This window comes from Candidatus Binataceae bacterium, assembly GCA_035508495.1.
Taxonomy (GTDB): Bacteria; Desulfobacterota; Binatia; order Binatales; family Binataceae; genus JASHPB01.
This window is the reverse complement of the sequence record DATJMX010000045.1, coordinates 1-56,520: the sequence shown is the minus strand read 5'-3', so window position 1 is coordinate 56,520 and position 56,520 is coordinate 1. Positions and strand designations below refer to the sequence as shown.

The window sequence follows — 56,520 nt, the reverse complement described above, 5'->3', positions numbered from 1 at the left end:
TCAGCGTGCAATACGCTCACGACCGCGCAAGTACTGGCACTGCTTGGGACTGGACCGGTGTTCGTCGCGCCCCATCCGTCGGGCAAGATCTTCTTCACCAGCTTCAACGGCAACCAGGTCGGCTTCTACGATCCCGGGACGATGGACTTCGTGACTTCGCCGAGCGACGCCACGGGATTGCCCGCCAACAGCGGGCCGGCCGGCATCGCGCTCGGTCCCGACGGGATGTTCTGGGTGGCAGAATTTGGCGCCAACGGCGCGACTGCCTACCGGATCGATGAGTTCAATTTCGACGCCACCGATACCTTCGAGTTGATTCAGCATCCGCTGCCAGTTGGCGATACGCTGACCGGCCCGTTCGACGCCGCGCTTGGTCCCGACGGTAACATGTGGATTACTTTGTCCACCGCCGCCGGAATCCAGTCCGTGACCGCCGAGGCCGTTTTCTCCGCCGCCGTGCCGGCGCTCGCCCAGCCCGCAGACGCTAATCCGATGCCGACCGGGATCGTGGAGGGGACCGACAACGCGCTCTGGTTCGCCGAAACCGGCGTCGACAAGATCGCCCGAATCGACCCCGTGACTGACGCGATCACCGAATATCCGGTCACGGCGTGCAGCGCTCCCAGCAGCCTCGCCCTGGGTAGCGACAGCAACCTGTGGTTTACGGAGCCGGGCACTCAGAAGATCGCCAAGATGGCGATGACGGGGGCGCAGGCCGGTGCTGTGCTGCAGGAGTACTCGCTGCAGTCTGGCGCGGTACCGATCGGAATCACCTCAGGCCCGGATTGTAATATTTGGTTCACCGAGGCCGTGACCGACGTCGTCGGCAGTATCGATGTCGGCACGGGCGCGGTTAGCGAGTCGACGGCGCTGACGGCTGGCGCCGATCCGGCCGGCCTCACGCTTGGCGCCGACGGCAATCTGTACGTCGCCGAGTCCGGCTTGGATGCTATCGCCCAGATCGTTGTCACGCCTGCGCAGGGCGGGAGCAATCAGTGCGCAGCGCCCTTGTTCCCCGCGATTGCGAGCTGTCAGGACGGACCGGTGACGATCGGGACCTCGCCAGGAAAGTGCACCGCAATCGTGAGTCCGTCAGCGATTGACAGCGGCTCGTCGGATCCAACCTTCAGCCCGGCTGCCGCGCCATCAGAAGCCGTCGCGCCCGCGGCTGCGATTCCAGCGGGAACTTCCACCGAAGTTGCGTTGCTGGTCGGTCCCGCGGCTCGTCCATCGGGTGCACCAGGAGTATCGCCCGCGGTGCCGCGTCCGGTCTCGGCATGTCACGTGGCAGTAACGGCCAAGGATGAGGAAAAGCCGAAAATCACCTGCCCACCTGCGCAGACCGTAGAATGCGGCTCTCCGAGTGGCACTGCCGTCATGCTTGGCGCGCCAACCGCCACTGACAATTGCGGACTGCAAGGAGCGCCGTCGTGCGCCCCGGCCGGCGCGAGTTTTGGGCTCGGCACTACCCAGGTCACCTGCACCGCTACCGATACCTCGAACAACGTGAATAGCTGCCAGACCAGCGTGACGGTGCAGGATACGAAGCCGCCGGTTATCTCGAGTGTGGCGGCGAATCCCTCGGCGTTGCCTCCGGATGGAAAGACCGATCCCGTCGCAGTTGTGCCGACCGTTGCCGATGCCTGCGATCCGATGCCACCGGCATGTACTATCACCGGCGTGACGGGTGGCACGGCCTCGATAGGCGGTCCGCTTACCGTGTCGCTCGTCGCGCAGCCGGTCGGTCTCTTCCCGCGGACGTTCACGATCGCCATCAAATGTGTGGACGAGGCCAACAACGGCTCGACATCGAGCGTGCAGGTCACGGTGCGCAGCCCGCTGGCCCAGGCCATTCTGGATCTGATCGCGAAGGTAGACAAAGCGTTCTGAACGGGAATCCGTGCCAGATAACACTTCGCCGCGCGTCCCACTCGGGGCGCACGGCGAAGCCGACTTCATCCCACTGGCTATTTGATACTGGCTATTGAGAGATGACCATCGCCGCGGTTCTCGTCATGGTAATGTTTGCCGACGATACGAAAGAGGCTACCGGCTGATAGACATAGCTTACTTGCACCGTGACCACGCTGCCGGGCTTGTTGTTCGGGTTCCAGGTGGTATTTACGCTCAACTGATTGGTATTCAGCACTCCAACCACGAGCCCGTCGACATAGGTTTCAATATTCGCCGCAGTTGCCGGACTGGGGCTGGTCGCCCCATTGACGATCGCGTAGCGGGCAGCCTCCTGCGCCGTGTAGCAGACGAAATCATAAGTATAAAGCGCGACGGCGAAATTGACTATGGCGAAAATCAACATGAGGCAAGGCGTCGCGAGCAATGCGAACTCCACAGCCGTCGCGCCGCATCCGCCTTTTGGCCCCGATCTGCGCTCTTGAGTTTTCATGGTGCCGCTCGACCTCACTGCGGGACTCGGATTACCGCCTTGCCCGTGAGCGTCATCGCGCCGGGCAGGCCCGGGTAGTTCATCATCGGAGTGTAGAGCGCGCTGGTGGTAACCTGGACGTAGAGCAGCCGATGGCTTCCTGCGCAATCCGTCGCGAGGCAGGTTGAACTGTTCCCGTTGGCGCATTGACAGTAGTGCGATGCGGTCGCTGTCAGTCCGGTTATATTCGGAGCATCGGCCAAGGCCGCGCTCTGCATCCCATTATTGTCATTGGCGGTCGTGATGCTTTGTCCGCCGTACTGAACCGCGGCCCGGGCGGCATTTGAGACTGAGATTTGGATGTAGAAGATACGCCCCAGCTCGACCCCGGCGAGCAGCAGCAGAACCAGCAGCGGGATGCTAAGCGAAAGCTCGACAGCGCTCTGACCGTGCGCGGCCATTCGCAACCGCCTGAATCGAACTCCCGATTCGCTATAGCGCCGCATCCTAACCCCCTATGCTCACTCAGCCAAGGTTGCAGCTTTGATTGGCGAACCATCGGCGAGCGACGAATAGTTGTTGCCCATGTGGGAGTTGCCGTTGATAAGCAATTTGTCGGCGACAATGATCGTGTAGCCACTCGAACTACTGTTGCCGTTGTAGGTTAGCTGCGTCGTGGGAAAATATAGCGCACCGTCAAAGGTCGAGCTGGAATTGCCGTTGATAATCGATCCTGGCGAGGAGCTGCTCACTGATCGGTCCTGAAAAAACAGGATTCCCGCCAGCGCGCCGGAGGTCGGCGCGCTGAAGTTCGCCTGCGTATTGCCGTTCAAGGTGATCGCCTGGTATCCCCCGGTACCGGTCGTGTTATAAAATGTGATACCGGCGCCGGTGAGCCAGGCATTGCCGTTGACCGTCATGCCGCCGCCGGCGAGTATGTATGTGCCAGCGTTGAAATTGGCGTAAGTATTTCCGTTTAGAAGAATGCCGCCGCAGTAAACTCCGGGATAAAGCTGGTAGTAAGAGGAGTGGCTGCCATTGTTGCCATTCAGCGTGAAATTAGTGTGAGTACAGGAGCCGACGGTCGGCGCCGAGACGTAAGCCAGGGGGTCGGCTGCGGCGATCATCCCGGTACGGGGGGTGGGCGTCAGGGAAACATTACCATTGGCAAGATAATTGCCGACAACGCCAATAGTCTGTGCGTCGATCGTGATATTGCCATTAGCCAGTAGGCCCGTCGAACTACTCGAGTCGACCAGGATTCCGCAGCTGCTCTGGATATTTATGTTCCCGTTGACGAGCATCGCGCTCGCCGCCGACGGGTCGGTAATGTACATGCAGTTGGGGCTGTTTCCGAACGCTGAAACGGCCCGGGCCGACACATTGATCGAGGTGAAACCGAGCGCGCGGAGGAAAAAAGTCGATACCGGCTGCGCGACGATCGCTTCGACATACTGGTCGTTGGCGGTATTGGGGCCGCTCTTGGGCGGATTGTTAATCGTAACGGTAACGCCCTTCTGTCCGTTGGTGAAGCCGTTGGTTGCGGCGTCGGCCTGACCTGCGGCAACTACGTCGCCATAGTTCAACTCCTGAGATGCGGCAATGGCGGCGCTGTCGGCCGCCGTTTGCATCTGGGCTCTTTCATATTGCAGGTAACCGATATCGCCGCTGATCGCGACGCATCCGATGATCGCGACCATGGCGACCAGGATGAGCATCAGAACTTGCCCGCGCTGGCCTCTGAGTTGTGGCTTCATCTTCATTGATTGCCGGCGGCGGCAATTCTCCAACGATCAAGAGAGCATCGGATGTGCCATAACCAATCTCGCGTCCCGCATATCAACGAAATGCGGTGATGATTGGGGATGTCGCGAATTGGGATTGCAGTGTCCGACAATCGGGCAATTAACCTCGACTCGAGTTCGCCGTTCGACTACCAACGCTCGACGGCGGCGCGAGCCGAAGACGAGAGGAATGCCAGGTGACGATCAATCCAGGGATTGCGATTGGAGTAATGGCCTCGACCGCCACGACCGACGCGGTGTACGTGTTGTTCAACGCGGCGGTCGCGGCGCGGCGGCGCGTCCTGGCGGCGACGTGGAGCAGCATGTGGTACCTGCTCGCGGCGTTCGCCGTTATCAGCTACACCGGTAATCCGGTTTACGTGATATTCGCGGCGGCGGGATCGTGGATTGGCGCATTCTGCGCGCTGACCTGGCTCGGCGGCCCGCATAAGATAGGCGAGCGTCAAAGCTCGGCGGGGTAACTGCTGACCCGAACGGTACCGTTCCATGAGGAAATCCTGAGCGGATGAATAGTCGCAAATCCGTGTCGGCAGCGCTGACGTGGCTTCCGGTTCTGCTCTGGATCGCGTGGGGCGCTTTCGCTGGTGGTGCGTCTGCCGATGAGCACTGCTTACGGTCTGATTCCGATCACCGCGCCTACTATGGCGATCCAGCGAAGATCGAATTGAGCCGGATCCTTGCGCCGCCTCCGCGGTCCGATTCAGCGGCCGGACGTGCCGACCTGGACGGCGTTCTTGACGTGCAGCGTAATCTGACGCCGACCGAGATCCAGGACGCCAGGACCGACACTTGTATTTCAGTGTTTCGCTTCGCCGATGTGATGGGCACCGGGTTCAACTACCAATCGCTGCCATTCGCGCGCGAGTTTTTCGCCCGGATCTTCCAGGACGAAGACCACGAACTGCAGATCGCGAAGGATTACTTCAAACGCCGCCGGCCTTTCGTCGCGGATCGGCGCGTGAAGTTGCTGGTGGATCAGAGGCCGAACTTCGCCTATCCGAGCGGCCATGCGACGTTCGCCTATGCCGTCTCGATCGTATTGGCCAACATGGTGCCCGAGAAGGCGCAGGCGATTTTCGAGCGTGCCGCGAGCTATTCGAGGAATCGCATCGTGGCCGGCGTACATTATCCGGCCGATATCGAGGCGGGCCGGATTTCGGCTTCCGTAATCGACAATCAGTTCTTCCAGGACAGAAAGTTCGAGAGTGACTACGCTCGCGCGCGAATCGAGGTCCGGCATGCGCTCGGCATGAACTGAGCTTGAATTGGGCCGCGCCATCTGCGATTAGCTGGCTTGGAGAAGTGCGCCGCGATGGTAGTTCAGATTTACAGCATGACCTCGATCGCTGACGCGATCGCGACGGCGGATGGCGGCGCGGATCTGATTGGCGTGGTCGTGAGCGAGCCTGGGGTGATTGAGGAAGCGATCGACGCGACGCTCGCCCGCGAGATTCACGCCGCCGTGCGTCCCCGTGCGCGCGGCGTCGCACTTTCGCTCTCCGACGATCGCGAGGAGATCTGTCGAATCGTCGATCAAGTACGCCCGGATTTCGTCCACATCGCGGCGCGCGAAATCGATCCCGAAGACTGCGCCTGGATTCGCCAGAGAATCGCTCCGGTGCGCGTGATGCGCGCGATCGCGGTGAGAACCGGCGAGACGCTGAGCGAAGCCCGCGCCCATCAGGAATGCGCTGACTACCTGATGCTGGACTCGGGCGCCAAGGGCGCGAGCGGTGAGACCCATGACTGGTCGATCTGCCGCACCGTAGTCGAACAGTCGCGAATCCCGGTGATCATCGCGGGCGGACTGACGGCGGGCAACGTCGCGCAGGCGATCGCCGTCGTGCGTCCATGGGGCGTCGATTCATTCACTCACACCGACATTCCCGGTCAGCGCGGCAGGAAGGATCCGGCGCGTGTGCGCGCATTCGTGGCCGCGGCGCTCAGAGGCTTTGCCGCGGCGCTGGAATCGTGACCCGGGCGCGCCGTCGATTCAGTACTGAGACTGTTGCGGTGTGGGGTTGGGAGAGGGCTCGCTGCCCATGTCCGGCGGCACGACCTTGACCGTTTTCACCAGATCCTGCGAATCGTAATGCACGCGGTAGAGCGTAATCTGATGCTCCTTGATCGTGATTTTCGCCTGGCGCACCGCGAGCGATATTCCGGCCGTGAAAACCGCCGCGGCGATCGTGCCGGCGCTGACTGAAGGATCGACGAACTTGGAGCCGTCGGGATAGAAGGCGTAGACGTCCTCGCGCGCGGTTCCCTGGCCCTGCGATGCGTTGGGCGGGCCGAAGGCCGCGATGACCTGCTGGCGCGGCGAGCCCGGCTGCAACACCGCCGGGTTATATTGAATCGAACTGTCCTTGTCCGACATCCGATCGCGCATCCCCTCAAGCCGCGATCCGATCCGCCCGCCCAGAAGCTGCGCCCGCGCGATTGCCGCGATCGCCAGCGGCGCGACGATTAGCAACCCGATAACGACATTCTTTCGCTGCACAGACATCATCTCTCCGTGCGATCAGATTCGACCGGATTTCAGTGACTATCAGGCGGACGCGCGTTTGTCAGGCGCATGAGGCGCGCCACGAATATCCGCTCGATTGGCTCCGTAGTCTGAATAGACTAGATCAAACCATGAGGTGACTGATGGAACGGATCGATGGAAAGACAGCCTTTATAACCGGTGGCTCACGGGGTATCGGCCTTGGCATCGCCCGCGCGTTCGCGGCCGAGGGTGCGAAGCTCGCGCTGGTGGACGTCGACGAACCGTCCCTGACTGCGGCCCGTGCCGAACTCGGCAAAGTTACGTCCGTCGAAACGTTCGTGCTCGATGTCCGCGACCGTGCCGCATACGCGCGTGTCGCCGACGAGGTCGAATCGCGGCTCGGGCCGGTTTCGATTCTTTGCAACAACGCAGGCGTCGCGGGAAGCGCGAACGTTGCGCATATGACCTACGAGCTCTGGGACTGGGTCATCGGCATCAATCTGCACGGCGTCATCAATGGTATCCAGACCTTTGTGCCGCGGATGATCGAGCGCAAGACCGCGGCGCATATCGTCAATACAGCTTCGGGAGCGGGGCTGGTGGCAGTGGGGAGCGGCTATCTCTATACCACCTCGAAATTTGCCGTGGTCGGACTCTCGGAATCGATGCGCAACGAGCTGGAACCTTTCGGCATCGGGATGAGCGTGCTGTGCCCGGGCCCGGTTGCGACGAACATCGTTCAGAACACCGTCGCGGCTCAGGCTGCTTTGCCGGGTGCGGGGCAGCGAGCAATGACGACCGAGCAAATCGAAACCCGCAATAGAGCATTGGCCGTCGCGACGAGCTTCCTCGCGGGCGGCGTGCCGCCCGACGAAGTGGGCAGGATGGTGCTGTCGGGAATAAAGGCCAATCGCCTCCATATAATCACCGACAACCTCGTGGAGAGCGCGATTACGGCGCGGACCAAGGCCTTGCTCGCGGCGATCCCGGGCAACTCCTGAAGTTACTGCCGGACCCACTCCTGTTGAATCGTCACCTGGTTGGTACCTCGCTGGGTTGTTCCGCTGATGACTTTCACGATGGCGCCGCCGCTGGCGACCGCGATCGATTGGGCAAAGCTAACCGGTGAAGTGCAAGGACCGCCGATTGGGGTCGCCGTCAACGCGTCCACGCCCGTGCCGTCCGAATTGATTTGGTAGGTGCCAGCAACGGTGTATTTGCAGATAGTGCCGTTGAGGTTCTCGGTCTCGATCCCGGTGATACCGCCGCGACAGTCCGAGGTGAACTGGCCGACGCCCGAAACATAGCCGACAGGACTCGGAAAGCTATCGCTCACAAACCCGGAAAAGCTGAAACTATAGCGCCCGCAAAGCCTGAATTGATTGAGTCCGCCGCTCACCGGCTGCGCAAAAGCTGTTCGGCCACACAAGAGCGTTGCCGCGAGAGCCAAAGTCGAAATACCTACTATCGCTCGCATGCGTATTTCCTCCGTCGATCGATAAACGCGTGGAATCGCGACCGCCGCAGTCTAGTTGCCTGGACAGCAGATTCATAGCTTCAGAGCGCGCCAGCCGACACTACGAGTCTCTTTTACGTTTTGCTCTAATCGAGTTTTTGGTGGGCAGGGACAGAATCGAACTGTCGACACAAGGATTTTCAGTCCTTTGCTCTACCGACTGAGCTACCTGCCCACCGTGCGAGGCGGTGAGAGCGCGGCTGGTGGGCGGCCGCGCGAATCTTCATTGGTACCGATCATTTGGGCGCCGCGCAACCGGGGCCTCGGAGGAAGAATCCGGAGGTGGACCTAACCCCTTCCCGCACGCGAAGGGGCAGCAGAACGTCGGCCGCGATCCTTCATTGAAACCGTTTGCATTGAAGCTGTCTGTCGATCGCGGCGGCATCGTGTGCAGCGATCGGAATTGCGCAACCGTGAGGTTGCGCTATATCGTGGCTGGTGTCATCATTTATGCAACTTGGAGGTTGCATATATGCACAGCACCGATCGGATCGAGAAAAGCTTGATTCTGCGCGCGCCGCGCGAGCGTGTGTGGCGCGCGATCAGCGATTCGGAGCAGTTCGGTACCTGGTTCGGCGTCAAGTTCAATGGCCCGTTCGTCGCGGGCGCGCGCATGCATGGGAAGCTCGTTGGAACCAAGGTCGATGAGGAAGTTGCGGCGATGCAGAGGTCGCATGCGGGCGTGGCCTTCGAGTTTTCAATCGATCGCATCGAGCCGATGCGGCTGTTTTCGTTCCGATGGCATCCGAACGCGCTCGATCCCGCGATCGACTACTCGAAAGAGCCGACCACGCTGGTCACCTTCGAACTCGAGGAGATGGCAGACGGCACCAGGCTCACCATCACCGAGTCTGGCTTCGATCAAATCCCGCTCGCGCGCCGCGCGACGGCGTTTGCGCGCAACGAAGCCGGATGGTCGCATCAGGCGAGGCTCGTCGAAAAATACCTCGCGCTCGCGGCTTGAGCGTCATGGCATCGACGCGCGCATCAGCAAGACTTGCCGAGGTGGCGCCAGTATTTGCCGCGCTGGGCGACCAGACGCGCTTGCGCCTCATCGCCCGGCTCTCAAGCGAAGGACCGCAATCGATTTCACGCCTGGCCGACGGCGCCAAAGTGACGCGGCAGGCGATCACGAAACATCTGCGAGCACTCGAAGGCGTCGGCCTCGCGCGCAGCTCACGCGCCGGCCGCGAACGAATCTGGGAGCTTCGCGCGAAACGCCTTAACACCGCGGAGCACTACCTCGAACAGATCTCTAATCAATGGGATGCGGTGATCAACCGCCTGCGAGCATTCGTCGAAAGCGAGGAGTGATCGATATCAACGATGAAAAGAACAGGCAGTTTCTCACCACAAAGGCACGAAGACACGAAGTAAACTGAAGGGCGCCGCCCGCATCCGCCCCTTGGTGACTTCGTGATCTTTGTGGTGAGTTCTGCCTCTGCTCCTTCGCGGTCGAACCTCACGGGGTGAAGGCCTGGTTCGCGGCGATGCTGCCGGTGCTGTTGTTACCGCCGATCAGGATGAAGGTGTCGCCCTGGCGGCGGTTCTCGACTACTACGGAACCTTCTCCCTGCGTTGCGATTGCGGCCGGAGTACCGACATTATCGCCGCGGACGACATAGATCACGCCATCCTCCACCGCCGCGGTGAGATCCGAAAGTGCGGTGGGCGTTTCTGTCCATCCCCGCGAGGACGCAATTGCACGCTCATGAGAATCCCCCCTTTTTGCGATGTGCCGCCGGCAAGCTACGAGGATGCGAAGCCCTGACAATCGGGAAAGCGATGAGTCGCCGCTAAGTAAAAGTACTCAGTTTCTCGAATACTGAGCGGCGGCCAAAATGGCGCAGACGCGAGTGCTGATCAGTGAATAGTCAGACTAATCGTGGGATCGAGTTCGTTCAGCGCGCCCGCGATGATTCGAGCGAATTCACGGTATGCGCACGGCTCCATCCGCAGCGTCAGGAATCCGATCGTGAGATGAATCGCGCCGCACTCGCAGCTCTCGACGGTGAAAGAGTTTTCCCCGGCGAGGCGCCGTCGTTCGCACTGCTTGCGATCTTCCATTGCAACCGACCTCACGCGTTTAGAAAAACCATCCTGAGTCCGACGACGGACCGAATAGTGCGCCAATATACTTCTCGAGTTCGACGTTGAATTTCACAACGATTTGATCGGAGCCACGGGTCAAGCCGAATCCGGGGCCGACGTTATATTCGATCCCGTGCGGCAACTCACCCCACACAACGGGGAATATGTAGTGATTCTGCTGCTGCATCGGATCAGTATTGTCGATTGAACCGACGCCGCCGTAGAATTCCACGCCCGGCGAAATATACCTCAGCCATCGATAATAAGCGCCCGTGGCGTAGCCGAATTCGAATCCTTTATTCTTGTCAGGTCCGATAAAAATCGGCTTCTCAAAGATCGGATTTGCCATAAACGAGAAGCTGCCGAGATCCTTCTCGATAATCGGGCGCAGCTCGAGCTCGAGCTCATCATCGTCGAACTGCGGTGTCTTGTGCCATTCCAGTTCGATATACCATCCGAGGTCAACAGGCAGCGTATCGGGATCGAAGAGCCTGCCACGCAGGCGATATTTCGATCCGGCGTACTGCATCCCCGCGCCCTGCGGCAGCGCCAGGTTCAGGTAGGCCGCCGCTTCGATTCTATCGGTGAGGCCGTAGGTGAGCTCATACTGGTTGTACCATTGGCTCTGGCTCGCGTAGTAAGGCTCGCCGAGACCAGTGCCGGGTTGCGTATGCCCCTTCACCGGGACGGCATTATCGGTTTCGAGCTCCAGCACGCCGCGCGACTCAGTGAGATATGGATAAACCTCGAATTCCCAGGGATCGACTTGAGCTTGCGCCGATCGCGCGGTGAGTATTGTCGGAAGGGCGACGCAAGCGCCGATGAGTAATAGGCGGATAGTCAGTCTCACGAAAGGGCTCCTCAGTGGGTTGACGTACTCGGCGCCCCCGGTTCGGCGAGTTGAGTTTCGATCCAGTTGTTGATTGTTGTGCGATCAGCCGCGCTGAGCCGGCTGCCAGGATGCATCAATGTATAGATCCGCGGCGGCATGTGCTCCTGCGTGAGCGAGCGCTCGATCCATTGCAGTTTCCGATGCCGTGTTTGAGGGAAGTACGTATTCCATTCGGAGAAGTTGAGTTCTTGGCGGCCGCGATTTACATCGTGAACGACGAGCCATGAGAGAGGCGCGACTCGCGCGTAGAACGGCCAGTGCGTTTCGTTGGAATGGCAGTCGTAACACGAGCCACGGAGGAGGGCGGCGATCTCAGGAGGGGCATCGAGGGCGCCGCCTGCAGGGGGATTGTCGATCGCGGGTCGAAAAAATTGCGTGAGCATCATCATCGCGGCGATCGCCGCTAGCAGCGCGATGCCGATCCTGCGAGCTGTCACTGTTCAGGTTTCGAGCCCGCGTCAGCGGGCGACGATATTTCCCTGCGGAACGTCCTGATGGAAATCGTCGTAGAAGTCGTAGTTGCCCGGGCTAAGCGCGGGGATATTCACCGTGATCGTCTGGCCTGGTTGCACGGCTTGTTCGCGATTGAGCTTGAAGCTTTCGAACTCGATGGTTTCGTTACTCGCATTCACGACCTTTATTTTGGTCGCCTGGCCCGAAGTCAGGTTCAGAGTCTGAGGCGTGAAGTGATGGTTCTCGAATTTAATCTCCGTCTCGTCGGCGCGCGCGAGTGCAGGCAAAGCGCAAACGGCGACTAGCGAGGCCAGGGCAAGTAATTTGAGTGAAGGCTGAGCTGACGGCATCGGCGTCCTCATGAAATTGAGAATGATTCTCAATATTGTGGAAGCCGGTAAAAATGTCAAGCCCTTGGACCCAAGTTTCTTGATCAGCTCAGGATCAGTCGCGAGGGGTCGCTGACCGCTGGTATCAGGCGCGTGACCGAGCGCGGCGCGCCAACTTCGGATTGCGCAAGACGCTGGTTGGCGCGCTCGATGATGTCGCGCTGAAGTTCTGCGGAATGCTCGTGCACCACGTGGAATGTGCAGTTTAGCGTGACACCGGCGGTCGCATCGAAGCTGTCAAGGAACACTTCCGGCGCGGGATCTTTCGCGACGCGTGCGTCCTCCTTCAGCATCGCGAACAGAATCCCGCGCGCTTTGTCGATCGGCGCCGTCGGCGGCAACGCGACCCCGAAGCTGATCAGGCGGCCCGCGATGCGACTCTGATTGCGTAGCGCGGCGTTCCAGATTGCGCTGTTCGGTGCGAAGACGAAGACGCCCTCAGCAGACTCGAGATGGCATACGAAGAGCCCCATCTCGATTACGCGCCCCGCGATGTTGTTGGTCGGCACCTCGATGTAGTCGCCGATCCGAAACGGCCTGAGCCACAGCAGCATGATTCCCGCCGCGATGTTGGTAAGAGTGCCTTGCAGCGCGAGTCCGATCGCGAGACCAGCGGCGCCGAGCACCGCCAGCAGCGACGCAGTCTGGATCCCGAGTTGGCCGAGCGCGGCGACGATCACGAGGATCATTATCGCGTAGCGAATCGCGACCGCGGCGATCGGCTGTACGGTCACGTCCAGACGTTGGCTCCGCGCGAGCATCGAGCGCGAGGCGCGTCCCGCCCATGCCGCGATCAGATATCCAACGATGAGAATCGCCACCGCGGTCGCGAGACGCGGCAGCAGATTGATCAACCAGGTGAAAAGCGCAGCCGAGTAGTAATCGACATGAGCGGGCAGCAGCGGGGGTTGCATCGACCAACCTCGTCGAAGGCGGAGCGAGATTGATTTAATTCTATCAACCGCCGCGGCATCGCCGCGAAATCTGGCGGATTTGCTTTCACGGCGGCGGTTCGATCCATTTCAACGCCAGCACGGATGCGCGAGATTAACGTGCGCGGCGCCGCTGTCGCGATGCTCGCGGCTGCGGCTTCGATACAGCTGCAGGTTTAGGCGCGGGCTTCGCCGCTACCGCGGGTTCGCTCGAAAGTCGCGTATCGATAGCGGCGGTCCAGGCCAGAAATGGACCCACGGTCATCTCCGCCCAAGACGCGGGCGCGGTGCGATTCGGAATCCCGGTCGTTGGAAACTCGCCACGGCGGGGCGCATAGTAAGTTCCGAACATCATGTCGATAACAGGAAAGTACTGCGCGAAATTTTTGTTCTGATGCTCACTGAGATTCGAATGATGAATCCGATGCAGCTGCGGACCGCATATGAGCGGCGTCAGAAAACCCAGGCCCAGCCGCCAGTTCGCGTGTGTGAAGTATAGCCATCCCGTGAACAGTGCCGGCAGCACAAAAGCCGCGCGATGGTCCAATCCGATGATGTAGGTTGCGGGCAGGGCGACGATCAGGCTCTGAATCGGCGCCTCCAGCCAGAAGGTGCGCAGGCTCGTCGTTGCGTTGAGCGCACCGTCGGTGTGATGCAGCTCGTGGATGGGCCAGAGGAAATCGATCCTGTGTTGCGCGCGATGATACCAGTAGAAGAACAGGTCGCTCACGAATCCGTAGGCAATCAGAATCGCAACGGAGACGAGGATTCCGTGATCGAGCAGACGACGAGGTCCGGCGCCGAGCGCATTGATGCTCCATTTCGTGAGGAGTCCGCCGAAGCCGAGGAACATCCCGGTGACGACGACGTTGGTGATGCGTCCCGAGAACGCCTGCCCGGGCTCGGCCGGGAACGTGATCTCGAAGATTCCGAGAACGAGGTAGAGAACGAGAACGAAAGCGAATCCGCCGAAATCGGTAAACAGCAGATGATGATAATTCTGCGCGAACCAATCCACGCGCAAACTATAGCGAAGTCAGAGTATTGCGGCGATAACGAGATGCGCGACGCCAACGCGAAAGGTATCCTTTGAATCTATACACATCGCGACAGGCTACTGGGCATCGTCGTGCGTGAGGCACAAAGGAAAGCGCTAGTATTTCAGCAGTTGCTATTTCAATCGTTCGCGGAGTTGGCGGGCGGCGCCGGTGAAGAAGTTGCGGGCGATGAAGGAGCGCTCTTCGGCCGCCAGCTTGTCCAGGATTTCGGCGTTCAGCTCGGTTGCTTCGCGATCGTTCTTGTCGGCGTTGAGTGCCGTTTCCGCGAGCGCGAGCGCCCGTTGAAGCTTGCCTTCGTCGCGGAGCGATCTGGCGCGCGTCAGGATCGCGTCGTGGCCGCATAGCGCGAGCACGTCTTCGGCGCGCTCCTGCCGCGAAGCTGGGAACATTGCCGATGGCTCGCCCGACCACCATCCGGCGTAGCGGCGAATCACGTCGCGCACCACGAACGGGACGCATCCGTAAACCGGCGCGAGGTAGGGCTTCGATTCCAGCTCCACGGGCAGCTTGATATTTGCCTCGATGATATCGACCGGCCACTGCCCGGCGTTGAGCAGCCGCACAACTTCATCGTGAACGAACCTGAGCGCTCGTGCCGTGTCGACGAGCAGTTCCTGGCACGCCGGCTCGCCATTCACCACGGGTCCGTGCCCCGGCAGAACGTAGCGCGGATTGCGCCGCGCAATTTCCTCGAGCGCCTCGGCCCATTCGAGCGTGTAGCGCTGCACCTTGTTGGGATTGCCGGTATTCGGCATCGAGGAGACGACAAGATCGCCGACCATCGCCGCGCGCCGATGCGGCATCCAGACCCACGTCGCGTCGTCGGTCTCGCCCATCGCATGATGCAGCTCGACGGCCTCACCGACCAGTTCGAGCATCTGGTAATCGCGGTAAACGAGGTCCGCGCTATGAAAATTCTTTTCTTCGAACGAGCTCGCAACGCCCGCACCCGCGCCGAACTGAAGCTGATTGATATGCGATTGCCATCCCTTGGTCATCGCGTAGCGGCGAAATCTGCCGCTGACATCTCCATGCGCCCAGATTTTGGGACGGCGATAGCCGCGGGCCGCGGCGTCTTCGATGAATGCTCGCGTGCCGAAGGCGTGATCAGCGTGACCGTGAGTGTAAATCAGGAACGCGAACGGCTCGTCGGTGACCTCGCGAATCGCCTTCACCGCCATCGCGCCCATCAGTCGCGAGCTGGTATCGACCGCGAGCATCTCGCCGCGTCCATATGCGAACGCAACATTGGCGAAGCCATGGAACATCGCGAGGCCCGGCTCGATCACTTCGAGCTGCCCCATCATGCGATCGAAGGCCGATACGTTGCCCGCGGGCTGCCGATTTGGCGACTCAGCCATATGACGTTCACTCCACGATTTACTGCGCGCTTAATGCTGCGTTTCGCGAAACAAACAAGCATTTCGGGCGCGTGAAGCAAAGCGCCTTCGCGCGCGAGGTGAGTCGCGCAGGCCCTCGCTATCCTTTAGACTTTAGCGCAGGCCGGCTGCGACGACTTAACAGTCCCGACGCGGAGCCCGGCCTTGGACATAACAACATGAGCTCTGAAACTTTCGAATCAAATCTCAAGCGCGAGGAGGTCGAACGCCTGCTCGCGCTGGTGCATCACGATCCCCATTCGATTCTCGGTATTCATCCCGACGGTAATCGCGTTTTCATCCGTGCCTTTCGGCCTGGAGCGGAGCGCGTTTCGATCCTGATCGACGGCGAGGCGCCGATCGCAATGACGCCGCACGACGGCGGGCTGTTCGAGGGCGTCGTCGACGGTCGCCGCGAAGTGTTTCCGTATCGTCTTGAGATTCAGTATCCGGGCGGCGCCGCATTCACGATCGCCGATGCCTACTCGTTCCTGCCCACCCTCGGCGAGCTCGACCTTTATCTGTGGAGCGAGCAGAAGCACGAGCGCGCGTACGACAAGCTCGGCGCGCACGTCCGTGAGATGAACGGCATCGCAGGCGTGTCGTTCGCGGTATGGGCGCCGAATGCGCGCGGCGTCAGCGTGGTCGGCGATTTCAACGCCTGGGACGGGCGGCTCAACATGATGCGCGTGCTGGGCGGCTCGGGGGTGTGGGAAATCTTCATCCCCGATGTGAAGCCGGGCGCCGCTTACAAATACGAGATCCGCACCCAGGCCGGATCGCTCCTGCTCAAAGCCGATCCCTTCGCGCAGCAGATGGAGAATCCGCCCGCGACCGCATCGGTCGTTTGGAACTCGAGTTACCAGTTCCGCGATGACGAGTGGATGCAGCAGCGGGCGGCGCGCGAAGCGGTGCGCAGTCCGATGTTGATCTACGAGGTTCATCTCGGATCGTGGCGGCGTGTGCCGGAGGACGGCAATCGTCCGCTCACCTATCGCGAGATGGCGTCGCAGCTCGGCGACTACGTCCAGCAGATGGGCTTCACGCACGTTCAGCTCATGCCCTTGATGGAGCATCCGTTCACCGGCTCGTGGGGCTACCAGGTGAGCGGCTACTTCGCCTCGACCTCGCGCTACGGCAACCCCGACGACCTGCGCTACCTCATCGATGAGCTTCATCGAAGGGGCATCGGCGTGATCCTCGACTGGGTGCCGGCCCATTTTCCCAAGGATGAGTTCAGCCTCGGGCGCTTCGATGGCACCGCGCTCTTTGAGCATGCCGATCCGCGCCAGGGGCATCATCCGGATTGGGGCACTTACATCTTCAATTATGGCCGCGCCGAGGTTCGCAGCTTCCTGATCGCGAGCGCGCTCTACTGGCTCGGCGAATTTCACGTCGATGGGCTGCGCGTCGATGCGGTCGCGTCGATGATTTATCTCGACTACGGGCGGCGCGAGGGCGAATGGGTTCCGAACGCGTACGGCGGCCGTGAGAATCTCGACGCCATCTCATTTGTGAAGATGCTGAACGAAGCCGTGTACCGGCTTAACCCCGGCATCATGATGATCGCCGAGGAATCGACGGCGTGGGGTGGAGTCAGCCGCCCGACCTGGATGGGCGGGCTCGGCTTCGGCTTCAAGTGGGATATGGGCTGGATGCATGACACGCTCGAGTACATCGCGCTCGATCCCATCTACCGCCGCTGGCACCATCGCGACCTTACTTTCGGTCTGCTCTATGCGTGGAGCGAGAATTTCGTGCTGCCGATTTCCCACGACGAAGTCGTTCACGGCAAGCGCAACCTGCTCTCGAAGATGCCCGGCGATTTGTGGCAGCAGTTCGCCAACCAGCGCGCGCTGTTCGCTTACATGTGGGCGCGCTCTGGCAAGAAGCTCATCTTCATGGGCACCGAAATCGGGCAGCGCCGCGAATGGAATCACGACACCAGCATCGATTGGGACCTGCTCCAATATAAGGAGCATCAGGGGCTGCAAAACCTCGTCCGCGATCTGAATCACATCTACCGATCGCAACCCGCGCTGTGGGAGGCCGACACTGAGCCTTCCGGATTTCGCTGGATCGAGGCAGACGACGCCGACGCCAATGTGATCGCGTTTATGCGTATCGCGCCTTCGTCGGGCCGGACGCTGATTTGCGTGTGCAACTTCTCGCCGGTGGTGCGCAGCGGATTCCGCATCGGCGTGCCGAAGCCCGGATGGTATCGCGAGGTGCTCAACACCGACGCGGAAACGTACGGCGGCACCAATATCGGCAACGGCGGCGGTGTCGAGGCCGCGCCGATCAAATGGCATCAGTTCAGCCACTCGATCGCGATCGAACTCCCGGCCCTCTCGGTGCTCTGGTTCCTGGCGCCTGAGTGACCGCCCTCGCGAACGAGGACTACTTCTCTAGCGCTGAATTTCGAGGCCCTCCAGGTCGCCCTTAGCACGCCATTCTTCGAGCAATTTATTGAAGGCGTTGATGCCTGGGGTGTAGATGCCTGCGCCTAGACCGGCGCGGGCGCTGCCCTCGTTGTTGTAGTAGCCGGGCGTGCAGGCTTCGAGGAACGCGCGATTGTTGATCTGAAGTTTGTTGATCAGATCGACCCACGCGTCCTGAGCCTCCTGCTGGGGCTGTACGGTCACGCCGCCGCGGTTCCGGGTCTCCTTGATGATGTAGGCGATGTGCCTCGCCTGCTCATCGAACATCGCGGTCATATTCACTGACAAGGCGTTCTGGGAGATACCGATATAGAACCAGTTTGGGAAGCCGCGGGTCGAAAACCCGTGCAGGGTTTTGAATCCGTCGGCGAAGTGATCGAACAGGGATTTGCCGCCTTCGCCGTTGATTTCGATTCCGACGCGCCGCTTGAAGGCGGTCGAGATCTCGAAGCCCGAAGCATAGATGATGCAATCGACTTCGTATTCTTTGCCGTTGGCGACCACGCCCTTCTTAGTGATTCGCTCGACGCCCTTCGCTGCGCTTACGTCGATCAGCTCGACGTTCGGACGGTTGAAAGTGGGTAGAAATTCGTCGTTGAAAGTTGGGCGCTTGCAGAACTGCCGATACCAGGGCTTGAGAGCTTCGGCCGCTTCCTTGTCCTCAACGGTATCGTCCACGCGGGCGCGGATGCCGTTCATCTTCTTGAAGTCCGCGATTTCCATCACCTGGCCGATTTGTTCAGACGTCATCGGCTTCTCGGACTTTGGAATCGACAACACGTTGCGGAAGATGTCAGTCCATCCGTCGTTGACCAGGTCCTCTTCGAACGGCTGGCCGGTCAGGATCGCCGCAAAGTTCTCGCGCCGCTTGCGCTGCCATCCGGGCTCGAGCGTTTCCGCCCACGTGTAATCAGTCGGCTTGTTGCCGCGCAGATCGACCGAAGACGGCGTGCGCTGGAAGACATACAACTGCTTCGCATACTTACCGAGGAACGGGACCGCCTGAATCGCCGTCGCACCGGTGCCTATGATCGCGACGCGTTTGTCGGCGAGCTTCGTCATTCCGCCGGTCGTGTCTCCGCCCGTGTAGTTGTAGTCCCATCGACTGGTGTGAAAGCTGTGACCTCCGAACTCGTCGATTCCGGGGATACCGGGAAGTTTGGCGCGCGAGGCGGTTCCCAGGGCCATGATCACAAAGCGCGCCTTGATATCGTCGTTGCGGTTGGTGCTGATATGCCAGCGCTTGATCTTCTCGTCCCAGTCGATCGACTTTACGCGAGTCTGAAAACAGGTGATGTCGTAGAGGCCATATTCGCGGCCGATACGCTGGCTGTGCTCGAAGATCTCGCTCACGTACGAGTACTTTTCCTTGGGGATGTACGCGAGCTCTTCGAGCAGAGGCAGATAGCAGTAGGACTCGATGTCGCACTGCGCGCCGGGATAACGATTCCAATACCAGGTGCCGCCGAAGTCGCCACCGGCCTCGATTATCCGGAAGTTGTCGATACCGGCTTCCTTGAGGCGGGCGCCCGCGAGCAGTCCTGAAAAGCCACCGCCGATGATCACGACGTCGATTTCGTCGGTCAGCGGATCGCGGGTGAAGCCTGGCTCCGCGTAAGGATCATCCTCATTGTAATGGGCAAATTTCCCGGACAACTCAAGGTACTGCGCCTCGCCATCGGCACGCAGGCGCTTGTCCCGCTCTTGACGGTACCTCTCGCGCAAAGCGTCGGGATCGAAATCCAGCCCTGCCTTCGCCGCCTCGAGCGGATCCGGCTCGTTGGCGGCTGCGCTTTCGTCCTCGTCGACGGCAGCACGAGTCCCTCTTATTGGCGCGCTACCGAAAGCACCGCCATTGACCTCGCCCGTCAACTCGTCGCCTTCAACACGGACCTTGTAGTCGAGCGACATCGCGATTGGCTGAGACATCACCATCGACCATGAGAGCGTATCTCCGTCGATGATTCCCGAGATCAGCAGCGCTCCGAAATTGCTGTGCATCGAACCTTCAAAGGTGCCGCCATTGGTCTTGAAGCGCAGCGTAAACTTCTGCTCGCCCATTTGCGTGTCGGCAATTGCATTCCACTTTCCGTCTGCATTCATAGTCAAATCCCCTGCCGAAATATCAGCCAAGCTTGACCGCAAATTGCAAGAGCGGTTGCGACCATGCTCCTTGGGTCCCAACGGCTGATAGCCATCGGCGGATGCGGGCGCTATAGAGATCGGCGATGGCCGAGCATGAGCCGCGCGCGCGGCGCCGCGATGAGGCGAAGCAGAATCCGCACGAGCGCGAAGATCTTGATCTGATCCGCCTCGAAGAGCAGGAGATTCGCCGCGAGAAATCGCGGAATCGGCGGCTCTCCGAGATGCTCCGCTTCGCCGACCTGATGGCGATCCTGATGGTGCTCGCGACGCTGATGAGCGCTTACGCGACGTGGCGGACGGCGCAGGTCACCAACGCGGTATTCTTGATCGCGGATCGGCCGTTCCTGGGCGTGCAGCAGGCGCGCTTCGAGGCCGTCGATTCGACCCGGCCAACGATCACGGTGGACTTCCGCAATTTCGGCCAGATTCCCGCGATCGACGCGATCGCGTCTGTTTATGCGCTGGTCGATGGCAAGCGCGTCAAGCCTGTCGCCGGTGAGATGGCGTCGATCGATGCGGGCATCGTGCCGCCCAACGTTCCCTACTATCTGTATGCTTACCTGCCGACCGACGCCTATCAGCACGTGGTCGCCGGAAAATCAAATCTTCAAGTGCAGGTCCGCTTGATGTACAAGAGTCCGCGTCTGCTTCACGAGTATTGTTACTTCGAGCGGATAGTATATGACTATCGGTCGGGAACGTTCAGGATGGCGGGGGGCAACGATCGCTGCGGCTCCGAAGTGTTTTGAATTATGACGTGAAACGGCAGGCTTATTCGCCAACCAACTTCGCAGGGAGGAAATTGCATGACACGAGGGAAAAACGCGCTTAGGCGGGCCGCATTGGTTGGCGTGTTCGCGATGCTGGCAGGACTCGCCGGATGCTCGACCGACACGCCTCCGGCCCCTCAAACCGGTGACCCGGTAACCCAGGCCAACTTCGACTTGTCCAAGTGCCAACAGCTCGAGGCGAATCTCTACAAGTGCCCGGCCATCGACAAGCCCCTTTGCACGCCGCAATTCAATCGCAGCGACATCAGCTGCGTTCGGATCGGCGACAAGGGCAGCGTCTTCGTCACGCGCCAGGGCATGCCGCAGTAGCGCGCGGACGGATGCTGCGCGCCGCATGCGCGGCGAGTATCATTTGATTATCGACGATGCGCTGCCCGATTTGCCGAAAGCCGGTTGATGCCTCGCCAAAGAACGCCTTCCGGCCGTTTTGTTCCGAGCGTTGCCGGATGGTCGATCTGGGCACGTGGGCCGCGGAAGAGTATCGCGTGCCCGACAAGCCCGCCGAGCCCGGCAACGAGCATCCCGACGACATGCCACGCAAGGGCAGGCTCCTGCATTGAAAGGCGGCGCGCGTTAGTCTCAGCACGGCATGGATTCGCCGCGCATTCATCCTTCATCGGTAATTAGCGCCGGGGTCGAACTGGGCCCCGGCGTCGAAATCGGACCGCTCTGCCTGCTCGACGGAAAGATCAGGCTCGGCCCAGGCACGCGGCTGATCGGTCACGTCACCATCCTTGGCCAGACTGAACTCGGCGAAGAGAACGTGCTGCATCCGGGCGTCGTGATCGGCGACGAGCCGCAGGACCTGAGCTACACCGGCGTGCCGCGCTCGGTACGAATCGGCAATCGCAATGTGTTCCGCGAATACGCGACGGTGCATCGCGGCAGCGAGCGCGGTGCGACGACGATCATGGGCGACGACAACTTCATGATGCAGAACTCGCACGTCGCGCACGATTGCCGCATCGGCAATTCGACGATAATCGCGGGCGGCGCGCTGCTCGCGGGATGGGCCGAGTTGGGCGACCGTGCGCTGGTCTCGGGCAACTGCGTCGTGCATCAGTACACCCGTATCGGGCGGCTTGCGATGCTGCGCGGGCTCAGCCGCACGAGCCGCGACGTGCCGCCCTTCTGTGTGATGGATGGGACGCACACGCTGCGCGCGATCAACGTCATTGGACTGCGCCGCGCGGGATTCAAAGTCGCGCAGATAACCGCGTTGCGCCGAGCGTTCGAGGCGCTCTTCGGCAAGCGGCAGAACCTGAAGCTCGCGCTCGAGCGGCTGATCGATTCGGGCGAGCTGAACGCCGAAGTAAACGAAATGATCGATTTTATCCGAGCCTCGAAGCGCGGAGTTGCATTTGGTCCAAAGGACGGCAGGTCCAGCGATCTTGATGACTAAATCTTCCCTCGCCAGAGGTTGTGCGTCTCGGCGCGGCCTGCGAGAATTTCCGCGGATCGCTATCTGGCTATGCGAATAAAACCCCGCTTCATTATCGGCGTTGGCGTGATTGTCGCGGCGATCGCGTATTTGATCATCACGTCGATCCGCAACACCTCCGAGTATTACCTGACGGTGCCGGAGGTGAGCGCACGAGCGACCGAACTCGCGGGACAGTCGCTGCGCGTCGCAGGCCGCGTCAAGGCCGGGACCATCGGCTGGGATCCCTCGACGCTCACGCTCAAGTTCGCGATCTATCCGATTCCGGGCGCGCCCGGCGAAGGGGTTAAACCCGTGGCGGAGAGCGAGCCGCCGACCTTTCGCGTCGTCAGCGCCGGTGAGCCCAAGCCCGACATGTTCGCACCCGATCGCGACGTGATCGTCGAGGGCAAGCTCGGCTCCGACGGCGTAATCAACGCGACCCAGGTGATGACGAGCTGCCCTTCCAAGTATCGCCCGACCCAAGGACAATGAGTCGATGCCTGACCTCGGCAAACTCGCTCTCGCAATAGCGCTAATCCTCGCGGTCTATTCGATCTTCGCGAATATCTACGGCACGCGGCGCAATTCGCCGGACTTCATCGTCAGCGCGCGGCATGCGCTGTGGGCGATGTGTGCGATGGTCACCATCGCGGTCGCCAATTTGTGGCTCGGACTTCTGCGCAGCGACTTTTCGATGGAATACGTTGCCGCATATTCGAGCACCACGCTTCCCACCGCATACAAGTTCACCGCGCTATGGGGCGGGCAGCAGGGCTCGCTGCTGTTCTGGACGTGGCTCTTGTCGATCTTCACCTCGATCGCGGCGTTCCAGAATCGGCGCCGCAATCCCGAGATCGCGCCGTATGCGCTCGCGGTGCTGGCAACGATCGCGATCTTCTTTCTCGGAATGCTGAATTTCGTGACGCGCCCGTTCGATCTGATCTCACCTGTACCGCTGCAGGGCACCGATCTGAATCCGCTCCTGCAGAACTACTGGATGGCGATCCATCCGCCGTCGCTCTACACCGGCTATGTCAGCTCGACCGTGCCGTTCGCATTTGGCGCCGCCGCTCTCATCACCGGCAAGCTCGACGATTCGTGGATTCGCTCGACGCGGCGCTGGGCGATCTTCTCGTGGTTCTTTCTCACCCTCGGCAACATGTTCGGCGCGCGATGGGCCTACGAAGTCCTGGGCTGGGGCGGCTACTGGGCGTGGGATCCGGTTGAGAACGCCGCCTTCATGCCGTGGCTCGTGATGACGGCCTACCTGCATTCGGTGATGATCCAGGAACGCAAGGACATGCTTAAGGTGTGGAACCTTGCGCTGATCGGACTCGCCTTTGCGCTCACGATCTTCGGGACCTTCATCACGCGCAGCGGGGTTATCTCCTCGGTGCATTCGTTCACCCAATCGGGGCTCGGGCCATATTTCCTGAGCTTCCTGATCGCGGTCGTGCTGTGTTACTCGGCGCTGCTCATCTGGCGCGCCAGCGATTTGCGCAGTCCCGCGGAGTTCGAATCGTATCTTTCGCGCGAGGCTGCGTTCCTGTTCAACAACCTGGTGCTGGTCGGGATCGCGTTCGCGGTTTTCTGGGGCACGATTTTCCCGGTGCTCTCGGAATGGGTGCGCGGCGTGAAAATCACCGTCGGCCCGCCGTTCTTTAACAGTGTTAATGGACCGCTCGCGCTCGCATTGATCTTCCTGATGGGCGTGGGACCGCTGATCGCCTGGCGACGGACGACGCCGGTGCGCCTCGCGCAGGTTTTCGCGGCGCCTGCGATCACCGGCGTCGCGATCGGAATCCTCGCGGCTGCGATGGGCCTGCGTGAGTGGTATGCGCTCACGGGCTTCTCGCTGGCTGCGTTCGTGCTAGGCACGATTATCGTCGAGTTTCGCCGCGGCGTGGTCGCGCGCGTGCAGATGGTGAAAGAACCACCGGCCAAAGCGCTCGTGAACCTCGTCGCGAAGAACAATCGCCGCTACGGCGGCTATATCATTCATATCGGCGTGCTGGTCGCGTTCGTCGGCGTGGTCGGCTCATCGTTCTTTCGCGCCGAGGTCAAGAAGAGTGTCGCCGTGGGCTCGAGCTTCACGATCGGATCGTTCAGCCTGAAGTACCTGGGACTCGACGAGAGTGAGACGCCGCACCTGGAAGAGGCGACCGCGCGAATCCAGGTGATGCGTGACGGCCGCGAGATCACCCTGATGACGCCGGCCAAGCTTTTCTACAAGCGTCAACAGCAGCCCGCGACCAAGGTCGCGATCCGCTCGACGCCGTTCGCCGATCTCTACATCGTGCTCGCTGGCCTCGACGAGAACGGCAATCGTGCCACCTTCGAAGTTTTCCTCACGCCGCTGGTGTTCTGGTTATGGGCGGGGGGCGTGTTGATGGCGATCGGCACCGTCGTCGTGATGTGGCCGAACGTGCGCGAGCGCGCCGCGATCTCGGTCGCGGTCGGCCGTCGCCGCGCCGACGATCTCCTTGGCGAGCCCGCGCCGGGAGGCCAATAGTGATTCGCCGCTTCATCGCGCGCCGCTCGACCGCCGTCGGCACTTTAATCCTCGCGATTCTCGTCGCGGCGATCTCGGTCACTTACGCTGCCACGCGCGTATCAGTCGGCGAGGTCAGCGAGGGCCTGACCTGCCAATGCGGATGCGGCCTCACGGTCGCCAACTGTAACCATCCGACGTGCAGCTTCTCGGTGCCGCTGCGCACCGAAATCGAAGGCATGCTTGATCGCGGAATGAGCCGCGACGCGATCATCGGCTTCTATCGCAACAAGTTCGGCGAGAAGATTCTCTCCGCGCCAACAACCGAAGGCTTCAACCTGCTGGCGTGGACGATGCCGTTTGCGGCGATCGTCGTCGGAGGCGGTCTGATTGCGATCGCATTTACGCGCTGGCGCCATGCGCCTGGGTCGAAGCCCGCCGAGTCGTCGCCAAGCGACGCTGTTGCGCCATTCGATGACGAGCTGCGCCGGCGGCTCGAACGAGAGCTCAAGGAGCAGCTCTAGCGATGCTCGTCATGGTCGCGTCCGCGCTGATTATCGCCGGCGTTGCGCTATTCGTCGCGGCGCCGCTCAGCATCGGCGCGCTGCCGACGCGCCGCAAAAGCGCCCGCGACGAGGCGTGGGCGCGGCTCGAGCATGAGCGCGCGCTTGCGATGCAGGGTCTGCGCGAGCTCGAATTCGATCGCGAGATGGGCAAACTGGCCGACGCTGACTACGAGTCACTCAAGAACGGCCTCGAATCGCGCGCGCTCGCTGCGATGCAGACGATGGATGAAGCGCGGAAATTGTCCATCGTGCGCGAGCTTCCACCCGCGGCCGCGCCTGCTGCCGAGCCAGCCCGACGCGAGCCCGCGCCCGTTCTCACTCTTCGTCCCGATTCCGGCTCGCGCGCGCCGCATGTGCGCTTCTGCCCGCAGTGCGGCACCCGCTCGCTCAAGGACGCGCACTACTGCGCCGAGTGCGGCACCGCGCTCAAGCCTTCGTCGCGCGCCACCAACTGGAACGAGTGATGGCGGCGCCGGTCGTTGAAACCCACGGCCTCGGCAAAACCTTCGGACAGCATCACGTCTTGCGGGACATCGATTTCCGCCTCCTGCCGGGCCGCGGCACGTTCATTATCGGCGCCAACGGCGCGGGCAAATCGACCCTGCTCAAGATTATCGCGGGCCTTTCGACACCTACCGCTGGACACGCTCTTGTCTTCGGCCTGGACAGCCGCGAGTTGACTGCGCGTTATCGGCGCCGGATCGGCCTCGTATCGCATCAGAGTTTTCTCTATCCGAATCTGACTGCGCGCGAGAACCTGGAATTTTACGGCGTGCTCTATGCGCTCAGCGATCCGCGTGCGCTCGCCGTGCGATGGCTCGAGCAGGTCGGGCTCGCGCGCTATGCCGACAATCGCGTGCGCGAATTCTCACGCGGCATGGAGCAGCGTCTCGCGACGGCGCGGGCGATGCTCGCGGAGCCCGCGCTGCTCTTGCTCGACGAACCTTTTGCGTCGCTCGATAACGAGGGCGAGGCGATAGTCGCGGGCCTGATTCGTCATGCGATGACGATGGGTGCTTCGGTCGTCGCGAGCGCGCATTCGGCCGCCGAGATCGAAGGCGTGGATTTCGAGATGCTCGAAATTTCGCGCGCCACTCTCGCGCCGTTGCGTAGCAAGGAAAAACCCGAGGGCCGCGGGATCGCGCGGCTGCGCTCGCTGCTCGGGCGTTAAGCGATGGCAGCATTCGCCGCAATTCTGCGCAAGGATCTGCGCCTCGAAGCTCGCAGCGGCGAAAGCACCGTAGCGCTTATCGCGTTGTCGTTGCTGATCCTGGTCGTGATGGTCTTTGCGCTCGATGCGACGCGCGCGCGCGGCGTCGAAGCCGCCGCCGGCGCGCTGTGGGTGGCGCTCGTGTTCGCGGGGATGCTCGGCGCGACGCGCGCGCTGCTGGCCGAACGTGAGAATGGATGTATCCGCGGCCTCCTGATGAGTCCGATCGATCCCGCGACGATTTATGCCGCCAAGCTCGCTGCCGCATTCATATTCATGCTGATCGCGGAAGCCGCCTCGGTTGTGCTGATGGTGCTGTTCTTCAATCTCGATTTCGACGCGACCATCTGGCGCGAGGCGCCGATCCTGATTCTCGGCACACTCGGCTTCTCCGCGCTTGCGACGCTGCTCACCGCGATTTCGGGCCGCACGCGGATGGGTGATCTGCTGCTGCCGATTCTCGCCGTGCCAATGTTCGTACCGGCTCTTATCGCGGGCGTGAAAGCATCGACCGCCGTGCTCGGCGGCGCGCCACTTGGCGCAATCGCCCAGTGGCTCCGGATTCTGGTAGCATTCGACGTTCTTTTCGTGACCGCCGGCTACCTGCTCTTCGAGTACGTCGCCCGCGAGGATTGAATCGATTTCAAATGAGCTCCACAAGCAAGCTGCTCGGATGGCTGAGCCTCGCCTCGATGCTGATCGCGATCGTAATGGTCTTCGACTACGTGCCGACCGAGGCCGACCAGGGAATCGTGCAGCGCATCTTCTATTTTCACGTGCCGTGCGCATGGGTTGCCTTTGCCGCGTTCGGGATCGTCGCGATCGCGAGCGTGTTCTACCTGTGGCTCGGCAACTCGCTGTGGGACGATCTCGGCTACGCGGCCGCCGAAGTCGGGATGGTCTTCTGCACGCTGATGCTGGTCAGCGGGATGCTGTGGGCCAAGCCGATTTGGGGCGTGTGGTGGACGTGGGATTCGCGCCTCACAACGACATTCATCCTGTGGCTGCTTTACGGCGGGTACATGATCCTTCGCGCGGGTTCCGACGACTCGCCGCAGGTGGCGCGCTTTGCGGCCGTGATTGGAATTGTCGCCGCGCTGGACGTGCCGATCGTGATCGTATCGGTGCGGCTGTGGCGCACTATTCATCCCGCGGTGCTGGTGACTAAGCAGGGCGGCCACGGCCTCGAGGATCCGCGCATGATCGCGACGTTGCTGGTGGCACTGGGCGCGTTCACGATCCTGTTTGCGTGGCTCTTGATGCTGCGTTTTTCGCAGATGCGCTCGCGGACCCGGATTCAAGCCATCGGCCGGATGCTCTCGCTGGCAGAGGTCCGCGCCGGAGGCCGTTAATGGATCACTTTAAGTTTCTGGCCGCCGCGTATTCGATAATCTTCGGCGTGATTTTCCTCTACGTGCTCTACGTATGGCGCCGCCAGTCGGCCTTGGAAGCGGAGCTGCGGCAGATGGAAGCCCGCCTGAAATCGCTGATGGAAGAGCCGCGCGAAGACGACGATCGCACGGAACCTCACGCGTGACGCGAGTTTGGCGATCGCGAGCCGGGCGCATATGATCTGACCGAGAAACGGCGGAGGCACGGTCATGAAGAAAATCATTCAGGTCAGGATCTTCAAGGGCGAGCAGATGTACGTCGCCGAGTGCCTGGACCTTCCCGTCGTTACGCAGGCGCCGACGCTCGACGAGTTGGCGAAGAATTTGCGCGAAGCGATCGCTTTGGAGATCGAAGGAGAAGATTTGTCGTCCTTCGGCATCGCACCGATGCCTTCCGTCCTTGCCAGCTTTGAACTCGACCTTGCGAGCGATGCCTAAGCTCAAGCGTCTTTCAGGAGCTCAGGTAGTTTCGATCTTCAAGCGGTTTGGATTTCAGGTCGTTTCGCAGAGGGGAAGTCACATCAAGCTCCGCCGAATCTTTGTCGGCGGGCAGACACAAACCTTGACGATTCCGGCCCACACTCAACTCGATGTTGGAACTGTCAACGGCGATTTATCGCCAGGGCCTGAAGTACACTACTGAAGAGGAGCTGAAACCGCACTTCTATGCATAGCGGCGCTTGCCTTCTATTGATTCGTGCGCATCTTGATTAGCTGGATTACCTGATGGAATTCCGCGACTACTACAAGACCCTGGGCGTCGAGCGCACTGCTTCCGAAGCTGAAATCAAAAGCGCCTACCGTAAGCTCGCCCGCAAGCATCATCCGGATGTAAACCCGGGCAACAAGGATGCCGAGCAGAAATTTAAGGAAATCAACGAGGCCTACCAGGTCCTCTCGGATTCGACCAAGCGCAAGAAGTACGACGAGCTCGGCGCTGACTGGGAGCGCGGTGCGACCGATGAGGAGATGCGCCAGCGCTATGCGCGCGAGGCGGCTGCGGCGGGCGGCGCAGCGCAGGGCTTCGACGGGGAAGACTTCAGCGATTTCTTCTCACAGTTCTTCGGCGGCGGAGGCGGCGGTGCGTTTCATCGCAGACCGAGTCGCGGCGGCTTCTCGGGATTCGATTTGGGCGGCGGGCCGATGCGCGCACCTGACCTTCGCGCGGAAGTGGAAGTCTCGCTCAGCGAGGCGATGCGCGGCGCCAAGCGTCGGCTCGACCTCGCCGCCGAAGACGAATGCCCGCAATGCGGCGGCAGCGGCATGATCGCGCGCGAGCAGAAGCAGGGTAAGACTCGTGTCATCCGCTCGGCCGAGCCATGCCCGAAGTGCGGCGGCGTGGGCGTACTGCCGGCCCATCGCACTCTCGAGGTTACGATTCCTGCGGGCGTTGGCGACGGGACGCAGCTGAGGCTCAAAGGGCAGGGCGGTCACGCTCCGCGCAAGGATCTGAACGGTGATCTCTATCTGACGATTCGCATCGTGCCGCAGACAGGCTTTGCCGTGCACGCCCGCGACGTCAGATGCGTCCTACCGGTATGGGATTACGAGGCCGCGCTCGGCGCTGAAGTGACAGCGCCGACAGTCGACGGAAAAATCGCGCTCAAGATCCCGGCTGGCAGCCAGACCGGGCGCGTGATGCGCCTGCGCGGCAAGGGCCTGCCACAACATGGCAAGGATGCGGCGGGCGACCTGCTCTACGAGCTCAAGGTGCTCGCGCCGACGGATCTCACGTCCGACGAGAAAGACTTGATGCAGCAGCTTGCCGACAAGCGGCAAGCCCGCGGAGTGCCTGACCCGCGCGCCGAGGTGGGGAGGAGTTGAGCCATGGCGCGCCGCACTCAATCGACGATTAGACGACGCACCTCGCGCGGCGAGATCGTGCTCTTGAGCCGCACCGTGCTGTGCTCGGTGACCGGAATCAGCGAGCGCCAGCTCGCGGTCTGGGAGCATGAAGACCTGATCGCGCCCGCGCGGATAAGCGACGCAGATGGCGCCGCGGAACCACTCTACAACCGCGATGCGCTCAGGCGCGTCCGATTGATTCGCACGCTCGCGGAAGAGCTCGAGGTGAATCTCCCCGGCATCGGCATCATCCTGCATCTGCTGGACAGCCGCTCGCGCTGACAGTCTGCTAATAATTCGAACCTGTCTGTCATCGGGAGCGAAGTCGAGGGACCTTCGGTTGGTCCGACGGGACCGGTGCCAGACATCGCGCAACGCCTTCCTGATTTTGACTTGCGACCGATGCGAGAAGCCGCTCCCGCTTTGCGGGCGTGGTCATTCAACAGGCCAGGCGGGTCGTGGAGGTCTTGGCCTGCGCCGAATACGTCAGACTGATTTCAGCTTCTTATTGGCTGGTTTATCGGAAGCCAGGCGTCTTGCCGCTTCGCCGAGCGCTCCGGCGCGATGCCATCGGCTGTATTCTTCGACGGTCAGGCCGTGTGCGAGCTCGAGCGCGACCGACAGGCCTGCCAGGACGAACACTTGTGCCAGCACGCTGATGCGGGGGGCGAGTCCGAGTCCACCGCCTTCCTGAGCCGTTGGGGCATGAATTACCAGGTCGGCTAATTGGGCGAGGCCCGATTCGCGATTGCCCGTGATCGCGATCAGTTGCGCGCCTTGATCCTTTATGGCGGTGGCCGTCGATAGCAGCTCATCGGTATAGCCGCTGTTCGAGATCGCGATCACGACGTCGCGCGGATGCACCTGGCCCAGGCTGCCGTGCAGCGTCTCCGTCGCGTGAAGAAACGTGGTGGGGGTGCCGACCGAGCAGAAGAGGCTCGCCGCGTAGCGTGCGACGTGCTCGGGCTTGCCGACTCCCGTCACATGAACGCGTCCGCCGCGGCCGAGCGCGGTGCGGATAACTTCGACGCTGCGCGAGATGGCGTCGAGGTTGAGGCTCGCGCGCATCGTCGCGAGCTCCGCCAATGCCGCGTCGAAGAACTCCTCCACTTCGGCAGTTGAGCCCGCGTCCTTCGAGCGCGGTGAGTGCTCCGAGCGCGGATGCACGAGCGGCAGCGGCTCGCCATACAACCTCACGATCTCGTCGCGCAGTTCGAAGCCCGCCGGGAACGCGCCGAGTCGAGTTACACACACGGCTCCGGAAGCGTTGGCCAGGCGGCCGATCTTCTCCCACGAAAGGCCGAGCCTGAGGCCCGTCATCACACCGCCGAGGAACGCATCGCCGGCCCCGGTCGAATCGACCTGCCGCACCTTGAAGGTGGGGACTTGGACGGCAGCGTCCTTCGCTGCGATCGAGCATCCCTTTTCGCCATCCGTGATTATCACCGCGCGATTTCCGTAGCGGATGCGAATCGCCTCGGCGAGCTTCAACGGATCGCGGCCGTTGCCGTTGATCAACTCGCGCGCCGCCGCCTTGGCGGGCTTCAGGTACGTCGCGAGCTTGAGCGCGCGCTCGAGCTCGGCGCGTGTGCCGAGCGTGCCGATCGCGTCCGAGGGTCGCACGTCGAGGTCGAGGACGGTGGGAATCGAATGCGTGCGGGCGAAGAGAAGGATCGCGAGCACCGTACGCAGCGGGAGCTGCGATACTTCCGTCGATACCAGCGCGGCGCGGCGGATGAAGCTCGCGTGACGGCGGCGAATCTCGTCAGGCGCGAGCTCGCCGGTCGCGCCGCGTGCCATGTAGATCGCGCGATTGCCGTCCTTATCGACGAACACGGTCGCGAACGACGAGGCGCTGCCGTCGAAGGTGAGGTTATGGCGGATACCGAAGCGATCCATCGCCTCGCGCAGAAACTCGCCGTTGCGATCGTCGCCGAGTTTGCCGAAGATCCCGGTGGATAGTCCCAGCACCCGCGCCCATCCTAGATGGTTAAGCACCAGGCCGCCGATGGCGGTGCGCTCCATCGCAGCGCCCGCGCCATGCGAGCGCAGCAGGATTTTCTCGTCGGCCTGGATGATACGTGGAGTGCGGTAAAACAGGTCCACGACCATGCTGCCGCATCCGGCTACGTCGAGTTTTTCTTCAGCCATCTACGTGGGCGATTCTTCTAGGCGGTCTTCAACGCCGGCGCGCGGCCGGCGGGCGAATCGTATTCGGTGACCCATCCGCGCTCAAGCGTCGCGAGGGCATGCTCATGGAGCTGGGCGAAGCGCGATGCGAATTCGCGCCGCTCGTCGGCCGATAGCGCGAGCGTTCCTTCCGCCAGCGCCTCGCTCGATATCACGCCCATCTCTTTGAGCCCGGCTTTGAGGCACGCGATCGTTGGCGTGACGTTCTTGCGCCCACGCTTGAATGCGGTGGCCTCGCGAAATTCGGCGAGCGCGGCCTCGTAGAGGCTCATCAGCTCGCGATCGGCGGAGCGGCATACCTGCCACGCCCGTTGCCATTCGCGCGGCTGCACGTTGGCGGGACCGGCGACAATGCCGTACGGCCGCGCGCGCTGCGTCAGATAGCGATTCCAGTGGTACCGCACGCGATCGCCGACGCCCTCGGGCGGCGCCAACAGATCGAACATCAGGTGCGCATTGCCGATGTAGAGCGCGAATTCGTGACTCGATTTGAAGTGCGAGGCGGCGCGCGTGTAGTTGCCGATCACGCTCTTGTTGGCCGTCACCTTGACCCCGCGCACATATGGAAGCCGGCTCATGTCCTTGACGTCGTGCGTATGCATATGCGGGGCGTGACCGGGCGCGGCGATATCGGCGTTGTCGTAGAGGAAGATCGGAATCATCCGGCCCATGCGGTTGAATAGCGAACCGATGTCACGCTCGACGAACTCGGTCGGATGGTGCGAGTCGCGGATCGAAAGCGGCGCGACGACTGCGGCGTCGGCTTCGATCTCCATCGCGTATTCGAGATTCTCAAGTGTCTCGCGGCGCGTATGTGCGGTGATACCGGCCCATGCCTCGACCCGCTTAGCCAGCTGCTCCGCGACGTTGTGGCATTCCTCGACCGCGATCTGTGTCACGAGCTGGCGATGCGAATTGTCGATCTTATCCCACTCGCCGTTGGTGCCTGCAGCGAAAATGATATCGGCGCCGGCGCCGCCCTGGAGCGCATGACGAACGACGGCACGTTGCTCCTGTTCGATCACCCGGCCGCCGCCGTCGAGGACGGTGACGATCGGAATCGAAAGCCCGGGCCGCGGGATATAGTCGTCGATCGACTGCACCGCGCGGATTTTAGCAGATAGCGGCGCGTTCTGCCGCTATCCGATACCGAGGCCGATCTTGGTCGTGAAATCCCAGTGCCTGTCATCCTGAGAGGCGAAGTTCTCCAGATGCACCTGCACGGTCAGGCGGTAATCACCGCCCTCGCTGAGCGCGCCGACCGGAGGATTCGGATACCACAGCGACTTCTTGCAGGCCTCGATCACCATCTTGTCGAGCGCGGTTTTTCCGGAGTGCTGCTCGAGGATGATTTCCTTGAGCTTGCCGTTGCGATCCATGATCGCAGTCACGACTGTCGGATGGATCTCGGTCGGGAGCTTGAGAATCGAGATCTCGTCAGTCCGCTCGAGGATTCGCAGTTGCGCGTAAACGCGTTCCATAAGGGTCTGGGAGAAGTTCGCGTACTGCGCGGCTTTGCCGTTGAGCAGGGTTTCGAAGGCCGGCGTGCGATCGGTGCCGATTTCGCGCGAGAGCCCCGGCGTAGCCTGGAAGACCTGTGCGCTGCCGGGATCGTCGACCTTCGCCATCAAGCCCGAGCTATGAATCTTGGGTTGGAATTCCGTGGTGTCAGAGGAGAGTGAGCTGAGATCGGTTACTATGTGCGGATGGGCATCGGCTTGGGGCAGCGGCTGCGGCGCGTTGTTGCTGCTGCATCCGCTGACCAGCGCAGCGAGCGCAATCGATGCGCCAACGCATAAGAGTCTCGAAGCTTTCACTTGGCGTCCCCGGCGATTAGTTTTGGCCGAGCATTATTGTAGTCGGCGATAAAGGCGTCGAATAGTTCCTCGCCGAGGTTGCGCTCCTCCTTGCGCACGACCTCGTTGTGCTTCTTGGCGATCGAATCGCCAAAGCCGGCCAGAAACTCGAGCGTCGGCGAGTAATGATATTCGCCGCGGAAGAGGCCGTTGTAGTCGTACAGGCCGTCATTACGCCTGCGGGTCGAAATCTGGGTCGTCAGGCCGCCGCTGCCCTGCGCGAGAACGCGCATGAACTCGCCCGCCACCATATCCATCACCTGGTGGATTCCGATCGGCGCGACCAGCTCAGGAATCGCGTCCATCCGGTTGGTCAGCGTCGTCGCATCGCCGTCGCGAACGTAGTCGGTCACGAAACTCAGGTTGTCGAGGCCGAACGTAAGAGACAGGCTCTGGATATGCGCCCACGAGACGGTGCGGTACGTGCCGTGCGTGATCGCACTGAGCGCGATACTGTCGCCCGCGGGCGCGAAGTGCTCATCGAACGGTGTCAGCATCCCATGCCGCAGCATGAAGGTCATAGTGATTCGCCCGTGATCGAAACCGTTGCGCATCCAATAATGGCCATGCGAGTCGTAAATCGCGGCCTCGCCCGAAACGGCAGGAACGAGCTTGTGGTAAAAATTGTAAAGATGCGGGAAGGGCTTGAGCGCGTCTTCCTTGATCGTCGCGTCGAGATTGAACAGGACGTAGGGGCCTGACGGTGAATCGAACTCATCGAGGTAATTCTTGATGTCGACGTAGTGCTCGAGCTCTCCCCAGAAGTGTGGCAGGTCGCGTTTAATGCGATCGAGCGCGGCGCGGTCGTGATGGTTGAAATGGCCGGGCGCCGTGTCCCACGGCGGAGCGAGATCGCCGTGGGTTTCCTGGAAAATCGCGCCGAGCGCGTCGACGATATCGCCGAGTCCGCTGGTGTTCATGAGGAGTTGCCCGCTGAGCTCGCCGATCACGCTCGATGGCGCGCCATCAGTCGGCATCACGGGCGGCTTGATCGCGAACATCCCAGTGAAGCCCTGCGTCACCTCGGGCGGTCCGCAGCTCTTGGCGAGGCTGTAGTAGTAATCCTTGGAACGGGGCACGCCGCTGACGCAGATCTCATGCGTGCCGTCTTTGAGTTTGATCCATGGGATATCTTCCAGATCGTACAGCGCCGCGGCCCGAATCAGCGTCGCCTGGCGCGGGGGCGCCAGCTCGCGAACGTGCTTGACCTCCGGCGATAGCTCCGGGTGAAAGGCGATCCGGCGCTGATACTCCAGGTTGCGATCGAAGATCTGAAGCGCTCGTGAGACACGCTCTGGACCTGGCGGAGCCAGCTGCACGATCGGCTCAAAGAGGTTCTGCTCCGGCGCTGCGAATCCCCAATCAGCGGGGATGGTTGCGGATACGCGAGGCGAGGGCTGCGTCGCTTTCTTTTCTCCTGACCGGCAAACCCGGGGAACCGTGGTTATAATGAGGAACACGGCGAGGGCAGAGAACATCGCCGGGCGGTGGGCGCGGCGAAAACCGAGGTGAATTGTGCCGTTTCCCATCGGATGGTATCTTAACTGGATTGCAGAGTCGGAAAACCGAGTCGTAAGAAAATGAAAACTGGAATCCATCCTGACTATCGTCGCTGCATGGTCACTTGTGCCTGCGGCAACACCTTCGAAACGCGCTCAACGGTGCGTGAACTGCACGTCGAGGTCTGCTCGAAGTGCCATCCGTATTACACCGGCACACAGCGCCTGGTCGATACCGCGGGACGCGTCGAACGCTTCAAGCGCAAATACGGAATGAAGTAGCATTGCAACCTCCGCCGCCCGCTGCGTCTTGCACGCTCGGGTGAGCGGGGGAAAGAGATACGCGGCCCGGCCGGAATGGCTCGGCCGCTTTTCATTTCTAAAGCGATTGGTGCGATCCCGTGGAAGGTTTCATCGACAAGCTGGGCGCGATCGAAGAGCACTTCGCCGATCTCGAACGTAAGCTCTCCGATCCGGCGACGCTCGGCAATCAGCGCGAGTATGCGCGCCTGGCCAAGGAGCGCTCGCAGCTAGCCCAGCTCGCGGAATGCTCCCGGGATTATCGCGCCTTGATGAGCGAAATCGCCGAGCACAAGTCGCTGCTCTCCGGCGATGACGCCGATTTGCGCGAGCTCGCCAAGGCCGAGCTGCCCGAGCTTCAGACCAAGCAGACCGCGCTCGAAGAGAAACTCAAGGTTCTGCTCCTGCCGCGTGATCCAAATGACGATAAGAACGTCATCCTCGAAATCCGCGCCGGCACCGGCGGTGCCGAGGCCTCGCTCTTCGCGGGCGAGCTCTATCGGATGTATTCGCGATACGCCGAGCGCCAGGGATGGAAGGTCGAGGCGCTAAGCCTCAGCGACACCGGCCTTGGCGGAATCAAGGAAGTGATCGCGAATATCAGCGGGCGCGGCGCCTACTCGCGGCTCAAGTTCGAAGGCGGAGTGCATCGCGTACAGCGCGTGCCCGAGACCGAGGGTTCGGGGCGCATCCACACATCGGCGGTGACGGTCGCGGTGATGCCCGAGGCCGACGACGTCGAAGTGAACATCAACGAGGAGAAGGATCTCCGCATCGACGTGATGCGTGCGTCGGGCCCCGGCGGTCAGAGCGTCAACACCACGGACTCCGCGGTGCGAATCACGCATATCCCGTCAGGTATGGTGATCATCTGCCGCGACGAGAAATCGCAGCACAAGAACAAGGCGCGCGCCCTCAAGATTCTGCGCGCGCGGCTCCTCGAAAAGGCCCAGGAAGAGCAGAACGCCAAGATCGCCGAGCAGCGCCGCTCGATGGTCGGGACGGGCGACCGCTCCGAGCGAATCCGCACCTACAATTTTCCGCAATCGCGCGTCACCGATCATCGCGTCAACCTGACGATTCATCAGCTCGACCAGGTTCTCGACGGCGCTCTCGATCAAATAATCGACGCCCTGACCAACGCCGAACAGGCGCAGGCGATGAGCGCCTGACGAGCCGCGATGGCGGCCGACATCCTCGCGGCGGCGATCCACCGGTTGGAAGCGGCTGATATCGAGACGGCACGGCTGGATGCTGAAGTTCTGCTGGCCGAAGCCGCGCAAGTATCGCGCGTCGAAATCCTGACCGGCACGCTCGTTGTCTCTTCTGAAGCATTACACAAATTCGATTCGATGGTTACGCGGCGCGCCGCTCGCGAGCCGGTCGCCTACATCGTCGGGCACAAGGAATTCTTCTCGCTCGATTTCGAAGTTACTCACGCGGTTCTGATCCCGCGGCCCGAAACCGAGTTTCTCGTCAGCGCCGCGCTCGAGGCGATCGCAGGCAAGCCCGGAGCACGGGTGCTCGACATCGGCACCGGCTCAGGCGCGATCGCGATTGCGATCGCCGTGAACGCTCCTGGAGCCATCGTGACCGCGGCCGATATTTCCGCTGAGGCGTTGGCAATCGCGCGCCGAAACGCGCGCCAACACCGTGTAGATGACCGCATGAGCTGCGCGCTGGCCGACGTCTACGAGGCGCTCGATAACAGCGAAGTACTTGGAACCTTCGATCTCATCGTGTCGAATCCGCCGTACGTCAGCGAAAAGTCACTCGCGCAACTGGCACCCGAAATTCTGATACACGAGCCGCGCGTCGCGCTGACGGACCATAGCGATGGTCTGCAATTCTATCGGCGAATCGCCCAGGGCGCGCGCTCGCACATGACGGACGACGCGCAATTGATGGTCGAAGCGGGCGCCGGTCAGGATCATGCAATCGTCGAAATCTTCGAGCGTGCCGGCCTTGCTCCGAACGGCGTGATCAACGATCTCGCGGGAATCCCACGCGTGGTGATCGCTTCAAATAGGCGTGCGTTTCCAAATACGCCGCGATGACCGGGTATATCGACGGTGGCCGCGCCGTCTTATATCCTTGGCCGGAAACTCGGCTCAAACTTAATGGACGATACCGCTACACCCATACGCTCAAAGTTCATAGTTGAACTGATCAAGCCGTCGCACTACGACGATGAGGGCTATGTCATCCAGTGGTGGCGCGGCTTCATTCCTTCCAATTCGACCTCGGCGCTCTACGGACTTGCGATGCAAGCGCGCGCTGCGAACGTTCTCGGCGAGAATGTCGAAATCGAGTTGCGCGCGACCGACGAGACCAACACCAGGGTCCGTCCCGGCAAGGTCATCCGCCGCTTTGCGCGCAACGGCAATCGCGGGCTCGTGATGATGGTGGGCGTGCAGACCAACCAGTTCGCCCGCGCCATGGATATCGCGCGGGAGCTGCGCGCTGCTGGAATCACGGTCGCGATCGGCGGCTTTCACGTGAGCGGATGTATCGCGATGCTGCCCGGGCTCACGCCGGAACTGCAGGAGGCGATCGATCTCGGTATCACGCTATTCGCGGGCGAAGCCGAGGATCGCTTGCCGGACCTGCTGCGCGCCGCGTTCGAGAAGCGGCTCCAGCCGCTTTACAATTTCATGAACGATCTTCCGGCGCTTGACGGACAGCCGTTGCCGTTCTTGCCGATCGAATATCTCAAGCACAACGTCGGCAGTATTGGATGCTTCGATGCGGGCCGCGGATGCCCTTACAGTTGCAGCTTCTGCACGATCATCAACGTGCAGGGCCGCAAGTCACGCCATCGCACGGCCGACGACGTCGAGCAGCTGATGCGCGCGCACTACAAGCAGGGCGTAAAGCGCTTTTTCATCACCGACGACAATTTCGCCCGCAACAAGAACTGGGAGTCGATCCTCGATCGCATAATCGCGCTGCGCCAGAACGAGCACATGCCCATCAAGCTGATTATGCAGGTTGACACGCTGTGTCATAAGATTCCGCGCTTCGTCGAGAAGGCGGCGGCCGCTGGATGCAGCCGGGTCTTTTTCGGGCTCGAGAGTATCAATCCCGAGAGCCTCAAAGGTGCCTCGAAGGGCCAGAATCGGATCACCGAGTATCGCCAGATGCTCCAGGCGTGGAAACGCGGCCGGGTGATTACCTACGCCGGCTATATCCTCGGATTTCCGACCGACACGCCCGAGACGATCGAGCGCGACATCGCGATTATCCAGCGCGAACTGCCGATCGACATCCTGGAATTCTTCGTGCTCACGCCGCTGCCCGGATCGAAAGATCATCAGGATCTTTTCCGGCGCGGTGTGTGGATGGATCCGGATACCAACAAGTACGACGCCGAGCACGTCTGCACCGCGCATCCCCTGATGACCAAACCGCAGTGGGAGGATATCTACGCGCGCGCGTGGCATCTCTACTACACGCAGGAGCACATCGAGACGATCCTGCGCCGCGCCGTCGCGTGGGGGATGTCGACGGGCGCGACCGCTTCGATGATCAATAATTTCTACGGCAGCTATGCCTTCGAGCACGTGCATCCGCTGCAAAGTGGACTGATCCGGCGCAAAAGCCGGACCCAGCGGCGTCCGGGTTTCGCGCGCGAGAGTCGATTGGCATTCACGCTTCGCCGGGCACGCGAAGTTGTGAGCACGTATGTCCCCGCGCTGATGATGCTGGTGAGAATCGAGCGCGCGCGGCGGCGGATCAAGAAAGATCCTGCATCGAAGAGCTACATGGACCTGGCCTTGAGCCCGGCCAGTGACGATCTGAGCAGCGACAATCTGGAACTTTTCCAGGCGACCGAAGCCGCCCGCGGCGCCGCCAACCAGGCCCGCGACCGCCTCGAAAAAAACCGCCGCGCCGCCGCACTCCGCGCGGCCGCCAACTAATCGAGCCGCCTCCTATCTTCGACTGTTTTGTAACCGACCATTTCCTGGCCGGAGAAACGCCGAAGAACGACATCGACTTGATTAAGCACCGTTTGAAGACCGCTGAAGCAGACTATGTAGCGAGTAGGATGACGGGTCTGAGAGGTTCGCGGGAAAATGGGTAACATAGATACGACAATAACCCGAGGTAGCGGCAACATCTTTCAAGCTCTCGGGCTAGCCAACGCGGATGTACTGCAGGTTAAGGCAGATCTCGTTCACAAGATTGCCGTCATCATAGAGAAGCGACGGCTGACTCAGGTCGAGGCGGTGCGGATCCTCGGCGTCAGCCAGCCGAAAATTTCTGCGCTACTTCACGGTCGGGTCGAAGGCTTTTCAATCGAACGGATCATGAAATATCTGGCCGCGCTCGATCATGACGTGAGTATCGTCGTGAAACCGAAGGCGCGCGTTCGTCCCAAGATTGGAATTTCCAGGAGCGCTGTAGCCTGAGACTCGGTTCGCCCGCTAGATTCATGGGGCGGTGAAATGCAGGCAGGCCGCCTGATTCGCGAGGGATACCCACTAACTTGGACAAGATGATCATTCACGGCGGGGCGCCGCTTCGCGGGACGGTGCGGATCAGCGGCAGCAAGAACGCGACGCTGCCGATCATGATGGCGTCCCTGCTCACCGCCGAGCCGCTCAAGCTGCGCAACGTGCCGCGGCTACGCGATGTCGAGACTTCGCTCGGCCTGCTTCGCGGCCTCGGCGCGTCTGCGGAGTGGACTGGCGAGCACGAGGTCACGCTCCAGGCCGCGAATATTACCTCTCACGATGCGCCCTACGAGTTGGTCAAGACGATGCGCGCGTCGTTCTGCGTGCTGGGGCCGCTACTCGCGCGGACCGGCAGAGCGCGCGTTTCGACTCCCGGAGGATGCGCGATCGGTGCGCGCCCGGTGAATCTTCATATCGCCGGGATGCGCGCGCTCGGCGCCCGTATCCAGATTCGCCACGGCTACGTCGAGGCGCACGTCGATCACAAGCTCGAAGGCGGCCGTATCTGGCTTGATAATCCCAGCGTCGGCGCGACCGAGAACATCATGATGGCGGCGGTGCTCGCCCATGGTCATACGACGATCGAGAACGCGGCCCGCGAGCCCGAAGTCCAGGAGCTCGCGCGCGCGCTGACCGCGATGGGCGCGCACATTCGCGGCTCGGGCACCCACGTCATCGAAATCGAAGGCGGACAGAAGCTTCACGGCGCCGAGCATGAGATCATCGCCGATCGAATCGAGGCCGGATCGATCATGGCCGCCGCCGCGATCACCGGCGGCGAGGTCGAAATCCCCAACGCGCCCACCCACCAGCTCGAAGCCGTGATCGTCAAGCTGCGCGAGGCCGGCGTTTATGTGCAGGCCAACGGCGATGGCGTCATGGTTGCCCGCGAGGGAAAGATCAAGCCCGTCGAATTGCGCACGCTCCCGTATCCGGGGTTTCCTACCGATCTGCAGGCGCAGATGATGGCCGTGCTGACGCAGGCGCACGGCACCTCGGTCATCACCGAAACGATTTTCGAAAACCGATTCATGCACGCGCTCGAGCTGATGCGGATGGGCGCCGATATCCTGATGAAAGGCCCGACCGCCGTCGTGCGCGGACCGGCGAAGCTGCTCGGCGCGCCCGTGATGGCGACCGACCTGCGCGCCAGCATGAGTCTTATCGTCGCGGCGCTCGGCGCCGAAAATACCACCGAAATCAGCAGGGTTTATCATCTCGATCGCGGCTACGAGGCGCTTGACAAAAAGCTAGCGGCGCTTGGAGCGCAGATCGAACGGGTCAAGGAAGAAGTATGAAGGTTCGTGTGTTGAAGTCCCGGACCGCCGAACTCAAGCGGTTTTTGCAAACGCTTGCCGAACGGCGGTCGGGCACCGGCGCAGGAGTGGACAGCGCCGTCGTCCGAATTATCGATGAAGTCCGCAAGCACGGCGATCGTGCTTTGATCGACCTCACTTACGAGCTCGACGGTGTGAAGCTCACGCGCGAGACGATGCGCGCGGCGCCGGTCGAGATGCGCTCCGCGCTCAACCACCTGCCTCTCGCCGATCGCCATGCGCTCGAGCTCGCGGCCAGGCGCATCGCCGAGTTTCATCGCCGCACGATGGAGAAATCGTTCGTCTATCGCGATCGCAGCGGCATGCGCCTCGGGCAGATCGTACAGCCGCTGCGCCGGGTTGGAATCTACGTCCCCGGCGGTCTCGGCGCGTATCCCTCGACGGTGCTGATGAATGCGATTCCGGCCAAGGTCGCGGGCGTCGCCGAAGTCGTGATGGTGTCGCCGCCGTCGAAGGACGGCGACCGCCAGTCCGTGATGGCGGCCGCCGCGATCGCCGGCGTCGACGAGTTCTACCGCGTCGGCGGTGCGCATGCGATCGCGGCGCTCGCCTATGGCACGGATTCGATTCGCCCGGTGGACAAGATCGTCGGCCCTGGCAACTCATACGTGCAGGCTGCCAAACGCATGGTCTATGGCGTTACCGATATCGACAAGATGGCGGGGCCGAGCGAGGTCGTCGTGATTGCCGATGACAGCGCGCATCCGGACTGGGTCGCCGCCGATCTCATCGCGCAGGCTGAGCATGGCTCCGGCGACGAATCAGCCGTGCTGCTGACACCGTCCGAATCGTTCGCCAAGGCGGTTGCGGATTCGATCGAAAAGGCGCTCAAGGATCTGCCGCGCGCGCACGCGGTCGAGACCGTGCTCGCAAAACGTGGCGCGATGATCGTGGTCGGCGACCTGACCGAGGCATTCGATATCGCTAACGATATTGCGCCCGAGCACCTCGAGCTCGAGGTCCGCAACGCCTCGCGATGGCTGCCGCGGGTGAAGGCTGCGGGCGCGGTTTTTCTCGGTGCGATGACGCCTGCGCCCCTCGGCGACTACGTCGCAGGGCCCAATCACGTGCTCCCGACCGGCGGCGCGGCGCGCTTTGCCTCGCCCCTGGGTGCATACGATTTTCTCAAGCGAACCAGTATAATCGAGGCTTCGCAGGGCGCGCTCGTGGAACTCGCCCCCGCCGTGGCGCATCTGGCCCGGATGGAGGGATTTGAGGGCCACGCGCGTGCGATGGAGTTGCGCAACGGCGGCAGCCCTCGCAAACCGGCGCGCGCGAAGCGGAGCGCACATGCAAAGCAGGCGTAAAACCCAACTGGCGCGGACCAACGGCAAGTCCGCGGTGCCCGTCGCGACCGACGGACCGCGCCGCGCCGCCGATGTCGAGCGCAAGACGCGTGAGACCGCGGTTGCGATCTCGCTCAAGCTCGATGGCGGCGGCCGCGGCGAGATCGAGACCGGCGTGCCGTTTCTCGATCACATGCTCGAAAGTTTCGCGCGCCACGGCTTCTTCGACCTCAAGATCGCGGCGCGCGGCGATACTCATATCGACGAGCATCACACGGTCGAAGACGTCGGCATCGTGCTCGGCCGCGCATTTAAGCAGGCACTCGGCGATCGCTCGGGCATTCGGCGCTTCGGCGAGGCGACGGTGCCGCTCGACGAGGCCGTGTGCACGGCAATCGTCGATATCAGCGGGCGCTCGTATCTTGGCTACGAGGTTCCGATCAAGCAGGATCGCGTCGGTAACTTTCAGACTGAGCTGGTGCACGATTTCATGAAGGCGATGGCCGACGAGGTCGGCATGAACCTGCACCTGAGGCTCCAGAGCGGGCGCAACCCGCATCATATAGTGGAGGCCACCTTCAAAGCCTTCGCCCGCGCGATGGACTCTGCCACCCAGGTCGAGCCGCGCCTTGGCGGCGTGCTGTCGACCAAGGGCACGCTCTCCTGACGCAATTGTTCGAGCGCTTCACCGTTATCCCGGCGATCGATCTCAAGGGCGGGCAGGTCGTGCGCCTGCTGCGCGGCGAGATGAGCCACGCGACGATCTATGGCAGCGATCCGGCCGAAGTCGCGCGCGGCTTCGAAAGCGCTGGCGCAGAGCTGATTCATATCGTCGACCTCGACGGCGCAGTCGCCGGCGAACCGCGCAATACGGCCGCGATTCGCGCCATTCGCGCGGCGGTGAAGTGCGCAATCGACGTGAGCGGCGGCCTCAGAACGATCGAAGCTGTACGCTCCGCGTTTCAGACCGGCGCCGATCGCATTTCAATCGGCTCAGCGGCATTTCTCGATCCTCAACTACTCAGCGATGCCTGCAACGAATTTCCCGGACGCGTATTCGGCTCGGTCGATGCGCGCGACGGCAGGCTCGCGATCAAAGGATGGGTCGAGACGAGTCAACTGACAGTCAACGACGCGATCGGACGGTTCAAAGCCGCCGGTGTTGCAGCCGTCACCGTCACCGACATCGCCCGCGACGGCACCCAGCAAGGCGTCGACGCAATCCGGATGGCCGAAATCGCAAAGTCCTCGGGCCTCGCGGTGATAGCCTCCGGCGGCGTATCGACCCTCGACGACATCGCAACGCTGTCACAAGAATTCACGCATGGCGTGGTAGGCGTAATCGTCGGCCGCGCCCTCTACGAAAATAAGTTCACCCTGCCACAAGCGATCGCGGCGGCACTTCTGAAAAAATAGTGGGGCGCGCGTCCCTGCTGCTATTTTAAGATTCTCACGCTGCGATGCGTTTTGAACGTGGACTTCACCTCCGGGTTCGCACACCACTCGGGGGCGCTGCCCTTCATCACTGCGAGGATGTTATCCACCGCCATCGCCGTCATGCGCTCGCGCGTGGCGCGGCTGGCGCTGCCGATATGCGGCGCGATCACGACGTTGGGCAGCTTGAGCAGCGGATCGCCGCGCTCGATAGGTTCGGGGTCTGTCACATCAAGGCCGGTGCCTCCGAGATGCCTCGACTTCAGCGCTGCGGTGAGCGCTTTTTGATCGACAATCGGACCGCGCGCTGTGTTGATCAGGATTGCGCCTGGTTTCATCAACGCGAACTCGTTCTTTCCGAGCAGATGCCGCGTCTCCGGCGTCAGCGGTACGTGGATCGAGACGAAGTCCGACTCCCTGAGCAATCGCGCGAGCGTTACTGGTGTGCCCGCTGGAGCTGGGCCGTTCTGCACGCGATGCGATTTGCCGCGCGGCTTGAGGTACAGAATCTTCATCCCGAATCCTTCGCCGCGCCGCGCTGTGGCCTGGCCGATCGCGCCCCATCCGATGATTCCGAGCGTCGCGCCGTGAACGTCGTTGCCGAGCAGGACTTCGGGTCCCCAGGTTTGCCACTTGCCGGCGCGAACCTCGCGATCGCCTTCGACGATTCGCCGCGCCGCCGCCATCAGCAGCCCGAAAGCGATATCGGCCGTGGCGTCGGTCAGCACCCCTGGCGTATGTCCCACCGGGATACCGCCGCGTGTCGCGGCTTCGAGGTCGATATTGTCAACGCCGACCGCGTAGTTGCTGATGACTTTCAGCTCGGGCGCAGACGCGATCGCATCTTCGTCCATCCGATCGCTGAGCATCGAGAGGATCGCATCTGCCGAGCGGAGCTTCTTCAGCAGATAGTCGCGCGGCGGCGGCAGTTCGCGATCCCAGACCTCGACGCGCGCGACCTTGCGCAGCCGCTCGATCGCGTCGCCCGGCAGATGCCGCGTTACGAAAATGTTCCATCGCGCCTTCGCCACCATCGCACGTCCTTTCGCCTCGGTCTCGGTACAAATCCACAGGGAGCTTTGCTATAGCCTTCGATCGTGTTGGATTCCAATGTTGACCAGATAATTTCGTCCGCCGCCAAAGGCGGGCGTGCGGTTCTCTCCGAAATCGACAGCAAGCGCGTGCTGGCCGCGATGGGCCTGCCCGTGATTGTGCCGGAGGCCGCGAAGACCGCCGACGATGCTGCGCACGCCGCCGCGACTATCGGCTTTCCAGTCGTGCTCAAGGTGTTGTCGCCGGACGTGAGCCATAAGAGCGATGTTGGCGGCGTCGAGCTCAACCTGCGTGACGAGAGCGAGGTCCGGGCCGCGTTCGAGCGGATCCGCGCCAATCTCGCGAATCGTTCCAAGGGCTCAGCCTTCGACGGCGTTGCCGTCATGCCGATGGCGTCGCCCGGCGTCGAGCTGCTGGCGGGTATCACGTGCGACGATCGCTTCGGCGCGTTCGTCATGGTGGGGCTCGGCGGCGTGCTCGTCGAAGTGTTGAAGGACACTGCGATTCGGCTCGCGCCGGTTACCGGTCATGAGGCGGTCGCGATGCTCAACGGGCTGCGCGGCAAGGCGATCCTGGAAGGCGTGCGCGGCGCGAAGCCTGTAGATACGCAGGCGGTTGCGAATCTCGTCGCGCGGCTGTCGGAGCTCGCCGCGGCGCATCCGGAGATCCGCGAGATGGATCTGAATCCGATCGTTGGATACTCGAACGGATACGCAATTCTCGACGCGCGAATCGCCGTCGATTTCGACGCCGCGAAGCCGAAAACCGCGGCCGATCCGAATCATGATGCGCGCGTGGAAAACCTGAAGCGCGCGTTCAGCCCGCGCGCCGTTGCCGTTATCGGCGACAAGAAGATGGGCGGGTACATGTGGCTGCGCGCGATGCGCAATCTCAAGACCAAGCTTTATTCCGTGCAGATCGATCCGAACGAAATCCCCGGCATCGAAGCGATGGGTATCGAGAACCGCAAGAGCCTGGCCGAGATCACCGAGCCGATCGACTATGCCGTCAGCGCCGTGCCGCGCCAGGTCGCGCCGCGAATTCTGAAAGACTGTATCGCCAACAACGTCGGCTCGATCGGATTCTTCACCTCGGGCTTTTCAGAAACAGCCGAGGAGCTTGGAGTCCGCCTCGAAGGCGAACTGCGCGAGCTCGCGACCGCCTCGAAGATCGCTCTTGTTGGCCCAAACTGCATGGGCCTCTACAGCCCCGCCTATGGAATGTGCAACTACCCTGAAGAATGGGTGGGCGAGGGCGGCGACGTGTGCTTCATTTCGCAGAGCGGCACGCACATGATTAACTTCGCGATCCAGGCCGCGCCGCGCGGAATTCGCGTCAACAAGGCCGCTTCGATCGGCAACGTGCTGATGCTCGAGGCGGCGGATTATATCGACCTGATGGCGGCCGATCCTGCGACAAAGGTTCTCGGCATGTATCTCGAAGGCATGCGCGACGGCCGCCGCTTCTTCGAAAGCGTGCGCCGTGCCGCCGCGAAAATTCCGGTCGTGATCTGGAAGGGCGGCGTGACCGACGCCGGAGCGCGCGCGACCTTCTCGCATACCGGCTCGCTCGCAACGACCGAAGCGACCTGGAAGGCCGTGGTGCGGCAGAGCGGCGCGGTCGAGGCGTCGAGCCTCGATGCGATGCTCGATGCAGTCGAGCTGCTCTCCAAGGGCAAGCGCCTTTCGGGCCGCAAGATGGGCCTGGTCGCGATGACAGGCGGTCAATCGGTGGTTATCACGGACACCTTTGCCACCGCCGGGCTCGACATCCCGGCGCTTTCCGATTCGTCCTACGAGGAGCTGAAAACCTTCTTCAACATCATCGGCGGCAGCTATCGCAATCCGCTCGACGCCGGCGGCACGATCGGCTCGGGAATCCACCCGGGCGGTCTCGATCGAATCCTCGCGATTCTCGGTCGCGATCCGGCGATCGACGGGATCGTTCTCGAAGTCGGCACTGGTTTCCGCGCGCAGCGATGGGCCACGCACGAGGACGAGCTCACGACGCTGCTCGATAAGCTGGCGGAGTTCGCAAAGTCATCGACCAAGCCGTTTGCGATCGTTCTGCACCCGGCTCATCTCGAAGCGATCGTGGCGCGCGCGAAAGAGCTCGCGCGCGAGCGCAATCTCGTCACCTTCGACAGCTTCGAGCGCGCCGCGGGAGCGTTCCGCGTCGCGGCGCAGGACAGCGAGAATCGCGCGCGCCTGGCCGTTTAGCGCGGCGGCAGAATAATGGTCAGCGTGCTCTTGTCCTGATCGCCATCGACGATCGCGAGCCAATGGCCGTGCGTTGACCAGCTCATGCTGGCCGTCGCGCGCCACGCTCCCTCCGCAACCATGAAGGCCGAATCGGTCTGGAGCGAGTAGGTTATGATCTTGCGAAATGGCTGCGGCGCAGCGGGGGCGAAAGTCTGGATCGCAACTGCGTCGTCGCCGTGCGAATAAGTCATCGAGCTCGCCGCGAGCATCGGCGCGACAGTCTGGAAGCCGAGTTGCTTCACCGAGATTTGAGCGTTGTCGGGATCCGACAGCGCGACTTGCGCCTGGATCGGATCGTTCGGACGGTCGGCGACCAGTTTGAAGGTCAGGTTCTGATTGCCGAGCACGATCGCTTCGCCACCGTTGGATAGCGCGCCAGCACCAGTCGAGACGCCGATCAGCTTGTCGCTGTTTTCCTCGATACTGTGGCGATAGAGCCCGTTGGTGCGCCCGGACGGATCGGGCGCGACGTAAAGAAGATTGCCTTCCTCGTCACGGTCCCAGTCGAGCACGTGGATTGGGCCGACGGTGCCGAAGCGCTCGCAGGTCTGTTTGCGCCGATCGATCAGGATCGGCGGCGCCTCGCGATCGCCTTGTCCGATCGCATAGACGCCGTGTGTGCTCCAGCTCAGCGGCGAGAGCGCGCATTTCAGATCGAGCGGTACGACGGAACCAGCGCCGGTGACAACGACAAATTGCAGCCCGTCCGACGGCTTCGGCGGCGCGTCGGCTTCCTGACCCGTGGCGGGGGGCGGAGCCGGCGTGGCACGCGCGCGCAGCGCCACCGCGATCGTCGCGTCGTTTATCCATGCGATCGTCGCTGTGTCGAAATCGCCGTCGAAGCTCGCGATCGTATTGCCGGCCCCGACGGCGATCAGATCGCGCAGGATAATGTCGAGGCGATGCGCGTCAGGCACGAAGACCGCGGTCGCAAGCTCCAAGCCGTTGGGACTCGCGCCCACATCGACGATACGTCCCTGTTCTGCGGCGCCGGGTCCGTTGTCGGTCGCGAGGATGCGCGCCGTTTTCCATTCGGTGCCCGAGTAGCCGAGTACGGCGGTATCCGAGCCGACTTTGCCGACGACGGCGATCTCCTGGCCGTTCTGCAGCCATATCGGCGGACGATTCGCTGCCGGAGCGAAGCCCGCGGGCAGCGTGATCTCGCTTATGATCTTGATGCCGTTGGTGATCGACAGGGTCGCGGTCTGGCCCGCAAATGGCGGCGGCGCCGGTGGTGGCGGCGGTTTCTTCGTGGCGCAGGAAGCAAGTCCAAGCAGGCCCAGCGAAGCAAGCAGGATCAGGAAAGACCTGTTCATCGAAACCCGGTAGTCTAGATTGAGCAACTGAAAAAGGCGACTCTTCAGCTGATGAAAAAGAAAGTTTCCAGGCGTTTGTGGATAAGCCGCGAGGTTCGCATCGGCTTCATCGTAGCGCTTTTTGCGCTCGGCGGCGTCTATGCCGTGACGCATCATGTGCGCGGATTCGGCCTCCTGCTGCTCGGCCTCGCGGCCGCGATCGCCGCAGCGCTGTGGTATTTCCTCATCCGTCCGGCGCGGATTCCGCATGGTGCCGTAGTCACGATTCGCCTCGCGGGGCCGATTCACGAGGACCCGCTGCTCACGCCGCTCGACCAGTTGCGCCGTCGCGGCCTGCTCAGCATGCGCAGCCTGCGCTACGCGCTCGAGTCGGTTGTGGCGGACGCCGGGGTGAAGGGCATCATCGTCGAGATCGCCGGACCCGAGGCCGGCATCGCGACGTGCCACGAGATCCAGCGCCTGCTGCGCGCGGCTCATCTGCGCGGCAAGCGCGTTGTGGCGCTGCTCTCGGGCGATTCCGCAGGTGTGCGTGATTTGCTGATCGCGTCGGGTGCGAGCGAGGTGGTGGCGAATCCCGACACGATGCTGGAGCTGCTTGGCGTTGCCGCGGGCGGCGTGTTCCTGAAGTCGGGGCTCGAAAAGCTAGGCGTCCACGCGCAAACCTTGCAGTGGAAGGAATACAAAGGCGCGGCCGAGACCTTCAGCCGCGACACGATGTCGCCGGCGCTGCGCGAAAGCCTCGACGCAATCGTCGCCGACGCGCGAAAGGTGCTCACCGGCGCGATCGCCGAGGCGCGCAAACTGCCGGCCGCAAGGGTAGATGAATTGCTCAGCGCAGGATTCGTCACCGTGCCCGAGCTGGTCGAGGCCGGGCTCGTCGATCGTGCCGGGTATCGGGAAGAGATTCGGGACAGCTTCGACGAGTCCATCGAGAGCAAGATCTTCGTCAGTTTCCATCGCTACCTGCGTCATGCGATCCATGTGCGCGAGCGTGGGCGGCGCCCCAAGATCGCTATCGTCAGCGCCAGCGGCCCGGTGATCGCGGGCGAAGCGCCGGCGACGGGCGAATACATCAGCGCTCCCGCGATCGCGGCGGAATTCGATCGCGCGTCGCGCGACGAGCAGGTGAACGCGATCGTCTTCCGCGTCAACTCTCCCGGCGGTTCGGCCGTTGGATCCGACATCGTTTGGCGGGCGGTGCGACAGGCGCAGGGTCGTGGCAAGCCTGTGATCGTGTCGATGGGTGACGTCGCAGGGTCGGGCGGCTACTACATCGCGGCGGGCGCCGACGCGATCGTCGCCGAGCCAGCGACGATCACGGGTTCGATCGGCGTGGTGTGGACCAAGTTCAGTCTTGCCAATCTGCTCGAGCGCGCGGGAGTGCATTTTGATTTCGCCAAGTCATCGGACAATGCGGATGCGAACTCGATATCGCGCGCTATGACCGAGCCTGAGATCGCGCAGCTCGATCGTGCGATCGGCAGCCTCTACGGCAACTTCGTTTCGCGCGTGTCGGAGGGGCGCAAGCTGAGTTTCGAGCAGGCCGAAGCGCTCGCACATGGACGCGTATGGAGCGGTGTCGCGGCCAAAGAGCGCGGCCTCGTCGATGAGACCGGCGGATTCGAGCGCGCCGTCGAGATCGCGCGCGAGCGTGCGGGAATCGAACGCAAACAGGAAATCGAGTTGGTGGATTATCGCGCGGAGCGGCAGATCTTCGGCTTCAGGCTCGCGATGGGCTCCGAGGCGATGCCGCCAATGATCGAGCTCGTAGCGCATACGCTAGGCCTCCCCGCGCGCTGGGCCCCCGCAACGCTGGCGATCCTGGCGCGAGGCGGCGTCATGCTTCTCTGCCCGTTTTTGGGTCTTTGAAATTACTGCTCGTGAAAGTCTAATTACCCTCCCTGGCTTTTGATCCCCTCTCCCTGACCAGGGAGAGGGATTTCGGAAAGGGAGTGGACAGAAAGTTTACAGCGGCGAGCGTTGGAGCTCTTCGCGGATTGAGTACATCTTCTGGCGGGCTTCGTTGATGTAGGCGTCGAGGTTGTGGCGATGGTTGGCGAAGATGCTGTTGGGGCCGCCGTTCATGACGATCAGCGGCTTCATCACTGCGGCCTGGCCAAGCGCGTCGATCGTGTCGTCGAAGAGCGTCTTCAGGACCGGATCGTCCTTGAGCACCGACGAATATTCGCGCCGCAGCGCCAGCATCGAGTAGTAGATCACGTGGGCATAGCCCTGCGCATGGTAGAAGTAGTGATCGCAATCCCAGCTCCGGACCGGAGAGCCGTCGTCCTTCTTCGTGCGATACAGATTGGCGTGCGCGTCGCCGAGTAAATCCGTCCAGGTCTGGATCAAACGAATCAGCTCGACCGTTCGGATGTTCAGCTCGCGCGAAGTTGGCGGATTCGTATGCAGTCCCTGCACATAGGCGCGCAGGTGATCGATTCCGTCCTGATACTTCGATTCGGCCGACGGCAGTATCCATTTCTCGGGATCGTTGCGGAAATCCGTGTCGGCAATAACGAGGTTCGGATCGTACTGATTAGACGAGACCTTGGTCAGGTGATCCTTGAACACGCGCACCGTCTCGCGCATCGCCATGATGATTCCCATCTGGCGATCGGAGTTGTTATCGGCCGCGACCTTCGGACCCCATAGAAAGAAATCGTTCGGACGCCATCCGAAGCCCGTGTGCAGCTCGTGATTCATGATCGCGGCGAGTGTCGATCCGAAGATCTCGCCCGGCACCGTCGGCTCGTCGGGCGGGAACTGCTGCTCGATGTCGTAGTTGAGTTGGTCGTGGCGCTTCTGTCCGAAGTGCAATGCCAGGTTGCCGGCGACCCAGATCAGAAAAACACCGACGACAACCGCGATAAACTTGTTGCGGCGTGCGTGCCACGGATGGGCGACAGCGGGAGCGGCTGCGGCGGGCGAGGGCGTGGTCTCGGTCGTCATGGGTGCGGAATCCGCAGCCGAAAACTATCACGCAGCGCAGCGGCGCGTAATGCCGCCGCCACGCTGCATCGATGCGTTCTAGAACTTGCTCAGTAAGCGGCCCACCAGCGACGATTTTTGCTCCGCGATGTCTGATGGCGCGAGCAGCGCGATCGTGGTCACGGGCTTACCGTTCTCGAGCAGGTCGGCAGAACCCACCTGCTGCCCGGCCTTGATTGGCGCGCTGATTGTCGCCGGCAGCTTGTAGTCAACTTTGATCGTATCGTTCGCCTCGCCGCGCTTCACGAAGAACGCCGCGTCGCCGCCCCACACCGGTTTGAAGCTCGGTACCGCGCCGTTCGAGATCGCGACGGTCTGACTCGCCGGCTGACCTTTGGTTGCGACCGCGTGCATGTCGTAGTTGAGGAAGCCCTGCGACATCAGCTCCGACGCCATCTTGAAGTTGGTCAGCTTGTGCGTCGTGCCGAGCACGACCGCTATAAGCCGCATGTCGCCGCGCTTCGCCGTGGCGACGACGTTGAATCCCGCCTTGTCGTAGAAGCCAGTCTTGAGCCCGTCGCATCCCTGGTACGTGCGCACCATGTGATTGGTGTTGCGCAGCACGAAGGTGCCGTTGCGGAACGGCGCCGTATCGATCGCCGACCATTTCAGGATTTGCGGATACCTGATGAGCGCACGCGCGAGCAGCGCCTGATCGTAGGCGCTGGCAACGTCGGGCTGCTCACCCGCTCCGGGCGGCAATCCATGCACGGAGTAGTAGTGAGAATCTTTCATGCCGAGCTCGGCGGCTTTCTGATTCATCAACTGCACAAAAGCGTCCGTCGATCCCGCGATATACTCCGCCACCGCGACCGATGCGTCGTTGGCTGAGTGCACGATGACCGCCTTCATCATGTCGTCGAGGGAGAAGACCTCGCCCTCTTTGAGATAGACCTGCGAGCCGCCCATCTCGGCCGCCTTGCGCGACGTGGTGATCTGGTCGGTGAGTTTGAGGCTGCCGTCATCGAGCTTCTGCGCGACGATGTACATCAGCATCATCTTGGCGAGCGACGCAGTAGGCCACGGCTTGTGGTCGTCAGCATCGAAGATGACGGTGCCGGTGACAGGCTCCATCACGCACGCCTCGGCGTACTGCACATTCTGTTTCGATGCGGCTGATTCCGCGGACTCTTCTTCCGAAGAAGCGGCTTTCGCGGCGGCATGACGATGCCGCGCGGCTTCGGCTTTGCCTGTTGTCAGCGCGGCGAGAATCGAGACGGTAATGAGTGCAATGACGGCGCGGAACGCAACGCCATGGCGGACTTCACCCCGGCGCCCGAGCATGAATTCCATCGGACCACCTCCAACACAACGACCTCGCGATCCACGATCCGCCAACTTTCAGTGCTGGGCAAGTATTTATCGGAAGTAATGCGAACAGATGCGCGCGCGGCTTGTTATTTAGAAGCGATCGGAAGTCCAGAACAACGATTCGTCGCTTTCGAAAATTCTGAATGCGCGCGCCGTGGCTTCGCTCGCGGGCCAGTTCATGCGCTTCGCGAGCGCATCGCCATTGAGGATCCGCCACATGTAAAAGTTGTCTGGATGATGCATCACTGGGCATCCCGCGGCGGCGAACTTCGCTTCGAGCGAGCGATCGTGAGCGGTATGGCTGATAAGCAGACCGGGCGCGGCGTCGGGTCGCGAGGGACGAAGCAGGTTGGAGCGATCGTGATTGCCCTCGAGCGCGAACGACGACGGCTTGCCGCTCGCGACTTCACCGAGATGACGAAACAGTGCCAGCACATTCTCTTCGCCGCCAGGTTGATAGGCGTATTCCATCACCATCGCGACGCCGTGGAACTGCGCGACGCGCGCGTAGGCGGCAACGTCGCCGCCGCGGCGGCATAGCACGAAATATTCGTCGGAGCCGCCGCCGGGATGCTGCGGCTGATTGCCCGCGAAGGTCAGGTTGCCGCGCCACGCATTGTCATCGCGAACAGCAGTCACGTTGAAGCGGCCGGTGTATTCGCGATGAAGTTGCGCGACCGCCGCGAGATCGCGAGTTTGATCGAACGTTTCGATTTCGAGGTTTGTCGGCACCCGCAGCACCGAGGGCATCGGAATCACGCTGAACTTGCGGCTCACCTCGCGCCATTCGAACTGGTTGTAGAATGTCAGCCGTTCCGCGAACAGCAGCGATACTTCGAAGCCCGCGCGCGTCATCGTTTCGATCGCGAGACGCATCAGGCCCGACGCAACGCCTTTGTGCCGATAATCATCGAGCGTGAATACGGAGCCGATGCCGCCCATCGGCACGCGGAGGCCGGCGAAGTTGATCGCGCGATCGAAAACCTGCACGGTCGCGACGATTCGCCCATCGTCCAGCGCGACCAGACACAGCTCATCGCGAAACGTCGGATCGTTTTCGTTATAGCGGGCGAAGAAGGCGCGGTCGTTGTACCAGAGCGCGAGCAGGTCGAGGACTTCGCCGCGCTCGCTGTGGCGCGCCGCGCGAAACTCCATGCTCAATGGATACCAAGGTGGAACTGCATCGGCTGCCCGTCGCGCATCACCGTGATATCGACTGACGGCCGCTGCGACATCTGCGAGAGCATCCCGACCGCCTGGAGCGGATTGTTGACAGCTTGGCCGTTGATGCCGGTCAGCACGTCGCCGTCCTGCAGGCCGATTTGCTCGAATACTGAGCCCGGCGTGATCTCCGACAGGGTGAAGCCGTTCGTCGTGCCATTCTGGATATTGGGCACCGCGCGAATCTGCGTCATCAATGAGGCAGGATTCGCCACCGTCTTCATCAGGTCCTGGCGGTCGACCTCGAAGCTCGAGGGTCCGGTGCGCTCAAGGTTGAGGCTCTCCTGAGGTGCGGAATCAGATTCTGCGCCCGGCTCCTGTCGTCTGAAGCGGCGAAAGCGATTGTTGAAGCCGCGGCCGAAGCGCGGCGCGTTGATATCCGCGGGATTCGGCACGTTCTCGACCGCCGGAAAATCGTCCTTCGGCATCTCGAGCGCGACGCGTTGGCCATTGTGCTCGATAATCGCGCGGTTGGTTTCGATCGCGACCAGCCGGCCCGCATCGGGAATATCGTCGCCCAGTCGATAGAGCGACTGCTCGCCGGTTTGATCCTCGATAATCGCGTAGGGCTTCTTGCGTGAGAGCGTCGAGGTGCCGAGCAGCTTGATATGCAGATCCTGGGCCACGACCGGTGATGGAGCGGCAGTCTGGGGGACCAGGTTGAAGATGTCGCGCTTGACGATTACGTCGTAAGCGGCCAGGGAACGATCGCTCATCGCCTCATGCGTCGCGGCAAACGGCGCCGGAGCTTCAGCGGGCGTGGCGTGCAGCGTGCGCGCGATGATGTCCTCGGCCGAGAGTGCGGCGAAGTACGCGATTGCCGCGATCAGCAGCGCGTTCAGCGCGCGGACGTGCCATTCTGTGAAACGCAGTTCCATTCATTTGGCGGCGGCGTCGTAGGCGCGCTCCTGAATCAGCCGCTTAATCTCGTAGTTCCAGCTCCCCTTCCATCGCTCGATCGCAAGCGTCGCCTGGTTGTGGCCGTTGCGCACCAGGTCCATCAATTCGAGCAGATAGATGCTCTCATCCTGACCGCGATCGTTCAATGCTTTGTGGCGTTCGAGACCGCGCGCCGCGATCGTCATCAGCTCCGCGCCAAGCTCACGGAAAGTTATCCGCCCCGCGCGCGTTGCCAGGCCAATCTTATGCGCCGAATCGGTAAGCTGCAGCCGCTCGCTGAAGCTCCAACGCTTGACGAGATCCCACGCCGCATCGAGACAGTCGCTCTCGTAGAGAATCCCCTTGAGCAGCGCGGGCAGCGCCACCATCATCTGAGGCGGCTGGCTGTCGGCAGTGCGAACCTCGATATACTTCTTGAGGCGGACTTCGGTGAAGATCGTCGTCAGATGGTTGGCCCAGTCTTCGAGAGTCGCGCGCTCGCGGCCCAAGCCATCCTTCATATATTTGCGGAAAGTGATGCCGGGCGGCTGGGTCAAATTTATGTACTCATGATTGCGGATGATGAAGTACATCGGCACATCGAGCGCATACTCGGCGTAGTCCTGGAACGAGGCGTCGTCGCGTAGCGCAAATTCGAGTGTGCCGCTGCGATCGTTGTCGGTGTCGCTCCAGATGTGGCCGCGAAAGCTCTGGTAGCCATTGAGGCCGCCGTCGCATAGCGGAGAGTTAGCGAAGATCGCGTAGAGCAGCGGTACGATTCCCATGCTGACGCGCAGTTTGCGCATCGCATCGGCCTCGTCGGCGTAGTCGAGGTTGGCCTGCACGCCGGCGGTCTGCTTCATCATCCGCTGGCCGAGCGTCCCCTTGCGCGCCATGTACGGATACATGATGTGGTAACGGGCCTTGGGCAGAAGCTCGATCTCGTCGATGCGGCTGATGGGCTGCATCCCGAGCGACAGGATCGAGGCGTCAACCGAATTGCTAACCTCGACCAGTTGGTCAACGTGAGTCGAAAACTCCTCGTGAGCACAGTGGATCGTCGGACACTGCTCGCCCGAGAGCTCGATCTGCCCGCCCGGCTCGATCGTTATCGAGGCACGCTCGCCGCGCAGGGCGAGAATCCGTCCGTGCTCTTCTTCAGGCTCCCATCCGAAGAGATCGGTCATCCGGCGCAGGATTTCCTCAACGCCGTTCGGGCCTGAAAAGGGCAGGGCGCGGCCGTCGCTTCTGCGCACCGCGACCTTCTCGTACTCGGAGCCGACGCGCCACTGCTCGCGCGGCTTCGCGCCGCTCTGAAAGTAGCCAATCAGGTCATCTTTTTTTTCAACCAGTTCAGTCATGCACGGCTCCATCAAGGGGCCCGCCCGCCAAGCGCGCCTATAATGGCTTCGCCGAATGTACGAGGCAAGCAGCGCTCGT

59 protein-coding genes and 1 tRNA gene (1 of these 60 only partly in view) are annotated in these 56,520 nt (G+C 62.0%); 34 read left to right on the top strand and 26 right to left on the bottom strand.

What is annotated here, in order from left to right; genetic code table 11:
• Positions 1–1,890 carry the 3' portion of an HYR domain-containing protein gene (locus tag VMA09_14995; GenBank protein HUA34913.1) on the top strand. 342 nt of this gene lie to the left of the window's left edge, so 1,890 of the gene's 2,232 nt are visible here — the last part of the coding sequence; its start codon lies beyond the left edge, outside the window; the stop codon is at positions 1,888–1,890.
• A 91-nt stretch (positions 1,891–1,981) separates the two neighbouring features.
• Here VMA09_14995 and VMA09_14990 read toward each other — a convergent pair whose 3' ends face one another.
• Genes VMA09_14990 through VMA09_14980 form a run of 3 tightly spaced genes read right to left on the bottom strand, consistent with a single transcriptional unit; the run spans position 1,982 to position 4,140 of the window.
• On the bottom strand, positions 1,982–2,404 hold the full coding sequence (locus VMA09_14990) for a TadE family protein (GenBank protein ID HUA34912.1): 423 nt from the start codon (positions 2,402–2,404) through the stop codon (positions 1,982–1,984).
• A gap of 14 nt (positions 2,405–2,418) precedes the next feature.
• A complete protein-coding gene (locus VMA09_14985; protein HUA34911.1) occupies positions 2,419–2,844 on the bottom strand; it encodes a TadE/TadG family type IV pilus assembly protein in 426 nt (141 codons plus the stop codon).
• Positions 2,845–2,904: 60 nt separating this feature from the next.
• Positions 2,905–4,140 (bottom strand): pilus assembly protein TadG-related protein, encoded by a 1,236-nt coding sequence (locus VMA09_14980; protein HUA34910.1) that lies wholly within the window; start codon positions 4,138–4,140, stop codon positions 2,905–2,907.
• Between the two features lie 224 nt (positions 4,141–4,364).
• On the opposite strand from VMA09_14980, the gene VMA09_14975 reads away from it, so the two are divergent.
• The 3 genes from VMA09_14975 to VMA09_14965 are packed head-to-tail and all read left to right on the top strand — an operon-like array spanning position 4,365 to position 6,163.
• Positions 4,365–4,649, top strand: coding sequence for a hypothetical protein (locus VMA09_14975; protein HUA34909.1), 285 nt, complete (start codon positions 4,365–4,367; stop codon positions 4,647–4,649).
• A 44-nt stretch (positions 4,650–4,693) separates the two neighbouring features.
• Positions 4,694–5,446: a phosphatase PAP2 family protein gene (locus VMA09_14970; GenBank protein ID HUA34908.1), complete on the top strand. Its 753-nt coding sequence runs from the start codon at positions 4,694–4,696 to the stop codon at positions 5,444–5,446.
• 54 nt (positions 5,447–5,500) lie between these two features.
• On the top strand, positions 5,501–6,163 hold the full coding sequence (locus VMA09_14965) for a phosphoribosylanthranilate isomerase (protein HUA34907.1): 663 nt from the start codon (positions 5,501–5,503) through the stop codon (positions 6,161–6,163).
• 18 nt (positions 6,164–6,181) lie between these two features.
• Here VMA09_14965 and VMA09_14960 read toward each other — a convergent pair whose 3' ends face one another.
• Complete coding sequence (locus VMA09_14960; GenBank protein ID HUA34906.1) at positions 6,182–6,694, bottom strand: hypothetical protein; 513 nt, start codon at positions 6,692–6,694, stop codon at positions 6,182–6,184.
• Between the two features lie 143 nt (positions 6,695–6,837).
• On the opposite strand from VMA09_14960, the gene VMA09_14955 reads away from it, so the two are divergent.
• A complete protein-coding gene (locus VMA09_14955) occupies positions 6,838–7,677 on the top strand; it encodes an SDR family NAD(P)-dependent oxidoreductase (GenBank protein ID HUA34905.1) in 840 nt (279 codons plus the stop codon).
• Between the two features lie 2 nt (positions 7,678–7,679).
• Here the strand turns inward: VMA09_14955 and VMA09_14950 are convergent, their stop codons facing one another.
• Together VMA09_14950 and VMA09_14945 are read right to left on the bottom strand one after the other, a co-directional pair.
• Positions 7,680–8,075: a hypothetical protein gene (locus tag VMA09_14950; protein ID HUA34904.1), complete on the bottom strand. Its 396-nt coding sequence runs from the start codon at positions 8,073–8,075 to the stop codon at positions 7,680–7,682.
• Between the two features lie 216 nt (positions 8,076–8,291).
• A tRNA-Phe gene (locus VMA09_14945) sits at positions 8,292–8,367 on the bottom strand.
• A 297-nt stretch (positions 8,368–8,664) separates the two neighbouring features.
• Here VMA09_14945 and VMA09_14940 point away from each other — a divergent pair.
• Both VMA09_14940 and VMA09_14935 read left to right on the top strand, forming a co-directional pair.
• On the top strand, positions 8,665–9,156 hold the full coding sequence (locus VMA09_14940; protein ID HUA34903.1) for an SRPBCC family protein: 492 nt from the start codon (positions 8,665–8,667) through the stop codon (positions 9,154–9,156).
• 5 nt (positions 9,157–9,161) lie between these two features.
• Positions 9,162–9,506: a metalloregulator ArsR/SmtB family transcription factor gene (locus VMA09_14935; GenBank protein HUA34902.1), complete on the top strand. Its 345-nt coding sequence runs from the start codon at positions 9,162–9,164 to the stop codon at positions 9,504–9,506.
• Positions 9,507–9,654: 148 nt separating this feature from the next.
• Here the strand turns inward: VMA09_14935 and VMA09_14930 are convergent, their stop codons facing one another.
• The 8 genes from VMA09_14930 to VMA09_14895 form a co-directional block, all read right to left on the bottom strand.
• The gene (locus VMA09_14930) at positions 9,655–9,822 is read right to left on the bottom strand and encodes a hypothetical protein (protein HUA34901.1); all 168 of its coding nucleotides are present in this window, start codon (positions 9,820–9,822) and stop codon (positions 9,655–9,657) included.
• A 233-nt stretch (positions 9,823–10,055) separates the two neighbouring features.
• The gene (locus VMA09_14925; GenBank protein ID HUA34900.1) at positions 10,056–10,259 is read right to left on the bottom strand and encodes a hypothetical protein; all 204 of its coding nucleotides are present in this window, start codon (positions 10,257–10,259) and stop codon (positions 10,056–10,058) included.
• A gap of 19 nt (positions 10,260–10,278) precedes the next feature.
• Positions 10,279–11,133: a hypothetical protein gene (locus tag VMA09_14920; protein HUA34899.1), complete on the bottom strand. Its 855-nt coding sequence runs from the start codon at positions 11,131–11,133 to the stop codon at positions 10,279–10,281.
• A gap of 11 nt (positions 11,134–11,144) precedes the next feature.
• Complete coding sequence (locus VMA09_14915; protein HUA34898.1) at positions 11,145–11,612, bottom strand: heme-binding domain-containing protein; 468 nt, start codon at positions 11,610–11,612, stop codon at positions 11,145–11,147.
• Between the two features lie 21 nt (positions 11,613–11,633).
• Positions 11,634–11,978: a cupredoxin domain-containing protein gene (locus VMA09_14910; GenBank protein HUA34897.1), complete on the bottom strand. Its 345-nt coding sequence runs from the start codon at positions 11,976–11,978 to the stop codon at positions 11,634–11,636.
• Between the two features lie 83 nt (positions 11,979–12,061).
• Positions 12,062–12,931, bottom strand: coding sequence for a mechanosensitive ion channel (locus VMA09_14905; protein ID HUA34896.1), 870 nt, complete (start codon positions 12,929–12,931; stop codon positions 12,062–12,064).
• A gap of 133 nt (positions 12,932–13,064) precedes the next feature.
• Positions 13,065–13,967, bottom strand: a complete 903-nt coding sequence (locus VMA09_14900) for a sterol desaturase family protein (protein HUA34895.1) — start codon at positions 13,965–13,967, stop codon at positions 13,065–13,067.
• A gap of 153 nt (positions 13,968–14,120) precedes the next feature.
• Positions 14,121–15,368 carry an alkyl sulfatase dimerization domain-containing protein gene (locus tag VMA09_14895; protein ID HUA34894.1) on the bottom strand — a complete coding sequence of 416 codons (1,248 nt, stop codon included), beginning with the start codon at positions 15,366–15,368 and terminating at the stop codon, positions 14,121–14,123.
• 197 nt (positions 15,369–15,565) lie between these two features.
• Between VMA09_14895 and glgB the strand changes: the two genes are divergently transcribed.
• Positions 15,566–17,767 carry a 1,4-alpha-glucan branching protein GlgB gene (gene glgB / locus VMA09_14890; GenBank protein HUA34893.1) on the top strand — a complete coding sequence of 734 codons (2,202 nt, stop codon included), beginning with the start codon at positions 15,566–15,568 and terminating at the stop codon, positions 17,765–17,767.
• A 27-nt stretch (positions 17,768–17,794) separates the two neighbouring features.
• On the opposite strand, the gene VMA09_14885 is transcribed toward glgB, so the two are convergent.
• On the bottom strand, positions 17,795–19,930 hold the full coding sequence (locus VMA09_14885) for an NAD(P)/FAD-dependent oxidoreductase (protein ID HUA34892.1): 2,136 nt from the start codon (positions 19,928–19,930) through the stop codon (positions 17,795–17,797).
• 125 nt (positions 19,931–20,055) lie between these two features.
• On the opposite strand from VMA09_14885, the gene VMA09_14880 reads away from it, so the two are divergent.
• The 15 genes from VMA09_14880 to VMA09_14810 all read left to right on the top strand — a co-directional run bounded on the left by VMA09_14880 (position 20,056) and on the right by VMA09_14810 (position 29,971).
• Positions 20,056–20,721 (top strand): hypothetical protein, encoded by a 666-nt coding sequence (locus VMA09_14880; protein ID HUA34891.1) that lies wholly within the window; start codon positions 20,056–20,058, stop codon positions 20,719–20,721.
• 57 nt (positions 20,722–20,778) lie between these two features.
• A complete protein-coding gene (locus VMA09_14875) occupies positions 20,779–21,072 on the top strand; it encodes a hypothetical protein (GenBank protein ID HUA34890.1) in 294 nt (97 codons plus the stop codon).
• Positions 21,073–21,128: 56 nt separating this feature from the next.
• A complete protein-coding gene (locus VMA09_14870) occupies positions 21,129–21,323 on the top strand; it encodes a DNA gyrase inhibitor YacG (GenBank protein ID HUA34889.1) in 195 nt (64 codons plus the stop codon).
• Positions 21,324–21,352: 29 nt separating this feature from the next.
• Positions 21,353–22,165 carry an acyl-ACP--UDP-N-acetylglucosamine O-acyltransferase gene (lpxA, locus tag VMA09_14865; GenBank protein ID HUA34888.1) on the top strand — a complete coding sequence of 271 codons (813 nt, stop codon included), beginning with the start codon at positions 21,353–21,355 and terminating at the stop codon, positions 22,163–22,165.
• Positions 22,166–22,234: 69 nt separating this feature from the next.
• On the top strand, positions 22,235–22,678 hold the full coding sequence (locus VMA09_14860) for a cytochrome c maturation protein CcmE (protein HUA34887.1): 444 nt from the start codon (positions 22,235–22,237) through the stop codon (positions 22,676–22,678).
• A 4-nt stretch (positions 22,679–22,682) separates the two neighbouring features.
• A complete protein-coding gene (locus tag VMA09_14855) occupies positions 22,683–24,698 on the top strand; it encodes a heme lyase CcmF/NrfE family subunit (GenBank protein HUA34886.1) in 2,016 nt (671 codons plus the stop codon).
• The gene (locus tag VMA09_14850) at positions 24,698–25,201 is read left to right on the top strand and encodes a cytochrome c-type biogenesis protein CcmH (GenBank protein HUA34885.1); all 504 of its coding nucleotides are present in this window, start codon (positions 24,698–24,700) and stop codon (positions 25,199–25,201) included. The genes VMA09_14855 and VMA09_14850 overlap by 1 nt, the downstream gene beginning before the upstream one ends.
• A 2-nt stretch (positions 25,202–25,203) precedes the next feature.
• Positions 25,204–25,707, top strand: coding sequence for a c-type cytochrome biogenesis protein CcmI (gene ccmI, locus VMA09_14845; GenBank protein ID HUA34884.1), 504 nt, complete (start codon positions 25,204–25,206; stop codon positions 25,705–25,707).
• Positions 25,707–26,414: an ABC transporter ATP-binding protein gene (locus VMA09_14840; protein HUA34883.1), complete on the top strand. Its 708-nt coding sequence runs from the start codon at positions 25,707–25,709 to the stop codon at positions 26,412–26,414. Before ccmI ends, VMA09_14840 begins: the two co-directional genes overlap by 1 nt.
• A 3-nt stretch (positions 26,415–26,417) precedes the next feature.
• Entirely contained in the window at positions 26,418–27,089 is a 672-nt protein-coding gene (locus VMA09_14835) for a heme exporter protein CcmB (protein HUA34882.1), read from the top strand.
• An 11-nt stretch (positions 27,090–27,100) separates the two neighbouring features.
• Positions 27,101–27,805 (top strand): cytochrome c biogenesis protein CcsA, encoded by a 705-nt coding sequence (gene ccsA, locus VMA09_14830; GenBank protein HUA34881.1) that lies wholly within the window; start codon positions 27,101–27,103, stop codon positions 27,803–27,805.
• Entirely contained in the window at positions 27,805–27,990 is a 186-nt protein-coding gene (locus tag VMA09_14825; protein ID HUA34880.1) for a CcmD family protein, read from the top strand. The genes ccsA and VMA09_14825 overlap by 1 nt, the downstream gene beginning before the upstream one ends.
• Before the next feature lie 64 nt (positions 27,991–28,054).
• Positions 28,055–28,282 carry a hypothetical protein gene (locus VMA09_14820; protein HUA34879.1) on the top strand — a complete coding sequence of 76 codons (228 nt, stop codon included), beginning with the start codon at positions 28,055–28,057 and terminating at the stop codon, positions 28,280–28,282.
• Positions 28,283–28,570: 288 nt separating this feature from the next.
• Complete coding sequence (locus tag VMA09_14815) at positions 28,571–29,668, top strand: J domain-containing protein (GenBank protein ID HUA34878.1); 1,098 nt, start codon at positions 28,571–28,573, stop codon at positions 29,666–29,668.
• Between the two features lie 3 nt (positions 29,669–29,671).
• Entirely contained in the window at positions 29,672–29,971 is a 300-nt protein-coding gene (locus tag VMA09_14810; GenBank protein ID HUA34877.1) for a chaperone modulator CbpM, read from the top strand.
• 204 nt (positions 29,972–30,175) lie between these two features.
• On the opposite strand, the gene VMA09_14805 is transcribed toward VMA09_14810, so the two are convergent.
• The 4 genes from VMA09_14805 to VMA09_14790 are packed head-to-tail and all read right to left on the bottom strand — an operon-like array spanning position 30,176 to position 35,054.
• On the bottom strand, positions 30,176–31,840 hold the full coding sequence (locus VMA09_14805; GenBank protein ID HUA34876.1) for a PfkB family carbohydrate kinase: 1,665 nt from the start codon (positions 31,838–31,840) through the stop codon (positions 30,176–30,178).
• 17 nt (positions 31,841–31,857) lie between these two features.
• Positions 31,858–32,982 carry a dihydrodipicolinate synthase family protein gene (locus tag VMA09_14800; GenBank protein ID HUA34875.1) on the bottom strand — a complete coding sequence of 375 codons (1,125 nt, stop codon included), beginning with the start codon at positions 32,980–32,982 and terminating at the stop codon, positions 31,858–31,860.
• A gap of 36 nt (positions 32,983–33,018) precedes the next feature.
• Positions 33,019–33,696, bottom strand: a complete 678-nt coding sequence (locus VMA09_14795) for a TonB C-terminal domain-containing protein (protein HUA34874.1) — start codon at positions 33,694–33,696, stop codon at positions 33,019–33,021.
• Complete coding sequence (locus VMA09_14790; protein ID HUA34873.1) at positions 33,693–35,054, bottom strand: hypothetical protein; 1,362 nt, start codon at positions 35,052–35,054, stop codon at positions 33,693–33,695. Before VMA09_14790 ends, VMA09_14795 begins: the two co-directional genes overlap by 4 nt.
• Positions 35,055–35,315: 261 nt before the next feature.
• On the opposite strand from VMA09_14790, the gene rpmE reads away from it, so the two are divergent.
• From rpmE to hisA, 9 genes are all read left to right on the top strand, one after another.
• Positions 35,316–35,516, top strand: a complete 201-nt coding sequence (gene rpmE / locus VMA09_14785; protein HUA34872.1) for a 50S ribosomal protein L31 — start codon at positions 35,316–35,318, stop codon at positions 35,514–35,516.
• 119 nt (positions 35,517–35,635) lie between these two features.
• On the top strand, positions 35,636–36,706 hold the full coding sequence (gene prfA / locus VMA09_14780; protein ID HUA34871.1) for a peptide chain release factor 1: 1,071 nt from the start codon (positions 35,636–35,638) through the stop codon (positions 36,704–36,706).
• A 9-nt stretch (positions 36,707–36,715) separates the two neighbouring features.
• Positions 36,716–37,591, top strand: a complete 876-nt coding sequence (gene prmC, locus VMA09_14775; GenBank protein HUA34870.1) for a peptide chain release factor N(5)-glutamine methyltransferase — start codon at positions 36,716–36,718, stop codon at positions 37,589–37,591.
• A gap of 63 nt (positions 37,592–37,654) precedes the next feature.
• Positions 37,655–39,454, top strand: coding sequence for a radical SAM protein (locus tag VMA09_14770; protein HUA34869.1), 1,800 nt, complete (start codon positions 37,655–37,657; stop codon positions 39,452–39,454).
• Between the two features lie 156 nt (positions 39,455–39,610).
• Positions 39,611–39,946: a helix-turn-helix transcriptional regulator gene (locus VMA09_14765; protein HUA34868.1), complete on the top strand. Its 336-nt coding sequence runs from the start codon at positions 39,611–39,613 to the stop codon at positions 39,944–39,946.
• An 86-nt stretch (positions 39,947–40,032) separates the two neighbouring features.
• Positions 40,033–41,289: a UDP-N-acetylglucosamine 1-carboxyvinyltransferase gene (murA, locus tag VMA09_14760; GenBank protein ID HUA34867.1), complete on the top strand. Its 1,257-nt coding sequence runs from the start codon at positions 40,033–40,035 to the stop codon at positions 41,287–41,289.
• Positions 41,290–41,300: 11 nt separating this feature from the next.
• Positions 41,301–42,635, top strand: a complete 1,335-nt coding sequence (gene hisD / locus VMA09_14755; GenBank protein ID HUA34866.1) for a histidinol dehydrogenase — start codon at positions 41,301–41,303, stop codon at positions 42,633–42,635.
• Entirely contained in the window at positions 42,619–43,281 is a 663-nt protein-coding gene (gene hisB / locus VMA09_14750; GenBank protein HUA34865.1) for an imidazoleglycerol-phosphate dehydratase HisB, read from the top strand. The genes hisD and hisB overlap by 17 nt, the downstream gene beginning before the upstream one ends.
• 5 nt (positions 43,282–43,286) lie before the next feature.
• Positions 43,287–44,030, top strand: coding sequence for a 1-(5-phosphoribosyl)-5-[(5-phosphoribosylamino)methylideneamino]imidazole-4-carboxamide isomerase (gene hisA / locus VMA09_14745; GenBank protein HUA34864.1), 744 nt, complete (start codon positions 43,287–43,289; stop codon positions 44,028–44,030).
• 20 nt (positions 44,031–44,050) lie between these two features.
• Here hisA and VMA09_14740 read toward each other — a convergent pair whose 3' ends face one another.
• Positions 44,051–45,082, bottom strand: coding sequence for a D-glycerate dehydrogenase (locus VMA09_14740; GenBank protein HUA34863.1), 1,032 nt, complete (start codon positions 45,080–45,082; stop codon positions 44,051–44,053).
• A 66-nt stretch (positions 45,083–45,148) separates the two neighbouring features.
• Between VMA09_14740 and VMA09_14735 the strand changes: the two genes are divergently transcribed.
• On the top strand, positions 45,149–47,320 hold the full coding sequence (locus VMA09_14735) for an acetate--CoA ligase family protein (GenBank protein ID HUA34862.1): 2,172 nt from the start codon (positions 45,149–45,151) through the stop codon (positions 47,318–47,320).
• Here VMA09_14735 and VMA09_14730 read toward each other — a convergent pair.
• Positions 47,317–48,678, bottom strand: a complete 1,362-nt coding sequence (locus VMA09_14730; GenBank protein HUA34861.1) for a hypothetical protein — start codon at positions 48,676–48,678, stop codon at positions 47,317–47,319. The two genes, VMA09_14735 and VMA09_14730, sit on opposite strands and share 4 nt — an antisense overlap.
• A 51-nt stretch (positions 48,679–48,729) precedes the next feature.
• Between VMA09_14730 and sppA the strand changes: the two genes are divergently transcribed.
• On the top strand, positions 48,730–50,547 hold the full coding sequence (gene sppA / locus VMA09_14725) for a signal peptide peptidase SppA (GenBank protein ID HUA34860.1): 1,818 nt from the start codon (positions 48,730–48,732) through the stop codon (positions 50,545–50,547).
• Between the two features lie 96 nt (positions 50,548–50,643).
• On the opposite strand, the gene VMA09_14720 is transcribed toward sppA, so the two are convergent.
• The 5 genes from VMA09_14720 to VMA09_14700 form a co-directional block, all read right to left on the bottom strand.
• Positions 50,644–51,630, bottom strand: coding sequence for a DUF2333 family protein (locus tag VMA09_14720; protein HUA34859.1), 987 nt, complete (start codon positions 51,628–51,630; stop codon positions 50,644–50,646).
• 78 nt (positions 51,631–51,708) lie between these two features.
• Positions 51,709–52,962 carry a D-alanyl-D-alanine carboxypeptidase family protein gene (locus VMA09_14715; GenBank protein ID HUA34858.1) on the bottom strand — a complete coding sequence of 418 codons (1,254 nt, stop codon included), beginning with the start codon at positions 52,960–52,962 and terminating at the stop codon, positions 51,709–51,711.
• 108 nt (positions 52,963–53,070) lie between these two features.
• A complete protein-coding gene (locus tag VMA09_14710) occupies positions 53,071–54,135 on the bottom strand; it encodes a GNAT family N-acetyltransferase (protein HUA34857.1) in 1,065 nt (354 codons plus the stop codon).
• Positions 54,136–54,137: 2 nt separating this feature from the next.
• Entirely contained in the window at positions 54,138–55,079 is a 942-nt protein-coding gene (gene gspC / locus VMA09_14705) for a type II secretion system protein GspC (protein ID HUA34856.1), read from the bottom strand.
• A complete protein-coding gene (locus VMA09_14700) occupies positions 55,080–56,441 on the bottom strand; it encodes a glutamate--cysteine ligase (GenBank protein HUA34855.1) in 1,362 nt (453 codons plus the stop codon).
• Between the last annotated feature and the right edge of the window lie 79 nt (positions 56,442–56,520).

Excerpts from the sequence above, each read along its gene's own strand:
- VMA09_14765 (HUA34868.1), top strand. The coding sequence starts at position 39,611 with ATGGGTAACATAGATACGACAATAACCCGAGGTAGCGGCAACATCTTT.
- VMA09_14810 (HUA34877.1), top strand. The coding sequence starts at position 29,672 with ATGGCGCGCCGCACTCAATCGACGATTAGACGACGCACCTCGCGCGGC.
- VMA09_14980 (HUA34910.1), bottom strand. The coding sequence starts at position 4,140 with ATGAAGCCACAACTCAGAGGCCAGCGCGGGCAAGTTCTGATGCTCATC.
- VMA09_14880 (HUA34891.1), top strand. The coding sequence starts at position 20,056 with ATGGCCGAGCATGAGCCGCGCGCGCGGCGCCGCGATGAGGCGAAGCAG.
- VMA09_14990 (HUA34912.1), bottom strand. The coding sequence starts at position 2,404 with ATGAAAACTCAAGAGCGCAGATCGGGGCCAAAAGGCGGATGCGGCGCG.
- VMA09_14960 (HUA34906.1), bottom strand. The coding sequence starts at position 6,694 with ATGTCTGTGCAGCGAAAGAATGTCGTTATCGGGTTGCTAATCGTCGCG.
- VMA09_14860 (HUA34887.1), top strand. The coding sequence starts at position 22,235 with ATGCGAATAAAACCCCGCTTCATTATCGGCGTTGGCGTGATTGTCGCG.
- VMA09_14770 (HUA34869.1), top strand. The coding sequence starts at position 37,655 with ATGGACGATACCGCTACACCCATACGCTCAAAGTTCATAGTTGAACTG.
- VMA09_14835 (HUA34882.1), top strand. The coding sequence starts at position 26,418 with ATGGCAGCATTCGCCGCAATTCTGCGCAAGGATCTGCGCCTCGAAGCT.
- VMA09_14740 (HUA34863.1), bottom strand. The coding sequence starts at position 45,082 with ATGGTGGCGAAGGCGCGATGGAACATTTTCGTAACGCGGCATCTGCCG.
- VMA09_14715 (HUA34858.1), bottom strand. The coding sequence starts at position 52,962 with ATGGAATTCATGCTCGGGCGCCGGGGTGAAGTCCGCCATGGCGTTGCG.
- VMA09_14940 (HUA34903.1), top strand. The coding sequence starts at position 8,665 with ATGCACAGCACCGATCGGATCGAGAAAAGCTTGATTCTGCGCGCGCCG.
- glgB (HUA34893.1), top strand. The coding sequence starts at position 15,566 with ATGAGCTCTGAAACTTTCGAATCAAATCTCAAGCGCGAGGAGGTCGAA.
- VMA09_14870 (HUA34889.1), top strand. The coding sequence starts at position 21,129 with ATGCGCTGCCCGATTTGCCGAAAGCCGGTTGATGCCTCGCCAAAGAAC.
- VMA09_14885 (HUA34892.1), bottom strand. The coding sequence starts at position 19,930 with ATGAATGCAGACGGAAAGTGGAATGCAATTGCCGACACGCAAATGGGC.
- VMA09_14820 (HUA34879.1), top strand. The coding sequence starts at position 28,055 with ATGAAGAAAATCATTCAGGTCAGGATCTTCAAGGGCGAGCAGATGTAC.
- VMA09_14935 (HUA34902.1), top strand. The coding sequence starts at position 9,162 with ATGGCATCGACGCGCGCATCAGCAAGACTTGCCGAGGTGGCGCCAGTA.
- VMA09_14965 (HUA34907.1), top strand. The coding sequence starts at position 5,501 with ATGGTAGTTCAGATTTACAGCATGACCTCGATCGCTGACGCGATCGCG.
- prmC (HUA34870.1), top strand. The coding sequence starts at position 36,716 with ATGGCGGCCGACATCCTCGCGGCGGCGATCCACCGGTTGGAAGCGGCT.
- VMA09_14985 (HUA34911.1), bottom strand. The coding sequence starts at position 2,844 with ATGGCCGCGCACGGTCAGAGCGCTGTCGAGCTTTCGCTTAGCATCCCG.
- hisB (HUA34865.1), top strand. The coding sequence starts at position 42,619 with ATGCAAAGCAGGCGTAAAACCCAACTGGCGCGGACCAACGGCAAGTCC.
- murA (HUA34867.1), top strand. The coding sequence starts at position 40,033 with ATGATCATTCACGGCGGGGCGCCGCTTCGCGGGACGGTGCGGATCAGC.
- VMA09_14730 (HUA34861.1), bottom strand. The coding sequence starts at position 48,678 with ATGAACAGGTCTTTCCTGATCCTGCTTGCTTCGCTGGGCCTGCTTGGA.
- VMA09_14720 (HUA34859.1), bottom strand. The coding sequence starts at position 51,630 with ATGACGACCGAGACCACGCCCTCGCCCGCCGCAGCCGCTCCCGCTGTC.
- VMA09_14955 (HUA34905.1), top strand. The coding sequence starts at position 6,838 with ATGGAACGGATCGATGGAAAGACAGCCTTTATAACCGGTGGCTCACGG.
- VMA09_14815 (HUA34878.1), top strand. The coding sequence starts at position 28,571 with ATGGAATTCCGCGACTACTACAAGACCCTGGGCGTCGAGCGCACTGCT.
- VMA09_14825 (HUA34880.1), top strand. The coding sequence starts at position 27,805 with ATGGATCACTTTAAGTTTCTGGCCGCCGCGTATTCGATAATCTTCGGC.
- gspC (HUA34856.1), bottom strand. The coding sequence starts at position 55,079 with ATGGAACTGCGTTTCACAGAATGGCACGTCCGCGCGCTGAACGCGCTG.
- VMA09_14875 (HUA34890.1), top strand. The coding sequence starts at position 20,779 with ATGACACGAGGGAAAAACGCGCTTAGGCGGGCCGCATTGGTTGGCGTG.
- VMA09_14855 (HUA34886.1), top strand. The coding sequence starts at position 22,683 with ATGCCTGACCTCGGCAAACTCGCTCTCGCAATAGCGCTAATCCTCGCG.
- ccsA (HUA34881.1), top strand. The coding sequence starts at position 27,101 with ATGAGCTCCACAAGCAAGCTGCTCGGATGGCTGAGCCTCGCCTCGATG.
- VMA09_14895 (HUA34894.1), bottom strand. The coding sequence starts at position 15,368 with ATGGCTGAGTCGCCAAATCGGCAGCCCGCGGGCAACGTATCGGCCTTC.
- VMA09_14910 (HUA34897.1), bottom strand. The coding sequence starts at position 11,978 with ATGCCGTCAGCTCAGCCTTCACTCAAATTACTTGCCCTGGCCTCGCTA.
- VMA09_14700 (HUA34855.1), bottom strand. The coding sequence starts at position 56,441 with ATGACTGAACTGGTTGAAAAAAAAGATGACCTGATTGGCTACTTTCAG.
- sppA (HUA34860.1), top strand. The coding sequence starts at position 48,730 with ATGAAAAAGAAAGTTTCCAGGCGTTTGTGGATAAGCCGCGAGGTTCGC.
- VMA09_14905 (HUA34896.1), bottom strand. The coding sequence starts at position 12,931 with ATGCAACCCCCGCTGCTGCCCGCTCATGTCGATTACTACTCGGCTGCG.
- VMA09_14925 (HUA34900.1), bottom strand. The coding sequence starts at position 10,259 with ATGGAAGATCGCAAGCAGTGCGAACGACGGCGCCTCGCCGGGGAAAAC.
- lpxA (HUA34888.1), top strand. The coding sequence starts at position 21,353 with ATGGATTCGCCGCGCATTCATCCTTCATCGGTAATTAGCGCCGGGGTC.
- ccmI (HUA34884.1), top strand. The coding sequence starts at position 25,204 with ATGCTCGTCATGGTCGCGTCCGCGCTGATTATCGCCGGCGTTGCGCTA.
- VMA09_14710 (HUA34857.1), bottom strand. The coding sequence starts at position 54,135 with ATGGAGTTTCGCGCGGCGCGCCACAGCGAGCGCGGCGAAGTCCTCGAC.
- VMA09_14840 (HUA34883.1), top strand. The coding sequence starts at position 25,707 with ATGGCGGCGCCGGTCGTTGAAACCCACGGCCTCGGCAAAACCTTCGGA.
- rpmE (HUA34872.1), top strand. The coding sequence starts at position 35,316 with ATGAAAACTGGAATCCATCCTGACTATCGTCGCTGCATGGTCACTTGT.
- VMA09_14805 (HUA34876.1), bottom strand. The coding sequence starts at position 31,840 with ATGGCTGAAGAAAAACTCGACGTAGCCGGATGCGGCAGCATGGTCGTG.
- VMA09_14970 (HUA34908.1), top strand. The coding sequence starts at position 4,694 with ATGAATAGTCGCAAATCCGTGTCGGCAGCGCTGACGTGGCTTCCGGTT.